The organism is Streptomyces sp. NPDC045778 (genome assembly GCF_056431945.1).
The window spans coordinates 1-57,233 of sequence record NZ_JBWKJZ010000033.1 but is presented as its reverse complement, the minus strand read 5'-3'; the positions used below and the strand labels follow the sequence as shown (position 1 = coordinate 57,233).

Genomic DNA, 57,233 nt, shown 5'->3' with positions numbered 1-57,233 from the left:
GCATCCAGCTGTTGTTGGAGCGCAGATGGCGGCGGCCGACGAGGACGAGGGCGGCGGGCGTCTCACGCAGCGCGCGGGCCAGGCGCGGCAGGTCGGCGGCGATCGGGCCGGGCAGCAGCTCGATCCGCCCGCTGCGGGTCCTGAGGACCTCCGGGACGCGCGGGGCGAGCGGGCCCAGGTCGATGCCGTGCGGGTGGTCCAGGAGCCGGGCCAGGCTCAGCCCGGCCGGATCCGCGCCGAAGCCGTCGCCGTACGGGCCGAGGCGCAGCATCATGTCCAGGCGCCGCTCGGGGCCGCTCTCGCCCGTGAGGCGGGCCGCGAGGTCGGCGGGGTCGCGGCCGTGCACGCGCGTGTGCGGGGCGGCGACCGCCTCGGCGAGGGTGCGCTCGACGACCATGGCGTCGACGGCCGCCGGGTCGGTGCCGTGTCCGCCGGTCGCGGCGAGGACGAGCCGCGCGAGGATCTCGGTCTCGGGCATCCGGCCCTCCTCCAGGGGCACGGCGGCGCGGGTGTAGCGGACCTGGTTGCGTACGGACAGACCGTTGAAGGCGAAGGGGAAGTGGGCGCTCTGGGCGGGCGGGGGCGGCGGGAGCACGACGTGGGCGTGGCGCGTGGTCTCGTTCAGGTACGGGTCGACGCTCACCATGAAGTCGAGGGACTCCAGGGCCTTGTCGAGGCGGTCGCCGTCGGGCGCGGACAGGACGGGGTTGGCGGCGATGGTGATGACGGCGCGGACGGGGCTCTCGCCCAGGCCGCTGTCCGGGACGCGGGGCGGGGTGTCGATCTCCTCGGCGAGCGCGGCGACGGGCAGTTCGCCCTTGGTCTCGGGGTGCCCGCTGACGCGGCTGCGCCAGCGGCCGAGCGCGAAGCCCCGGCCCGGCCCCGCGGGGCGCGGCGCCCTGCCGGTGGCGGAGAGCGGGAAGAGCACGCCGCCGGGCCGGTCGACGTTGCCGGTCAGGACGTTGAGTACGTCGACGAGCCAGCAGGTGAGGGTGCCGTGGGCGACGGTGCTCGCGCCGACCCTGCCGTACACGGCGGCGGTGGGCGCCGATGCCAGCTCGTGGGCCAGCGTACGGATGGTGTCGGCGGGCACGTCACAGGCGGGGGCGACGGCCTGCGGGGTGAAGTCCCGGACCGCTGCGGCGAGTTCGTCCAGGCCCGTGACGTGGTCCGCGAGCGCGCCGAGGTCGGTGAGGCCGTCGGCGAACAGGACCCGCGCCATCGCCGCGAGCAGCAGCGCGTCCGTGCCGGGCCTGATCGCCAGGTGCCGGTCGGCGAGCCGGGCGGTGCGGGTGCGCCGCGGGTCGACGACGGTGAGCCGGCCGCCCCGGGCGCGCAGCGCCTTGAGCCTGCCGGGGAAGTCGGGGGCGGTGCACAGGCTGCCGTTGGACTCCAGCGGGTTGGCGCCGAGGACCAGCAGGTGGTCGGTGCGGTCCAGGTCGGGCACGGGGATCGCGAACGGGTCACCGAAGAGCAGGCCGCAGGAGACGTGCTTGGGCATCTGGTCGACGGTGCTCGCGGTGAACAGACTGCGGGTGCCGAGGGCGCCGAGCAGCACGGGCGGGTACAGGGCGCCCGCCATGGTGTGCACGTTCGGGTTGCCGAGTACGACGCCCACCGCGTGCGGCCCGTACCGCTCGGCGACGGGGCGCAGGCCTGCGGCGACGGCGTCGAAGGCCTCGTCCCAGTCCACCTCCGCGAGGCGTCCGCCGGTGCGGACGAGGGGACGCCGCAGCCGGTCGGGGTCGGCGTCGGACGCGCCGAAGGAGGCGCCCTTGGGGCAGATGAAGCCGCGGCTGAAGACGTCGTCCCGGTCGCCCCGCGCGCCGGTGACGCGTGTGCCCTCGACGGTGAGCGTGAGTCCGCAGGTGGCTTCGCAGAGCGGGCAGATGCGCGGGGCGGTGCGGGTCATGGGCCCTCCCGGGGCGTGGCGCGGCGGCGCGGTCCACCCTCAGCATACCGACCGGTATGTACGGCGCCAGTGGTCAGCCGAGGGCCCGCTCGACGTAGGCGTACAACAGGGTCCGCGTCTCGGCCACGATCTGCGGGTCCCCCAAGGGGTCGGCGCGGAAGGCGAGTTGGAGCAGCGCGTCCACGGCTTCGACGCTGACGAGCATGGTGCGGCGGAGGCGGGCGTCCAGCGGGCGGCCCAGGTGTCCGGCGAGGAGCCCGGCGACGCGCTCCGCGACCGTCTCGTTGGCGTCGGGCATCGCGTCGGGCGCCGACGGAATGCCGAAGTCGACCCGCCCGAAGCCGGGGACGGTCCGCTTCATCAGCAGATACTCGTCGAAGGCGGCCTGGACGGCGCCGCGCAGGTCACCCCGGGGCACGACCGTCATGCGGGCCGTGACCCTGCGGGCGTAGGCGTCGAGGTTGCGGTGGGCGAGGGCGTCGGCCAGGGCGCGCTTGTTGTCGAAGAAGCGGTAGACCGAGCCGATGGGCACGCCCGCGCGCTCCGCGACCGCCCGGGTGGTCAGGTCCTCGTAGCCGACCTCGTCGAGGAGGGCGGCGCAGGCGTCCAGGATCCGGGTCAGCCGCTCCGCGCTGCGGCGCTGCACGGGGGTGCGGCGCAGGGCCGCCCGGTGGTTCGGGTCCCGTGTACCGGAAGAGTCACGCACCCCGGGAGGGTAGAACACCGTTCACATTTCACGGATCCCTCTTGCGCGGGGTAATGACGAATCCTACGGTGTCCCATAGGAATCGTTGGCGAGGACGCCGGCGGCGGTCCGTCGTGGGCCGGGGAGCCGAGGGAGCTGTCATGAGCGGGGATCAGCCGAAGGACGACAGGGACGACGCGCGCAAGCTCGCCGAGGGGCTCACCTACCTCTCCGGATTCGGCAACGAGCACAGCTCGGAGGCCGTCCCCGGCGCCCTGCCGCACGGCCGCAACTCGCCGCAGCGCGCCCCCCTCGGCCTGTACGCGGAGCAGCTGAGCGGCACCGCGTTCACCGAGCCGCGCGCCCACAACCGCCGCTCGTGGCTGTATCGCATCCGCCCCTCGGCCGCGCACCCGTCGTTCACCCGGATCGACAACGGCGCGATCCGCACGGCCCCGTTCACCGAGTCCGTGCCCGACCCCAACCGCCTGCGCTGGAACCCGCTGCCGGAGCCCGCCCCCGGCACCGACTGGCTCGCGGGCCTCTGGACCCTCGGGGGCAACGGCGACGCGACCCAGCGCACGGGCATGGCCGTCCACCTCTACCACGCCAACGCCTCCATGGACCGGGTGTTCAGCGACGCCGACGGCGAGCTGCTCGTCGTGCCCGAGCACGGCGGCCTGCTGCTGCGCACCGAGCTGGGCCTGCTGCACGCCGAGCCCGGCCACATCGCCCTGATCCCGCGCGGCGTCCGCTTCCGCGTCGAGCTGCTCGACGCCAGCGCCCGCGGGTACGTCTGCGAGAACTACGGCGCGGCCTTCCAGCTCCCCGACCTCGGCCCGATCGGCGCCAACGGCCTGGCGAACGCGCGGGACTTCCTGGCCCCCGTCGCCGCGTACGAGGACGACGCGGACACGGCGGGCCCGGTCCAGGTCGTCAACAAGTTCTGCGGCAACCTCTGGGCGGCCACCTACGACCACTCCCCGCTAGACGTGGTCGCCTGGCACGGCAACCACGTGCCGTACGTCTACGACCTGCGCCGCTTCAACGTCATCGGCACCATCTCGTACGACCACCCCGACCCGTCAATCTTCACGGTGCTCACCTCGCCCTCGGACACCCCCGGCCTCGCGGGCGTCGACTTCGTGGTGTTCGCCCCGCGCTGGCTGGTCGGCGAGGACACGTTCCGCCCGCCGTACTTCCACCGGAACGTGATGAGCGAGTACATGGGCCTGATCGAAGGCGCCTACGACGCCAAGGCGGACGGTTTCGTGCCGGGCGGCGGCTCGCTGCACAACATGATGTCGGCGCACGGCCCCGACCGGGAGACCTTCGAGAAGGCCAGCGCCGCGGAGCTGAGGCCGCAGAAGATCGACGACGGCCTCGCGTTCATGTTCGAGACCCGCTGGCCGGTGACCGCCACCGAGCAGGCGGCTTCGGCCGGCCATCTCCAGCGGGGGTACGACGACGTGTGGCAGGGTCTGGAGCGTCATTTCCGGCCGTAGTACCACCACTTCCGGCCGCTGTCCGCGTCGTTTCGGAAGTACGGAGTTCCCTGTGACCGCTTTCGCCCCGGACTCGATCGTCCTGAACCGAAAGCTTCCGCTGTGGTATCAGGTGTCGCAGTCGCTGCGCGCCTCGATACTCGGCCGCACGCCGGACGCCCCGCTGCGCCTGCCCACCGAGGAGCAGCTGGCGGGGCACTACGGCGTCAGCGTGCTCACCATGCGCCAAGCCCTCAAGGAGCTGGAGGACGAGGGCCTGATCAGCAGGCACCGGCGGCGCGGCACGTTCATCGAGCCGGACGTGCGGCGCGGTTCGCCGGTGCGGCTGCTCGGCTCGGTCGACGCGATCGTGGCGCAGCAGTCCGGCATGGACACCAAGCTCCTGTCCCAGGGCCGGGAGCGGGTGCCCACCGACGTCGCCGAGCACTTCCCCGGGCTCACCGAGGTCGCCACGTACCACCGGCTGCGCAGCGACGCCAGGACCGGCGAGCCGACCAACCACGCGCGCAACCACGTGCGCCCCGACCTCGCCGAGCGCATCGACCCGGCCGACCTGGAGCGCTGGCCGATGACCAAGGTCCTGCGGGACGTGGTGGGCGTGGCGATCTCACGCATCACCGACACCGTGGAGGCCCGGCTCGCCGACCCGGAGACGGCCCGGCTGCTCCAAGTGCCGCTGCTCAGCCCGATCCTGCACTACACGGGCATCACCTACGACACCGAGGGCCGGGCGCTCGACGTGGCCCGGATCCAGTACCGGGGCGACCGCTTCTCGTTCACCGTCACGCTCGACGCGACCTGATGGGTGCCTCCCGGCACGTCGTACGATGCCGGGCGTGACGTACGACGACGCGCCGCCGCTCGCCGATCTCATGCCGTGGTCCGTCGCGCCGCTCCGGCCGGGGCGCGGGTGGCCGATGGCACCCGACGCCGCGTCCCTCAGGGCCCGTTGGGACGCCTTCGTCCGCGCCGACGCGGCCGGGCGCGAGGCGCTCTTCGGCCCCACCCGGGCGCGCACCCTGCACACCTCGGTCGCGCAGCTGCCCGGCTGCGGCGGCGGCACGGGACGCCTCGCCCGCGAGGACGGGCCCTGCGCCGACCCCGTCCGGGTGATGCACGGGCCCTTCGACGAGCAGTGGCTGATACCCGACCACCGCCTCCTCGACGCGGCCCGCCCCGAGCTGTGGCGGGTGGCCGGTGCCGGACAGCTCTTCCTCACCGAGCAGGGGTACGTCCCCGACGCGGACGCCGGGCCCGCGGTGCTCGCCTCCGCGGTGCTGCCGGACGGGCGCTCCCCCGCCGGGCGGCCCGGCCGCATCCGCCCGCTCTACCGACGTCCTGACAGCACTGAAACGAACGTTCTATCCGGCCTGTTGGAACATCTCTCCCAGCGGTACGGGTCGGGCGTCACCCCGGAGGACTTCCTGGCCTGGACCCTGGTCGCCGCGCGGGCCACGCCCGCGGGCCCCGTCGTGCCGCTCACCTCCGCGGCCGACGCGTGGGCCCGGGGTGTGGAGCTGGGGCGGCGGGCGCTCTGGCTCCAGCTGCGCGGGGCCGCGGGAGAGCGCCCGAAGCTGCCGGGCGGGCGGCGGCCGTACGTGCGGGCGCCGCTGCCCGCACGGCCTTCCGGGCTCGTCTACGACGCCGAGGACGAGGTCCTGCGGGTCGGTGAGGGCGGGCTCATCTCGCCCGTGCCCGCGGGGGCGTGGGACTTCAAGGTCAGCGGGGTGCGGGTCATCGAGCTGTGGTTCGAGCGGCGGGCGGCCCCGGCGGAGCCCGGCACCCTGGAGGCCGTCCGGCCCTCGGCGTGGCCCCAGGCCTGGACCTCGCAGCTCCTGGAGCTGATCACGGTCCTCGCCCTCCTCGCGGAGCTTCCGGCGCTCCCTGAACTCTCCCCTGACGAGGTGCTCACGGCCGCCGAGCTGCACACGGCGGGCCTTCTGCCCGTCCCGGCGGCGGCCCGGCGGCCGGCCTCGGTGCTCGACCACCACGAGGAGGGGCCGGAGGGCCAGTACGCCCTGCTGTGAGGGCTGGACCCGGGCCGGGCGCGTGCGGAGCCGCGGGCCACGGGGGGGGGGAGTCACCGGTGTCCGCCGCGTGCCGGGAGTGACGGCGGGGAGAACGGGTCGGGCGGGAAGCGCGGGCGCCCCAGGGCGAGGCCGGAGGCGCCCGCGCCAGAGGTCAGTGGCCGCCGAACAGCGAGCGGCGCAGTCTGCGCAGCGGTGCGAACAGCGAGACACGGCGCACCTGCGCGCGCTTGCCGCCCCGCTCGTGCGCGGCGTCACGCGAGGTCAGCTCGCGCATCAGCAGGGTGGCCTCGGCCGACTCGCGCTGCGGGACGGCGGGGCCGCCCAGCACCGAGAGATGACGGTCGAGGCGCCTACTGCTCGCGCCGCTCCCACAAGTGATCGCAGGGACCCTCGCCCTGCTGCGCACTGTTATCTGTTCCATGTCACTCCCCACCCGTACGAGGGCACCCGGCCCAGGGCAGGTTAACCCTATCGCCCCACCATGACACTCGTGTATCCCGGTGGCGGGATTCACCTTCTCCACAAGGAGGTTGACGGTTACTCTCCGAATCCAACTGATTCCAGGGCGAGTTGGACCAGAGGCCTGCTGGTGGGCTGCGTGGAGCCACCATCGGGTTCCACGGTGACAGCGAGTGATGTCGCTCGGGTGCTGAGATCCTTCGCGACCACCGGCGTTTCGCCATCGAGCAGCCCGAGCGAGCGGGGCGCGGCCCCGGCGCGCATCACCCAGAGTTGATGCGCGCGCCCCTGCGGGGGTCGGCCCAGGCCCGTGACGCTGACCACGGCCCGCCGCTCCGCGCGGGACACGACCACGCCGATGCCCCGCCCCCGCGCGTCCCGGTCGGCGTCCGCGCGGGCGTCGGGGGCGGCCAGGACGTGGGCGATCTCACGTGCGGCGGCCCGCTCGGCGGTCAGCTCGTCGTCGGTGCGGACCAGGGCGAGGGCGAGGAAGCCGGCGGCGACGAGGGCGAGGACGGCGGCGGACGCGGCGAGCGCGAGCGGCGCCCGGCCGGGGGCGCGGCGCGGCGCCACGGGCAGGGGCGGGGGCGGAGCCGGCCGCACGGCGGGCTCCTGTGCCGTGGTGCGCACGGCGGCGAGTATGCGCTCCCGCAGGTCGTCGGGGGCGGGGACGGAGGCCGCGCGCGCCAGGCGCACGGTGTCGGCGGCGAGCGCGCGCACCTCGTCGGTGCACCGGTCGCAGGTGGCCAGGTGCTTCTCGAAGCGGCGCGTCTCGTCCGGGTCGAGGGCGTCGAGCGCGTACGGCACGGCGAGGGAGTGCATGGAGTGGAGGGGCGGGCCGAGCCGGAGGCCGCTCGCGTACCGGCGCAGGCGGCGCAGCGGTCCGGGTTCCCCAGGGCTCATGCGGCGGCGCCCAGGCAGTCGCGCAGGCGCAGCAGGCCGTCCCGCATACGGGTCTTGACGGTGCCGAGCGGCACGGACAGGCGCCGGGCCACCTCGCGGTAGGTGTAGCCGTCGTAGTAGGCGAGCGTGAGCGCCTGGTGCTGGAGGTCGGTCAGGCGCTCCAGGCAGCGGCGCACCCACTCGCGCTCCAGGCTGCCCTCCACCTCCTCGGCGACCTGGTCGAAGGCCGGTCCTTCGCCGCGGTGGGCCGCGCGCCGCTCGCGGTCACCGGCGGCGCGGACGCTGCGCACCCGGTCGACGGCCCTGCGGTGGGCGAGGGTGAGGATCCAGGACAGGGCCGTGCCCCGGGCCGGGTCGAAGCGGGCCGCGGTGCGCCACAGTTCGAGCAGCACCTCCTGAGCCACCTCCTCGGACTGCGCGGGGTCGCGGAGCACGCGCCGCACCAGGCCGTAGACCGGCCCGGACACGAGGGCGTACAGGTCCTCGAAGGCCTTGTGGTCGCCGTCGGCCACCCGTGGCAGCAGTTCGTCCGCTTCCACCGCCGTCCCCCCGCTCTCCCGGCTTCCCGGGCGCTCAATTCTGGCCTCGGCGGGGATTCGGGGCGAGCCCCTGGACCGGATTGGCGCGCCGCCGCGGAAATCAGCGGGCGCGGGCCAATCCGCCGCCGCCCCCGTGCCGAATGGCATGCGTCAGGCGGGCCGCGCGGTCAGCGCGCGGCCCCGGCCACCGAGGTGAGGACGGACACGATGACAGCAGTCGGCACGAACCGGGCGAGGCGAGGGGGAATCCGTGGCCTCGCCGCCCTCGTCGGCGGCGCGCTGGCCGCCGGGGGGCTCGCGGCCACCGGGGTCGGCACGCTCCGGCCGGAGACGGCGAGCGCCTCCAGCCACCGGGAGGCCCCGCTGATCTCGGGGCAGCCGCAGTACGACAACACCGACGTGTACGCCTTTGTGAGCCCCGACCGGCCCGACACGACGACCATCGTCGCGAACTGGACGCCGTTCGAGGAGCCGGCGGGCGGCCCGAACTTCTACCCGTTCCCCGAGGACGCCCAGTACGACGTGCACATCGACAGCGACGGCGACGCGCAGGGCGACCTGCTCTACCGCTGGACGTTCGACACGCGCACCAGGGACGGGGACACCTTCCTCTACAACACCGGTGAGGTCACGAGCCTGGACGACCCGGACCTGAACGTGACGCAGACGTACGACATCGACCTGCTGCGGCTGAAGGACCAGAAGGTCGTCTCCACCAAGAAGGTCGCCGACGACCTGCCGATCGCGCCCTCGCACGTGGGCAAGGCGTCCATGCCCGACTACGGCAAGCTGCGCGACCAGGCCGTGCGCAAGCTCCCCGGCGGCGGCACCTCGTTCGTCGGGCAGGCGGACGACCCCTTCTTCCTCGACCTCAGGGTCTTCGACCTGGTGTACGGCAAGGACCTGTCGGAGGTCGGGCGGGACACGGTCGCCGGGTACAACGTGAACTCGGTGGCGCTCCAGGTGCCGAGCGCGGAGATCCGGCAGTCCAAGGACCAGCCGACCGTCGGCATCTGGTCGACGACGCAGCGCAGGAACGCGGCGGGCAAGTGGACCCAGGTGTCCCGGCTCGGCTCGCCCCTGGTGAACGAGGTCGTCGTCCCGATGAAGGACAAGGACAGGTTCAACGCGTCCGCGCCGTGGAACGACGCACGGTTCCTGCCGTACGTCCAGAAGCCGGAGCTGCCGCGGATCATCGAGAAGCTCTACAAGATCAAGGCGCCGAAGGAGCCCCGCAAGGACCTGGTCTCGGTGTTCCTCACCGGTGTGAAGGACCTCAACCAGCCGCCGGGCGTGCGGCCCGCCGAGGCGCTGCGCCTGAACACGTCCGTCAGGCCCGCCGCTTCGCCGAAGCGGCTCGGTGTCCTCGACGGCGACAACGCGGGCTACCCCAACGGGCGGCGCCTGAGCGACGACGTCCTGGACATCTCGCTCCAGGTCGTCGAGGGCGAACTGGTGGGCCAGAAGAACGACTTGGGCGACGCGGTCGACGCCAACGACAAGCCCTTCGGGAACTCCTTCCCGTACCTGGCCCTGCCCACGGCCGGATCGCGGGGGCAGGTGGCCGACAAGGACGCCACCGGCGCGCGGGACGCCCTCGGCGGCGGGGCGCCGCCCGTGGAGGCCGCCCGCTCCACCGACACCGTGCTGATCGCGTCCGCGGCGGCGGGCGGCGCCGGGGTGCTGCTCGTGGCCTGCGGGCTCGTGTGGTGGCGGCGCGCCAGGGCGACGGCCGGGGGTGCCTGAGGTGAGCCGGGTCTCCGGGCGCGGCCTCCTGGCCGCCGCCGTCCTCGCGCTCGCGCTGACCGGCGGGGCGCTGACGCTCGGCGGGGTGCCGTCGGGCTCGCACGAGGGGCGGCCGTCCGCGGCGGCCGCCCCGCCCGGCGCCCGGGGCATCGCGCCGGACGCCACCTGGGGCCGGTTGTCCGCCTCCGACCTGGACCGCGGGGTGGCCGCGCTGCGGGCACGGCTGCGCTCCCGGCCCCAGGACGCCAGGTCCTGGGCGGCCCTCGGCACCGCGTACGTCGAGCAGGCCCGGCTCCGCGGCGACCCGTCCCGCTACGCGGAGGCCGAGCGGGCCCTGGACCGCGCGCTCGCGCTGCGGCCCGCCGACGACTCCGCGCTCGCCGGACGGGCCGCGCTCGCCGCCGCCCGGCACGACTTCGGCGGCGCCCTGCGGTACGCGGAGCGGGCGCTCGCCGTGAACCCCTACAGCGAGGGCGCGCTGGCGTCCCGCGTCGACGCGCTCGTCGAACTCGGCCGCTACGACCGGGCGGAGCGGGCCGTACGGGAGGCCGACGCGCGCCGCCCCGGCGTCCCCGTCTTCACGCGGTACGCGTACGTACGGGAGCTGCACGGCGACGTGTCCGGCGCCCGCAGCGTGCTGCGCCGGGCCGCGACGGCGGCGCGGTCCCCCGGTGACGTCGCGTACGTCGCCACGGCGCTCGCCCAACTGGCGTGGCGGCAGGGCGACCACACCGCGTCCCTGCGCCACTGCGCGGCCGCGCTCCGGGCCGACCCGGGGAACCTGCCCGCCCTGGAGGCGCGGGGGCGGGCCAGGGCCGCGCGGGGCGACACGGACGGCGCCGTCGCCGACCTGCGGGCCGTCGTCACCCGCAGACCGCTGCCCGGGGCGCTCGTGGCCCTCGGGGAGCTGTACGACGCCCGGGGCGACGGGGCGCGGGCCCGCGAGCAGTACCGGCTCATCGGCTCCTGGGTGCGGCTCGCCCGCGCGCACGGGGTCAACCCGGACCTCGACACCGCGCTCGCCGCGGCCGACCACGGCGACCGTGCCGAGGCGCTGCGCGCGGCGCGGGACGAGTGGCAGCGGCGGCACACCGTACACACGGCGGACGCGCTGGCCTGGGCGCTGCACGTCAACGGGCGTGACCGGGAGGCCCTGCGGTACGCGCGGCGCGCCACGGGCACGGGGATGCGGGAGGCCGCCTTCCTGTACCACCGGGGCGTCATCGAGACCGCCCTGTCCCCCACGGCGGGCCACACCTGGCTGCGCGCCGCGCTGAATCTGAACCCGGGCTTCTCCCCCCGGGGCGCCGCGGAGGCGCGACGCCTTCTGGGGGTGCCACGGTGACCGCACCATGGCGGCCCCTCGCCGGGGCGCGGCGCTGGGCCCTGCCAGGGCTCCTGGCCCTCGCTTTCGCCCTAGGGGTGAGCGCCCCCGCCCACGCCCACCCCCTCGGCAACTTCACCGTCAACCAGTACGACGGCCTCCTCCTGTCCCCGGGCCGCCTCCGCGTGGAGCACGTGGAGGACCTCGCGGAGATCCCCGCCGCGCAGGCGGAGCCCGCCATCGACCGCGAGGGAAGGGACCGCTGGGCGCAGGAGCGGTGCCGCGCGGCGGCCGCGCGCGCCCGGGTGGAGGTGGGCGGGCGGAGCGCCGCCCTGCGCACGGCGAGCGCCACGGCCCGCGTGCGCCCGGGCCAGGCGGGCCTGCCCACCGTCCGGGTCGAGTGCCGGCTGGCCGCCCCGCTGCCGCCCGGCGCCCTGACGGTCCGCTTCCGCGCCGCGCCCCAGGCAGCGCCGGGCTGGCGGGAGATCACCGCGCGCGGGGACCGCATGACCCTCAGCGGGGCGAGCGTGCCGCGGGAGTCCCGCTCCGCGCGCCTCACCCGCTACCCGCCCGGCGCCTCATCGCCCGACGCGACAGGCGCCTCGCTGCGGGCGCGCCCCGGCGGCCCCGCCCGCACCGAAGAGCCGGCGCCCGCGGCCCCAGGCTCCGCCCTGCCGAGCGCCGCGACCGACGCGCTGACCGGCCTGGTGGCCCGGCACGACCTCACCCCGGCCTTCGCGGGGCTCGCGCTCGGCACCGCCCTGCTGCTCGGCGCCCTGCACGCGCTCGCGCCCGGCCACGGCAAGACCCTGATGGCCGCGGCCGCCGCCGCGCGCGGCCGTGCGTCACCGCGGGACGTGCTGCCGCTGGCCGCGTCCGTGACGGTCACGCACACCCTCGGCGTGGTGGCGCTCGGGCTGCTCGTGGCGGGCGGCTCGGCGGCGGCGCCCTCGGTCGTCGCCTGGCTCGGCGTGGCCAGCGGAGTCCTGGTGACCGGCGCGGGCGCGCTCCTCGTACGGCGCGCATGGCGCCGCGCACGCGGGGCCGCACAGCACCACGCGCACCACCACGCTCACCACCACGCGCACCACCACGCGCCGCCCACCGTGCGCGGCACCCTCCTGCTCGGCTTCGCCGGAGGCCTCGTGCCCAGCCCCTCCGCCGTCGTCGTGCTGGTGGGCGCCGCCGCCCTCGGCGAGGCGTGGTTCGGCCTTCTGCTCGTGCTCGCCTACGGGGCCGGGCTCGCCGTCACGCTGACGGCCGCGGGGTTCCTCGTGGTGCGGCTCGGCGCGGTGGCGGGGCGGCGCCTGGCCCGGGGCCGCGCGTCCGGCCTCGCGCGCCGCGCCGCGCCGCTCGGCTCCGCCTGCGTGGTGCTCGCGCTCGGGTGCGGATTGGTGCTCAAGGGGGCTGCAACCGCGCTCGGTTGAGCTACTTTTGTGGAGAATCGCACGGCTGCGAATGGGGGGACCGTGACCGGTCAGGCGCGCGTGATCGCGGGGCGGTACCGCCTCCTCTCCCCGCTCGGCGAGGGCGGCATGGGCACGGTGTGGCGGGCCCGGGACGACGTGCTCGGCCGCGAGGTCGCGGTCAAGGAGGTCCGCGCGCCCGCGGGCCTGCCCGCGAGCGACGTGGAGCGGCTGTACGCACGCCTGGAGCGGGAGGCGTGGGCGGCCGCCCGCATCCCCCACCGGAACGTGGTCACGGTGTACGACGTGGCACGCGAGGAGGGCCGCCCCTGGATCGTCATGGAGCTGGTGCGCGGCCTGGCCCTCTCGGACGTCCTGGAGGCCGAGGGCGCGATGACGCCGCAGCGGGCCGCGCACGTCGGCGCGGAGGTCCTCGGCGCGCTCCGGGCCGCCCACGGCGCGGGCGTCCTGCACCGCGACGTGAAGCCCGGCAACGTACTGCTGGCCAACGACGGCCGCGTCGTCCTGACGGACTTCGGGATCGCGACGGTGGAGGGCAGCTCCGCCCTCACGATGACGGGCGAGGTCGTGGGGTCGCCCGAGTTCCTCGCCCCGGAGCGGGCGCTGGGGGAGCACCCCGGCCCCGAGTCCGACCTGTGGTCGCTGGGCGTCCTGCTGTACGCGGCGGTGGAGGGCGTCTCGCCGTTCCGCCAGCACACCCCGCTGAGCACGCTGCGCGCGGTCGTCGACGAGGAACTGCCGCCGCCGCGCGGCGCGGGGCCGCTGACGCCGGTCATCGAGGGCCTGCTCCGCAAGGACCCCGCCGAGCGCGCCACGGCCGCCGACGTCGAGCGCGACCTGCGGCTCATCGCCGAGGGGCACCCGCCGAGCGGGCAGCCGGACGTTCCGTACGCGCCCACGGTGGTCGCCCACCACCAGCCCGGCCCCACCCCGCCCCCTCCTCCGGCGCCCGGCGGTCACGCGGCCGCGGGCGCCGCGGGCGCGCCGTCGGGTGGTACGACCCTCACGACCACGCCCGACAGACCCCGCTCGCGCCGCGCGGCCGTGGTCCTCGTCGCGGGCGCCGCCGCGCTGGTGCTCGGCATCGGCGGCCTCACGTACGCCCTCGTCGGCAACAGCGACGGGGACGGCGGGAACGGCGGGACCAGCGGGAACAGCGCCGGCGGCAGCACGTCCGGCGCCGACGCGGGCGGCACCGGAGGCGGCGGCACCGGAGGCAAGGGCGACGGCGGCGGGAGCGGGAGCGGAGGCGGCAGCGGCGGAGGCACCGACGGCGGCGGGTCGAGCGGCGGTGGATCGGGCAGCGGCGGTTCGGGCAGCGGCGGGGGCACCAACGGCGGTGGCGGCAAGGGCGGTTCGACCGACGGCGGCGGCAGCGGCGGCACCACCAAGCCCCCGCCCCAGTCCGTGCGCGTCTCCCTCACCGGCCACGGCACGGAATACGCAGGGGCCTGCCCGCCGACGCGGCCGGCGTCGTTCACGGCGACGTTCACGGTCGGACGCGTCCCGGTGACCGTCGAGTACCGGTGGGTCACCGCCGAGGGCGAGTCCGGCGACCCGGGCTGGAAGTCACTCTCGTTCCCGGCCGCGAGCGGCAGGACCAAGCAGGTCAACCACACGGAGCTGCCGACCACGACGAGCGGGACGTACCACAACGAACTGCGCGTGGAGGTCCGCTCCCCCGTGCCGGCCACGTCCAACTCGGTGGCGTACTCGGTGACGTGCGAGGAGGAGCCCACGACCGGCGGGGGCTCCCCCTCTTCCTATTCGGCCTCTTGAGCCGGCGGCCTTGGCCTCAGGACGCGTTCCTGCTGAACACGGGCAGGTAGCCGCCGGACTGGCCCGCGGCGGTCGGGTGGTACGACTCGCCGATGTTGGTCCAGACGACGCTGTGCAGCCACGGGGAGCTAGAGCAGATCTCGTGCCCGGAGAACGTGGTGGTGACGTCACCGAAGGCGAAGCCGTGGTCGGCGGCGCGCTTGGCGAGGGCCGCGTTGAGGTGGTCGGCGCCGCCGTTGATGGCGGTGCGCTCGCGCTCGGAGAGACCGGCGAGGCAGCCGCCGCCGAGCTTGTAGAAGCGGGGGTAGCCGAGGACGACGACCCGGGCGGACGGCGCCTTGCTCTTGATCGTCGTGTACACGCGGTCGAGCTTGGCCGGCAGCGTGGAGTCGACGTACGCCTTGGCCTGGTTGACGCGCGCCACGCAGTTGTCCTCGGACTGCAGGACGCAGGTCGTCATGACGTCGCTGAAGCCCGCGTCGTTGCCGCCGACGGTGATCGAGACGAGTCCGGTGCCGGAGTTGAGCGGCCCCGTCTGGCCCGCGAGCACGTCGTCGGTGCGCGCGCCGGAGCAGGCCGTGAAGCTGAAGCTGGAGGGGGCGTTGGCCGCGGCCCACAGCGCCGGGAAGGCCCGGGTGCTGCGTTTACAACTTCCGCTGCCGCTGTCGTAGTTGCCGGCGCCGACGCCCGACGAATAGGAGTCCCCGAGCGCCACATAGGCGGGGGCCGCGCTCTGGCGCTCGCTGTCGGCGTACGCGGCGCCCACCCCGGTGAGGGTGGCGGCCGCGGCGAGGACGAACGCGGAAGCATAGGACGCGAAACGGGACAATCTCATGGAACCTCCCGAGCAGGATTTCCGGCTCGACAGTGGTAGCACCGCACCACCCACCGTCGATAGTGTCCATGACAATCAATTCTTCAGTAATTCCCTTACCCACCCCGGGAGTTCACCGACCCTCCAAGGGGTGACGGCGAACAACTGCCCACCGCATCGGCGTCTTGACGAGCCGCCGCCCGCTGCGCCACATTGAAGCCCGGCATCCGGCGCTTCGGGGGGCAAAGTCGCCCATGCAGACCATCAGGCTCAAGTCGTCACGCGGGGATCTGAGCCCGCTGCTCGCGGGCGTGGCCGTCACGGCCGGGTGCGTCGGGGCGCTGTTCGCGCTGCTCGACCTCTCCTCTCCGGTGCGCGGCCCCCTGACCCTCTTCTTCCTCGTCGCCGCCCCCGCCGCCGCGCTCGCGCACTGGCTGCGGGGGCTCGACCCCTGGGGCCGTGCCCTCGCCTGCGTCTCGGCGGCGGTCGTGGTCGACCTGCTGGTCGCCCAGGCCATGCTGGCCCTGCACGTGTGGTCGGTACGCGGCGGCGTCGCGGCGGTGGCGGGGATCAGCGCGGTCATCTTCCTGTCGGCACTGGCGCGGCGCTAGCGCCACCGCGCCCCGAGGAGACGGACTCGATGACGTGGAGATCACCGTCCACCGCCCCGGCGAACTCACCGCGGCGGACCGGGTGGCATGGACCGCCCTGCAGTCCAAGGCACATCTGAACGGCTCGCCCGGCCTCGCGAACCCCTTCCTCTCCCCCGAGTTCACGCTCGCCGTGGCCCGGGTGCGGCGCGACGTGCGGATCGCGATCGCCCGGGAGGAGGGCGGGCCCGCCGCGTTCTTCCCGTACCAGCGGTCGAGAACAGGAGTGGGCCGCGCCGTCGGCCTCGGCGTCTCGGACAGCCAGGGCGTCGTGCACCGGCCCGGCTTCACCTGGGACGCCCGCCGCCTGCTGCGCGCCTGCGGCCTGGTGATGTACGAGTACGACCACCTCGTGGAGGGCCAGCCCGCCTTCCAGGCGGGGGCCACCGGCCGTTACGCCTCACCCATCATGGAACTCGACCAGGGGTACGAGGCCTACCTCGCCCATCTGCGCGAGCAGTCGCCGAAGTTCCTCCGCAGCACCCGCGCCAAGGGCCGCAAGCTCGCCCGCGACCACGGCGAGGTGCGGTACGTGCACGACGAGCGCGACCCGAAGGCCCTGCACACGCTGATGGCCTGGAAGTCCGCGCAGTACCGCAGGACCGGCCGCAGCGACCGCTTCGCGCACGCCTGGATCACCCAGCTCGTGCACCAGCTCTTCCACACCCGCTCGGAGACCTTCCAGGGGCTGCTCTCCGTGCTCTACGCGGGCGGCGCGCCCGTCGCCGCGCACTTCGGGCCGCGCACCGAGCGCGTGCTCTCCTGCTGGTTCCCGGCCTACGACCCGGAGTTCGCGAAGTACTCGCCCGGCCTGCTGCTCCATCTGCACATGGCCGAGGCGGCCGCCGCCGACGGCATCGCCCACCTCGATCTCGGACGTGGCCAGAAGCAGTACAAGGACTCCCTCAGGACGCGGGAACTGACCGTGTCCGAGGGGTGGGTGGCGCTGCGCCACCCCATGGCTCTCGGCCATCGTGCGCATCGCGCACCGGTCCGGGCGCTGCGCAACACCGTCGTATCCCGACCGGAATTGTTCGAACCGGCGGATCGCCTGCTCAAGGGCCTGGGAAAGATCCGTTCCCGGCGCCGGAAAGAGTGAGAAGTGCGCAGGAACCGCCAAGGAAGGTCAAGAAAGAACCGGTGAACAGGACGCAGCCAAAGTGTCCTAAGACAACGGTCAATTTATAGAAAACGTGAGACCTCGTTCCAGGTCTTGCCATACGGTCGCAAGCATCAATAACGTCGTACATCCACCCGCAACGATTCATCGGCAGTCGGTCTAGGGGAGGGCTCAAGACCGCGATGGATCCGCTGCGGGGCGCGGTAGGGGGGTGCCCGTGCCCGGTGACCACAAGTCGTCCGGGTCACGTGCCGCGCAGTCATGCCAGCTCACCCGGGCCTGTCCCGGAGCTCACCGCACGGTGTGGGCTCCGGCGTGGCCGGACGTGAGAACCCCCCCTTTCGAACCGGACCCACAACCGGACCGCCCGGGGGCGGGCGGTCCACCGGACGAGAGGGACAAGAGACTCATGAGTTCCGCTGTGCGCCCGTTCAATTCGGGCCAAGATCCTTTAATCGACCCGTCCGAGAACGGCACCGCCGCGAAGTCGGCACGGCCGTCGATGACCAAAGGCGGATTGCCCGCCATTCCCAGTCAGCACCAATACCGGCCGGTATCGTCGCACCTGGCGATTGCGCCCCCGGTGAGCGTCGTGATTCCCGCGATGAACGAAGCGGAGAATCTTCCCTATGTGTTCAAGACCCTGCCCGAGTGGGTCCATGAAGTCGTCCTCGTGGACGGCAATTCCACCGACGACACGGTGCAGGTCGCACGCGAGCTGTGGCCGGACGTGAAGGTCGTCAGGCAGCTCGGCAAGGGCAAGGGCGACGCGCTCATCACCGGATTCGAGGCGTGCACGGGCGACATCATCGTGATGGTCGACGCGGACGGCTCCGCCGACGGGCACGAGATCGTCTCCTACGTCTCCGCGCTGGTCTCCGGCGCGGACTTCGCCAAGGGCTCCCGGTTCGCCAACGGCGGCGGCACGGACGACATGACGCTCATCCGCAAACTCGGCAACTTCGCCCTGTGCGCGGTCGTGAACGCCAAGTTCGGCGCCCGGTACACGGACCTGTGCTACGGGTACAACGCCTTCTGGCGGCACTGCCTCGACAAGATCGAGCTGGACTGCACCGGCTTCGAGGTCGAGACGCTGATGAACATCCGCGTCGTCAAGGCAGGGCTCAAGGTCCAGGAGATCCCGAGCCACGAGTATCTGCGCATCCACGGCGTGAGCAATCTCAGCGCGGTGCGCGACGGCCTGCGGGTGCTCAAGGTGATCCTCACCGAGCGCTCCAACCGGCGGACCCAACGGCGGGAGACACGCACCGCCGCCCTCTCGGCGCGCCAGGGAGAGGCTTCTTGATCACTATCTCGGTGGTCATCTGCGTGTACACCGAGGACCGCTGGGAGGACATCCTCTCGGCGGTCGCCTCGGTGCGGGGCCAGTCCCTCGCGGCCCACGAGACCCTGCTCGTGGTCGACCACAACCCAACGCTGGAAGAACGCCTCTCCAAGGAGTACAAGGAGGCTCCCGACGTGCGGGTGCTCGCCAACGCGGGCCCCCGCGGCCTGTCCGCGGGCCGCAACACCGGCATCGCCGCGTCCGGCGGCGAGGTCATCGCCTTCCTCGACGACGACGCGGTCGCCGAGCGCGACTGGCTGCGGCGCTTCGCCGAGGCCTACGACGATCCGCAGGTGTACGCCGTCGGCGGCGCCACGCGGCCGGTGTGGGCCTCGCGGCGCCGCCCCGCCTGGTTCCCCGAGGAGTTCGACTGGGTGGTCGGCTGCATGTACCGGGGCCACCCGCCCGGCCGGGTGCGGGTGCGCAACGTGCTCGGCGGCAACGCCTCGTTCCGGCGCACCGCCTTCGAGCTGGCCGGCGGGTTCGCCACCGGCATCGGGCGCGACGGCGACAAGCGCCCGCTCGGGGGCGAGGAGACCGAGCTGTGCATCCGGCTCAACCGGGCCAGGCCCGACGCCGTGCTGCTCATCGACGACCGCGCGGTCATCCACCACCGGGTGCCCGCGGCCCGCGAGCGGTTCCGCTACTTCCGCTCCCGGGCCTACGCCGAGGGACTCTCCAAAGCCCTGGTGGCCCGCAGTGTGGGCGCGGACAAGGGCCTGGAGTCCGAGCGGCGCTACACCACGCGGGTGCTGCCCGCCGGGGTCGGGCGCGGACTGCGGGACGCGCTGCTCGGCCGCCCCGGCGGGGCGGGCCGCGCGGGCGCCATCGTCACGGGCGTGGTGGCGGCGGCCGGTGGGTACGTCATCGGGAGCGTCCGCGCCCGCAGGGCGGGGACGCGCTTCGCGGTCGTGGACGTGGCGGAGGGCCCCGAGGAGAGACGTGGTGAGGGGGTGGCTGGATGAACCGAAGAGGTATCCCCATATTCATGTACCACTCGGTCGCCCGGCTGCCGAACGACGCGACGCACGAGCTGTCCGTGTCGCCGGAGGCGTTCACGGAGCAGATGGAAGTGCTCCGCGCGCTCGGCTGCACCCCGCTCACCACCGCGCAGCTGGCCTGGCACTGGCGCAACCCGGGCCGGCCACTGCCCACGCGCCCCGTCCTGATCACCTTCGACGACGGTTACGAGGGCGTGCACCAGCACGCCCTGCCGATCCTGACCAAGCACGACTTCGCCTCGACGCTGTTCATCGCGACGGGCTGGCTGCACGGCACGTACGCCACCGGCGGCGGACTCGACACCATGCTCACCTGGGACCAGGTGCGCGACCTCGCCGAGTCCGGCGTCGAGATCGGCGGCCACAGCCACACCCACCCGCAGCTCGACCAGCTCTCGGACGACGCCCTGTGGTTCGAGGTGGTCCGCTGCAAGGAGATCCTGGCCGCTGAACTCGGCGCCACGCCCGTGTCGTTCGCCTACCCGTACGGCTACTCCAGCCGCCGGGTGCGGCGCGCGGTGCGCGGCGCCGGGTTCTGCCAGTCGCTCGCCGTGGGGAACACCCTCGCCCGCAGATGTCAGGGCCCGTACGCACTGCGCCGGGTGACGGTGCGGCGCAGTACGGGCCTCGATGAGTTCGAGCGGCTCACCGAGGGCCGTTCGGTCACCCGGACCTTCGCCAGGGACCGGGTCCTGACCAAGGGTTACGCCATAGTCCGCCGTTGCCAACAAGCCCGCCGGAAGGCAGCTCGCTCCCGTGTCTGACACGACCACCGCACAGGCAGAGGTCACTGGGACCACCAGCAGTACCGGCGGCGCACCGCCGTCCGGCGGAAAGGAGAGAAGGTCCCGGAGGCTGCGTCTGCCTGGGGCGGGCGGGGGCAGCCCCCTGTTCCGCAACGCGTACGCGCTGATGCTGAACACCGGCATTTCCGGCCTGCTCGGCCTGGGCTTCTGGCTGGCCGCCGCCCGGTACTACTCGGAGTCGGCGGTCGGCCAGGGCTCGGCGGCCATCGCGGCGATGAAGCTCCTCGCGGGCGTCACCGCCGTGACGCTCACGGGCGCTCTCGCCCGCTTCATCCCGGTGGCGGGCCGCGCCACCGGCAAGCTCATCTTCCGTACGTACGCGGGAAGTTCGATCGTCGTCGGCTTCGCGGCGCTGGTCTTCCTGGGCACGCTCGACCTGTGGGGGCCCTCCTACCGCTTCCTGCACGGCCCGCTCGCCGGGATCGGCTTCGTCGCGGCGGTCGTGGCCTGGTGTCTGCTCACCCTCCAGGACGGCGTGCTCACGGGCCTGCGCAGCGCGCTGTGGGTACCGGTGGGCAACACCGTGTTCTCCGTGGTCAAGCTCGCCCTGCTGATCGTCCTGGCCGCGGCCATCCCCACGGCCGGGGTGTTCGTGTCGTGGGTGGCCGCCATCGCCCTGTCCGTGGTGCCGCTCGGCTGGCTGGTGTTCCGGCGCCTCGTGCCGCGCCACGTGCGGGCCACCGAGGGCAAGGCGAAGCCGCCCTCGATGCGCGAGATCGGCCGCTTCCTGGCCGGTGACTACACGGGCTCGCTGTTCTCCCTCGCCGTGGTGTACCTGGTCCCGGTGATCGTCGCCGCGCAGGTCAGCTCCGAGGACAACGCGTACTTCTACATCACCACGACGATCGCGGGCACCATGAACCTGCTGGCGATCAACATGGGTGCCTCGCTGACCGTCGAGGGGGCGCACGACCCGGCGCGGCTCGCCGCGAACACCCGGGCGGCGCTCCGCCGCATGCTGCGGATCATGCTCCCGGTGTGCGTGGTCATCTTCCTGGGCGCGCCCTACATCCTGCACGTGTTCGGGCAGGGCTACTCGGAGGCCGCGACGCCGCTGCTGCGCTGGTTCGCGGTGGGGACGGCGCTGCGGGTCGTCATGGAGACGTACTTCGCCGTCCTCAGGGCGCAGAGCCGCACGTCGGGCCTCGCCTGGCTCCAGGGCCTGCTGTGCGCCCTTGTACTCGGCCTGACGCTGATCCTGCTGCCGAGGATGGGCCTGACGGGCGCGGGCGTCGCGGAGATCTCCAGCCTCGCGGTGATCGTGGCGATCGCCGCGCCGAGGCTGTACGCGATCACGCACCGCGCGGCACCGGAGGCGGCGCCGGACGGCGACCTCGCGGACCTCGGCACCTCGGACGTCCCGCCGTCGCCGCAGGCCCGCACGGAGGCGGTCGCCCTCGCCACGGCCTCAGGGCACCGCCACGGCCCGGCGTGGGCCCTGCGCGACTCCCTCGACGCGGACACCCTGCAACTGGCGATCCACCGGGCCGACCTGGACCACCAGGAGCGCAGGCCGGACGTGCGCCCCGGCCCGGCGACACCGCCGTTCGGGACGCGGCTGCACACGGGCGCGGGCGGCGGCGTGGACGGGCACCAACCCGCGTGGGCCGTGGGACGGCCCTTCGGCGGCACGCCGTCGCGCGGAACGCCGTGGCACGGGACGCCGTCGCGCGGGACGCCAGTGGGGCGCCCGGACGCGGCGCACGCCCCTGGATCCGCCACGGGACCCGCGGCCGTGCCGTCACCGGGGCCGGTCGCGCCCGGTTCACCGGGCATGAAGACACCGACACCCGTCACGGGCGCCCCGGCCGCCCGGGGAGCGGCCGGGAGCACCGCGGCGAAACCGCCCGTGCCGCCCGCCGGTTCACCGGCGTCCGCCGCCCCCGCTCCCCCGGCGCCGCCGCGCCGCGCCCCGGCCCCGGACCGCACCCCGCTGGTCCTCGCGCTGCTCCTGGTCCTCGCCCTCGGCCTGTACTGGGTGCCCGCGCTCGGGCTCGGCGAGAGCGACCTCGACGCGATGGGCGGGCTCGGCCTCGTCTCCGTGCTTCCCGCGCCCACGCTGGTCGGCGCGGTGCTCCTCGTGGTGGTGTTCGCCTCGCTGCTCCGCCTTGACCGGCCCCGCACCCGGCTGCTCGCGGTGACCCTCGTCGTCACCGTGGTGTCGCTGCACGCGCTGCCCGCCGTCATCGAGACCGAGCCGCGGTTCGCGACGGCCTGGCAGCACCTGGGCTTCATGGAGTTCATCGACCGGACCGGCACGGCGGCGCCCGACCTGGACGCGCGCTGGAGCTGGCCCGGGTTCTTCGCGGGCGCCACGTTCCTCGCCGAGGCGTGCGGCGTCTCGGACCTGACCGTGCTCATCCGCTGGTGGCCGCTTGCGGTCCAGCTCCTGTACCTGCCGCCGATGTACCTGCTCACCCGGCACATGCGGGCGAGCTGGCGGGCCAAGTGGACGGGCCTGTGGCTGTTCGTCCTGAGCGGCTGGGTGGGCCAGGACTACTTCTCCCCGCAGGGCTTCACATATCTGCTGTACATCGTCTTCGTGGCGATCCTCCTCGTGTGGTTCCGGGCGCCCCGCGTGCTCTGGTCGAAGCGGCGGCCCGGCGAGGCCGAGGTCGAGCCGGCGAACCGGCGCCAGCAGGCGGTGCTGCTCCTGGTCCTCATGGGCCTGTTCGCGGCGACGGTGCCCGCGCACCAGCTGACGCCGTTCGTGATGCTCGGCGTCGTCACGGTCCTCGTGCTCGTGGGCCGCTGCGAACTGCGGGGCCTGCCGCTGCTCTTCGGCGTCCTCGTGGTGCTCTGGCTCGGCTTCCTCGCGGAGCCGTACTGGTCGGGGCACTTCGACGAGCTGTTCGGCGGCGTCGGCGGCGTCGGCGGCAATGTGTCGTCGTCCGTGTCCGGCCGGATCGAGGGCGGCGACCCCACGCACAAGCTGGTCCTGTACACGCGCGTGGCGCTCGCCGGGAGCGTGCTCGCGCTCGCCTGCTGGGGCTGGCTGCGCAGGCGCCGGCTCAAGTACCGCGAGGTGTCGCTCGTCGTCCTGGCCTTCGTGCCGTTCCTCGGCTTCGGCATGCAGAGCTACGGCGGCGAGATGGCGCTGCGCGTCTTCATGTTCGCGCTGCCGGGCGCGGCCCTGCTCGGCGGGCTCGCGCTGTTCCCGCGCACCGGGGCCACCGCCAAGGAGCGGGACCGCGACCGGGTGAGCCTCGCGCCGTACGCCGCGCTGCTCGCGGGGCTCGTCCTGGTGGGCGGCTTCCTGGTGGCCCGCTGGGGCAACGAGCCCTTCGAGCGCGTCAGGCCGGGCGAGGTCGCCGCCATGGAGTACGTGTACGCGCACGACGACCCGACGGTACGGCTGCTGTGGATGAGCAACGACACCGTCACCAACGTGACGCCGTCGATCCCCTGGGGCAAGCAGGACGCGGAGAAGGTCGAGTACCTGCCCACGCTCGCGCCGCCCGACCCGCGCCTGGTGTCGGGCCTGGTGAAGGCGCTCAAGGACGCGGGGCCCAACTCGTATCTGATGGTCAACCGCGGCCAGACGGTGTACCTCCAGATGGACTCGGGCTATCCGGAGAACTGGGACACCCGGCTCATGCGGAACCTGGACGAGCGCGCGGACCTGAAGAAGGTCCTCAGCAACGCCGACGCGACGCTGTACACGCTGCGCGAGCGGCCGGAGGGCGCGGCCGCGAAGGCGGATCCGGGGGCGGTCGGCCCCAAGGTGACGTGGACGCCGTGGTCAGTGGTCGGCGGCCTCGCGGTGGTGGCGCTCGTGCTGCTGCTCGCGGCGCGCGAGGTGGTGCGGGTCGCGGCTCCGCCGAGCGTGGCGCAGCAGCGCTGGCTCCAGAGCAGCTTCTGGTTCTCGCTGCCGCTGCTCGCGGTGTTCCTGGCGTCGCTGGTCCAGCGGTTCCTGACGATGGCTTAGGCCGGCGGGCGGGGTGGGGGCCGGCTCAGCGCTCGAGCCACTTCACCCCGTATCCGGCGAGGTCGAAGCGCTTGCCGTCCACCTCCGCGCTGATGCGCCGGTCGAGCGTGTTCACCACGAGGACGGCGTCGTCGTCGGCGAGGACGCGGACGTTCGGCACGTCGTCGTCGGCGACGGTGACCTTCTCGTACGTGGTGCCGGGCGGGAAGGCCTCGGAGAACTTCGCGAGCAGGTCCAGTATCGGCTTCTCGCGGCCGCCGTCGGGGAGGTCCGTCGAGGACCACAGGCAGCCCGCGCAGTCGCCGCCGCGCTTCTGCGGGTTCCAGTAGAAGCCGCTCGTGGCGCCGCCGCGGGCCAGGGCGATCAGTCCCGAGGCGTGCACGGCCACGCGGTGCGCCTCGGACCAGTCGTCGCGGTTGTCCTTGCTGTCGCCGGGTTCCACGTAGTACTCGGCCCACCACAGGGGCAGGCCGCCGGTGCGCTCGCGCACCCAGCGGCTGGCGTCGGTGAACTTGTCGGTGGCCTGGAACTCGTCGGGCAGCAGTTCGTCGTCGACCGTGTAGCTGGCGCCGTCGACGACCACGAAGTCGGCGCCCGCCTTGTGCTTGTTCCAGTAGTCGAGCACGTCGAGCGAGCGCTGGTCCATGCTGCCCCAGGGGCCCTTCAGGTCCTTGGAGACGCCGTCGGTCTGGCGCGGGTCGACGCTGTTCATCACCACGTACGGGCCGCCGACCAGGATCTTCTTGTTGACGGCCTTCAGCGCCTTGTAGACCCGGTTGTACAGGTCGGTGTAGCCCTCGTAGTCCCAGCGGTGCTCGGTGCTGTTCCAGAAGCCCTTGAGTTCGTTCCAGACGACGAAGTGCCGTACGTCCGGATAGCGCTTGGCGACGGTCGCGGCGAGCCGGGCGAAGTCGTCGAAGTGCTCGGGCTTCGGGGCGGTCTCCAGGGAGGCCTTGCTCCAGTTCGTGTTGTCGGAGCCGGGCTTGCCGCCCTTCATCCAGTCGGGGGCGCAGCACAGGGTGACGACGGGCGTGCCGCCCGTGGCGCGGATGAAGTCGACGCGGCGGTCCATGGCGTCGAAGTCGTAACGCCCCTTGACCGGTTCGGGGTTGCCCGAGCCCCAGCCCATGAGGTGCTGGACCTGCGGCAGGGGGCGTGGCTTGCCCTTGATCAGCTTCTCGGCGCGCGCGACGGCGGCGTCCTCGCCCTGGTCCGCGCTGTGCTGGGTGTGCGTGAAGCCCCAGCCGACCTGCGCCTGCCGCGGGGGCGGCGGGTTCACGGGCGTGCCGTGCACCTTGTCGCCGTCCCTGGTGGTGCCCGCGGTGCTGCCGCCGCGCTCCTCGGGCAGGGTGAGCACGGTCAGGACCAGGGCCAGAACGGCCGCACCAACGCCGAGCAGAGCGGCGAGACGCCACTTCCGCGCATCCGAGTTCCACCCATGCCGTCGCATCGAGGGCCAGCGTATAGGCGGCGATTCCCGGTGGGGCGTGTTCCGTACGAGTGTCCTGGACTCACACGTGGCGTTCGGGCGGAGTACCGAAACCAGGGTGCACACGGGCGCGTCCGTGGCGGATCATGGCGGCATGTCTGCGAACCCTCAGGACGCCCTGCCGATCCGGCTCAACGTCGACGACAGCGACTCGCCGTCGGACGTCGTCGACGCGCTGTTCCTCGGCCGCTTCGCGACGGGCGAGCAGCCGTACTCGCACAGTGCCAACATCGACCGCGTCAAGGCCGCGTCGACGCTGCTGCCGCCGGGCGCCCGCGTGCTGCGGGCCGCCCGTGACGACGACCGCAGCGCGACCCTCGCCGAGGGCGAGGGCTGGACGCTGCTCGTCTCGCGCTGGAACCGGGGCGCGGACGTCACGGTCACGGCGACCTCGGCGGAGCTGGCCGAGCGCGTCCTGAAGCAGGCGACGGACGGCGCGCAGGACGACCCGGAGCCCCAGCCGGAGAACGTGACCATGGGGTTCTGGTACGTCTCGCCGCGGCGCGGCCCGTACCGCACGACGCGGCAGATCTCCGCCGGGACCTGGTCGGAGGTGCGGCAGAACTACACCGCGCCGGTGGCCGACGCCATGGACAAGCTGATGAAGACCACGCCGGAGGACATCTCCGGGCGGCTTCTCCTGCTGCACGGGCCGCCCGGCACCGGCAAGACGTCCGCGCTGCGCACGCTCGCGCGCTCCTGGCGCGACTGGTGCCAGGTGGACTGCGTCCTGGATCCGGAGCGCCTGTTCACGGACGTCGGCTATCTGATGGACATCGCCATCGGCGAGGACGAGGGCACGGCGAAGGGCCGCTGGCGGCTGCTGCTCCTGGAGGACTGCGACGAACTGATCCGCGGCGAGGCCAAGCACACGGCCGGGCAGGCGCTCTCGCGGCTGCTCAACCTCACGGACGGCCTGCTCGGCCAGGGCCGCAACGTGCTCGTCGGGGTCACCACCAACGAGGACCTGGAGCGGCTGCACCCCGCGGTGGTGCGGCCCGGGCGCTGTCTGGCCCGGATCGAGGTGGGGGCGCTGACCCGCGCCGAGTCGGTGAGCTGGCTCGGCACGGCCGAGGGCGTCTCCCGCGAGGGCGCGACCCTGGCGGAGCTGTACGCCTTGCGCAGGGGCACGACACCGCCGTCCGTCCCGGCCACCCGGGACGGCGCGGACGCGGGGCTGTATCTGTAGCGTCTGCCCCTGCCACGCCGGGCCCCCGGGCGCCGAGGAACTGTTGACCTGGGCTCAGGCCGAGGGGTCGTAGGCCGCGCGCAGCGCATCGCGCACCGCCGCCGACGCCTCTTCCTGCGTGAGGCCGAGGCGGCGCACCTGTTCGGCATAGGCCTGGGCGGCCCCCGCCGCGGCCCGGGCCCCCGCCTCCCGCGCCGCCGCGACGAACGTCCCGTTCCGTCCCCGCGTCTCGATCACCCCGTCCGTCTCGAGCGTCCGGTACGCCTTGGCCACGGTGTTCGCCGCGAGCCCGAGCCGCTCGGCGAGCGCGCGTACCGTCGGGAGCTTGTAGCCGACGGGCAGCGCCCCGTCCCGCGCCTGCTCGGCGATCTGCGTGCGTACTTGCTCGAACGGCGGCGCGGCACCCGCGCCTTCCTTGATGACGATCTTCAGAGCCACGCGCCGATTGTCCCGCACGCGCGGAAATTCGGAGGCACCCGGGCCCGCCCCGCGCGTACCGTCCGGGCCATGACCGAGATCCGGGTGCGTGAGCTGCGCACGTCAGACCCCGAGGACACCGCCGCCTACGCGGGGGTGCGGCGGGCCGCGGTGCCCGCCCTGCTCGCCACCGCCGCGTCCGTGGCGTACTCCTGCGAGCACGCCCACCCCGACGCCCGCTACCGCGCGCTGGTCGCGGAGGCGGACGGCGAGGTGATCGGCACCGCCCAGGTGGGGATCGCGCACGACAGCCCGGAGCCGGGGCAGGGCTTTTTGAACATCTACGTGCATCCGCAGCGGTGCGGCCTTGGCGCGGGTTCGCTCCTGACGCGCACGGCGGAGGAGCACCTCGCGGACGCGGGCGCGACGGCCCTGTTCTCGTGGGTCCTGGACAGCCCGCGCAACCGCGCGTTCGCGGCGCGGCGCGGCTACCGCGCGAGCCGTACGGCGCACTTCCTGCGCCTGGACCTGGCGCGGGGCGGACTGCCGCCGCTCCCGGACCCGCCCCCTGGTGTCGAACTGCGCCCGGCGTCCGACTTCCGGGACGACCCGCGCCCCCTGTTCGCCCTGGACGCCGAGACGGCGGCGGACGAGCCGAGCGACGTGCGCGCGGAGTTCTCGGACTACGCGTACTGGCTCAGGGAGACCTGGCACCACCCGCTCCTGGACCACGAGTTGACCATGGTGGCCGTGGTCGAAGGGGAGCCCGCCGCGTTCACCCTGGCGCACACCGACGGCTTGTCCCGGTACGCGTCGGGCATGACCGGCACGGCCCGCGCCCACCGGGGCCGGGGCCTGGCCAAGCTCGCGAAGAACGCCTCGCTGCACCGGGCGCGTGCGGCCGGCTTCGCGGAGGCCTTCACGGGCAACGACAGCGAGAACGGCCCGATGGTCGCGATCAACCAATGGTTCGGTTACCAGCTGTACGACACGGAGGTCCGTCATGTCCGTACCGTCGACTGACGTCGAGGTGGAGCTGCGCAAGGCGGGGCGCACGAAGATCCGCTATCCGGCCCGGCTGCTCTCGGACGACGGCACCCTCGTCACGGTCATCGCGCCCTGGGCGGGCGCGGGCGTCAGGGACTTCGGCTTCGTCCGTTTCGAGCCGGGCGACACCTTCGTGGAGCACTACTGGCGCGACCGCTGGTACGCCGTCAAGGAGGTGTACGCGGCGGACGGCACGCTGAAGGGCTGGTACTGCGACGTGACCCGGCCCGCCGTCCGCGGTGGCGGCGTCCTCACCGTCGTGGACCTGGACCTCGACCTGTGGTGTGCGGCGGACGGCAGTGCCGTGCTGCGCCTGGACGAGGACGAGTTCGCGGCGAGCGGCATCACCGAGGCCGACCCTGCCGCGGCCGAAGCGGCCGTGCGGGCCCTTTCGGACCTGGAGCGCCTGGCCGTGGAGGGGCTTCTGCCGCGCTCGCCCGCGGCCCTCTCGGCATAACTAAGGGGTAATCCAGTTTGCCTAAAGGCTTTAGGTAACTGCATAATCGGTTCTGTCGAAGGAGAGGACCGATATGGCACGCGCGGGACTGACCCCGGAGCGCCTCGCCCGGGCGGGGGCGGAGCTGGCCGACGAGGTCGGCTTCGACCAGGTGACCGTCTCGGCCCTCGCCCGGCGTTTCGACGTCAAGGTCGCGAGCCTGTACTCGCACGTGAGGAATTCCCAGGACCTCAGGACGAGGATCGCCCTGCTGGCCCTGGGGGAACTCGCCGACCGGGCCGCCGACGCCCTGGCCGGGCGCTCCGGCAAGGACGCGCTCACCGCCTTCGCGCACGTCTACCGCGACTACGCCAAGGAGCACCCCGGCCGCTACGCCGCGGCCCGGCTGCGGCTCGACCCCGAGACGGCCGCGGCGAGCGCGGGCGTCCGGCACGCGGCGATGATGCGCGCCATCCTGCGCGGCTACGACCTGGCGGAGCCGGACCAGACCCACGCGGTCCGGTTGCTCGGCAGCGTCTTCCACGGCTACGTCAGCCTGGAGACGGCGGGCGGATTCGACCACAGCCCGCCGGACCCGCGGGAGAGCTGGGTCCGGATCCTGGACTCCCTCGACGCCCTGCTGCGGAACTGGCCCGCTCCCTGAGGCACTCGCCCCGGCCGCGCCCTGCTGGAAGCGCCGCGGCCCGCCCTGGAGCACCGCGGCCGCGCCGTGTCCGCACGCGCCACGGCCGCGCCCCGCCCTGCCCGGAAAGACCCCCCGCCCCACCCCGACAGGCTGAGACATGCGCACCGAGCACCCCTTGACCACCGTCCCCCTCACCGCGGAGCTGCTGCGCGGCGCCCTCGACCTGGAGCGCACCGCGCGCGGGCTGCTGCCGCACCGGCTGCCCGCGCGGGCCCGCGCCCAGTGCGCCGACGGCCAGCTGGCCATGGCGGAGTCCCAGCCCTCCGGCGTCCGCATCGCCTTCCGCAGCCGGGCCACGGCCGTCGAGCTGGACGCGCTGCCCACCAAGCGGGTCTACGTGGGCGCGCCGCCCCGGCCCGACGGCGTGTACGACCTGCTCGTCGACGGCCGACTCGTCGGCCAGGGGAGCCTGGCCCGCGGCAACACCGTGACAATCGACATGGCCGCCGGATCCGCCGAGACCCGGCCGGGGCCCACCGGCACCGTGCGCTTCACCGGACTGCCGGACCGCGCCAAGGACATCGAGATCTGGCTGCCCCACAACGAGACCACCGAGCTTGTCGCGCTGCGCGCCGACGCCCCGGTCGCGCCGCTGCCCGACCGGGGCCGCAAGGTGTGGCTGCACCACGGCAGTTCGATCAGCCACGGCTCCGACGCGGCGAGCCCCACGACCACCTGGCCCGCGCTCGCCGCGGCGCTCGGCGGCGTGGAGCTGATCAACCTGGGCCTGGGCGGCAGCGCGCTGCTCGACCCGTTCACCGCCCGCGCCCTGCGGGACACGCCCGCCGACCTGATCAGCGTCAAGCTGGGCATCAACGTGGTGAACGCCGACCTGATGCGGCTTCGCGCCTTCGGGCCGGCCGTGCACGGGTTCCTCGACACGATCCGCGAGGGCCACCCCGACGTCCCGCTCCTCGTCGTCTCGCCCATCCTCTGCCCCGTCCACGAGGACACGCCCGGCCCCAGCGCCCCGGACTTCGCAGGCCTTGGCGAGGGGAAGCTCCGGTTCCTGGCCGCGGGCGACCCCGCGGAGCGCGCCGCAGGGAAGCTGACGCTCGCCGTCATCCGCGACGAGCTGTCCCGGATCGTGCGGCAGCGCTCCGCGGAGGACCCGCACCTGTCCTACCTGGACGGCCGCGCCCTGTACGGCGAGACCGACGCGGCCCGCCTCCCCCTCCCGGACAACCTCCACCCGGACGCCGCGACCCACCGCCACATAGGCGAACGCTTCGCCGCGCTCGCCTTCGCCTCCGGCGGCCCCTTCGCGGGGGGCGGGGCCTGAGGACACCGCCCTCCAAGGGGCGCGGGGAACTGCGCGCTCAGCGCGCGAAGAGCCGCAGTCGCGTCTGCTGAGTACCGAGCAGATGCGACTGCGGCTTTGTTGTGGCTGGTCGCGCAGTTCCCCGCGCCCCTTAAAGGGCGCCGTCCGCAAGGGCCTTGCGGTAATGGAAACGGTCGTAGACCCCCTCGACGCGCCGCTCCACGAACTCGTAGCCGAAGCGCGGGTAGATCTTCTGGTTCTCCCACATCATCGCGTTGGTGTAGAGCCGTATCTCGGGCAGGCCCAGGCCGCGCGCGTGCTCCTCGACGAACTCCAGGAGGCGGCGGCCGAGGCCCGTGCCCTTGGCGTCGGGGTGGACGGCGATGTTGTCGAGGTACAGGTGGTCGTCGTACGCGTGGACGACCACGAGGCCGACGACGGCGCCCGCCGTCTCGGCGACGTGCACGCGCCCCGCCGCCACGTCCTGGGCGTGGTCCGCCTCCATGGGCGCGGGCACGCGGCCGATGCGCTCGATGTAGTGGTGATACGCCGCGTGCGTGATGTCCCGCACGGCGGGCACGTCGGCGGCGGTGGCGGGACGGATCGCGCCCTGCACGCCGCCCGAGGTGATCTTGTCGGTCATTCCCTCACCGTACGGCGGGAGTTCAGCAGGCGGCGCGCCGGTTTCCGCAGCAGGGGCCGGAGCAGGACCAGTGCGATCACCGCGTAGACGGTGACCGAGAAGGGCGTGTCGACCAGGCCCCGTACGCCGCCGTCGCTGATCTGGAGGGCCCGGCGCAGCTGTAGCTCGGCGTTGGGGCCGAGGATGACGCCGATGACGGCCGGCAGGACCGGAAGGCCGTAGCGGCGCATGCCGAAGCCGATCAGGCCGATGCCGAGCAGGATGACCAGGTCGAGCGCCTCACCGCCGACGGCGTACGCGCCGACCGCGGCGAAGAACAGGATCCCGGCGTACAGGTACGGGCGCGGGACGCGCAGCAGCTTCGCCCACACGGGGGCCAGCGGTAGGTTCATGGCGAGCAGCAGCACCATACCGACGAACAGGGACGCGATCAGGCCCCACACCAGCTCCGACTCGCGTTCGAACAGCAGGGGGCCGGGCTGGATCCCGTAACTCTGGAAGGCGGCGAGCAGCACCGCGGCGACGGCGGTCGTGGGCAGGCCGAGGGTCAGCATGGACACGAGGGTGCCCGCGGCCGACGCCGACGCGGCCGACTCCGGGCCCGCGACGCCTTCGATGGCGCCCTTGCCCCACTCGTCCTTGTGCCGGGAGAGGCGCTTCTCGGTGACGTACGACAGGAAGGTGGGGATCTCGGCGCCGCCCGCGGGGATCGCGCCGAGAGGGAAGCCGATGAGGGGGCCGCGCAGCCAGGACTTCCAGGTGCGCTTGACGTCCTGCTTGCCGAGCCAGGGGCGGCCGACGGGGATGGCCCGGACGCTGGTGCGGCGAAATGGGGCCTCCCCTGTTCGGACGAAGCCGAGAACTTGGGGACGCGCGGCCACCCACAGGGCCTCGCCGATCGCGAAGAGGCCCACGGCGACGATCACCACGTCGATGCCGTCGGCGAGTTGGAGGGAGCCGAAGGTCAGGCGCTGCTGCCCGGTCATCTGGTCGAGGCCGACGAGGCCGAGGGTGAGGCCGACGAGGAGGGAGGCCAGGCCGCGGATCCTCGATGAGCCGAGGACCGACGTCACGGCGATGAAGGCGAGGACCATGAGGGCGAAGTAGTCGGGCGCGCCGATGTCGACGGCGAGGTCGGCGACCTTCGGCGCGAGGGCGACGAGCAGGACCGTACCGATCACGCCGCCCGCGAAGTGGCCGATGGCGGCGGCCGCGAGCGCCTGCGCGCCCCGGCCGGACCTGGCCATCGGGTTGCCCTCCATGGCGGTGACGACGGCGGCGCTCTCCCCCGGTGTGTTGAGGAGGATCGACGTGGTGGAGCCGCCGAACATCGCGCCGTAGTAGATGCCCGCGAACATGATGAACGCGCCCGTGGGTTCGAGCCCGTACGTCACCGGGAGCAGCAGGGCCACGGCCATCGCGGGGCCGATGCCGGGGAGCACGCCGATCGCCGTGCCGAGGAGCACGCCGACCGCGGCCCAGAGCAGGTTGACCGGCGTGAGGGCGGTGCCGAAGCCGTCCATGAGGGAGGTGAAGGAGTTCACGTCACAGCACTCCCATCAGGGGGCCGCCGGGCAGCGGCACGCCGAGCAGGTTGTTGAAGACGACGTAGGTGACCAGGGAGAGCCCGGCCGCGATGAGCGGGTCGCGGTGGACCGCGCGGCTGCCGAGGGCGTAGGCGGCGCCCCAGAAGAGCAGGGCCCCGGCGACGGGGAAGCCCACCGGCTCGATGAGGACGGCGGTGGCGAGGAAGACCCCGGCGAGCAGCAGCACGGTGCGCCAGTCGGCGGGTTCGGACAGGTCGGCATCCTCGCCGCCCCCGGTCTCGCCGCGGCCGCCGCGCAGGACGTCGACGGCGAGCAGGACGGAGATGAGGAGCAGCCCGGCGCCGACGGCGATCGGCACGGTGCGCGGGCCGACGGGCCCGCGCTGGGCGATGGCCACGTCCATGGTGAGGGCGTCGGCGAGGACGACGACCCCGAGGGCGAACAGCAGGAAGCAGACGCCGAGTTCGGAGTGTTCGCGCAGCCAGGCGCGGCGGCCTCGGGCTGCGGGCGCGGGTTCGGCGGCGGTCAAAGCCCCAGCTCCTTCAGGACTGATGCGACGCGCCGGTCCTGGGCGTCGAGGAAGTCGCCGAACGCGTCGCCGGCGAGGAAGGCGTCGTCCCAGCCGTTCTTCTCGAGGGAAGCGCGCCACTCGTCGGAGCCGTGGAGTTCGCGGACGAGCCCGATGAGCTTGTCGCGCTCGGTGCCGGAGAGGCCGGGGGGCGCCACGATGCCGCGCCAGTTGGTGAAGTCCACGTCGTAGCCGGACTCCTTGAGCGTGGGCCCGTCGAGGCCCTTGACCCGCTTCGGGCCGGTGACGGCGAGCAGGCGCAGCTCGCCTGACCTGATCTGGTCCAGATACTCCCCGACGCCGGAGACGCCGAAGGCGACCTTGTCACCGAGGAGGGACGCGAGCAGTTCGCCGCCGCCGTCGAAGGGCACGTAGTTGACGTCCTTCGGCGGGATCCCGGCGGCGCGGGCCATCAGCATGGGCGCGATGTGGTCGGGCCCGCCGGGGGCCGAGCCACCGCCGACGGGCAGCTTCCCCGGCCGCTCCTTCCACGCCGTGACGAGGTCGTCGATGGTCTTGTACGGGGAGTCCTTCGACACCACGACGACGTCCTGCTCCTCGGTGAGCCGGGCGACGGGGGTGGTGTCGGCGAGGGACTTGGGCGCGTCGTTGGAGCGGACGGCGCCGACGACGCCGAGGCCCATGGACATGGCGAGCCTGCCGTTGCCGTGCTCGCCGACGAGGCGGCTCAGGCCCACGGTGCCGCCGGCGCCGGGCAGGTTGAACACCTCGACGCGGTGGGTGAGCCCGGCGTCCTCGGCGTTCCTCGCCGCGGTGCGGGCGGTGATGTCGTAGCCGCCACCGGGGGTGTTGGGGACCATGAAGCGCAGGCCGGGGATCCGGGTGCCGGTGCCGTCGCCGTCGCCCGGGGTGAGCAGCGGGGGTCCCACGAGCACGAGGAGCGCGGCCCCGCACAGGGCGAGGGGGGCGCGCAGCCGCCTGGGGACGCGCAGTCGCGCGGGGGTGGGTGGTCGCGCGGGGATGTGTGATCGCACGGGTGTCACCGCCTGCCTGAGCGGGAGTGTGAGGTGGCCCACATGGTGCCCACGCGTCGGGAACCTGTCTCCCTTCCGGAATCAACGGACGTTGTGGTCCTTGTGGTCGCGCTCGTAGCCTGCGGCGACGACGAGGTCCGAGGGGGGCCGGGCGATGACGAGGGTGCTGGTTGTCGACGACGACTTCATGGTCGCCAAGCTGCACTGCCGGTACGTCGCCGCGGTGGACGGGTTCGCGGTGGCGGGCGTGGCGCACAGCGGCGCCGACGCGCTGCGGGCGGCGGACCGGCTCCGCCCCGACCTGCTGCTCCTGGACGTGTACCTGCCCGACATGGACGGGCTCGCGGTGCTGCGGGAGCTGCGGTCGGCCGAGGGGCTCGACCCCGGCAGGGAGCCGGCGGACGTCCTCTTCATCACCGCCGCCCGCGAGGCCGGGGTGATCCGCGCGGCCCTGCGCGCCGGGGCCCTGCACTATCTGATCAAGCCGTTCAGCCAGGCCGCGCTGCGGGAGCAGCTGCGGCACGTGGCGGCCCTGCGCGCCCGCCTCGACGGCCTGGGCGAGGCCCGCCAGGAGGACGTCGACCAGCTCTTCGGCAGCCGCCCGCCCGGCTCCCGCGCGCTCCCCAAGGGCCTGGCCCCGCACACCGCGGACCTGGTGGCCCATATCCTGCGCGCCCACCCCGGGGGCCTGTCCGCCGCCGAGTGCGCGGAGGCGGGCCGCCTCTCGCGCGTCAGCGCCCGCCGCTACCTGGAGTTCTTCGCGGGGACGGGCCGCGCGGAGGTGACCCTGAGGTACGGCGGCGCGGGGCGGCCGGAGCGCAGGTACCGGTGGGTGGGGTGACCGGAGAGGGCACGCGGGGGGTGCCGCCGCGGCGGTGCGCCCGGGCGAGGGGCGGGCGGCCGGGCCCGGTGGGGCAGCCGCTACTGTGAGCCGCATGAACGGGGGATCACGACGAACGGCGCCGTGCGAGTGGTGCGGCACACCGGTGCCTCAGCCACGCCGGTGGCGCACGCGCCGGTACTGCTCCAAGGCGCACCGCCGCAAGAACCGCGTGGTGGAGGCCATCGGGAACTTCCTCGACAGCGTGTAGCGCTGCTCCGGGCAGGGGCGGGCGGGCCTGTCCCTGAGGCCTTCATTAGGGGGTCCTTAACGCGACCATAAGGATCGTCATCGGCCGCTCCCAGCAGGGGTTTTCGGGGTTCCGGCGGGCTAGCTTGCTCAGCGTCGCGGGATGCCGCAGGCCCCGTGTCCCCCCACCCCCTGAGGAGAGTTCCCCCATGCATGCTCGCCGTAAGGCCGCCGCTCTCGCCGCCTCGGGCGCCGCGTCACTCGTGCTGTGCCTGGCGCAGGCGCAGCCCGCCGCCGCGCACGGGTCGATGACGGATCCGGTGAGCCGGGTGGCCGCCTGCTTCCAGGAGGGTCCCGAGGCGCCGAAGTCGGCGGCCTGCAAGGCGCTCGTCCGGGCGGGCGGCACCCAGCCCCTGTACGACTGGAACGAGGTCAACATCGCCAACGCCGCGGGCAAGTCGAAGGAGATCATCCCGAACGGCAAGCTGTGCAGCGCGGGCAACGCCAAGTACAAGGGGCTCGACCTGCCCCGGGCCGACTGGCCCGCCTCGAAGCTCAAGGCGGGGAAGCACACCTTCCGCTACCGGGCCACCGCTCCGCACCGCGGCTCCTTCGAGCTGTACCTCACCAAGGCCTCCTATGACCCGGCCAAGCCCCTGAAGTGGTCGGACCTGGAGGCCCGGCCCTTCGTGAAGATCACCGACCCCAAGCTGGTGGACGGCTCCTACGTGTTCAGCGGGACCGTCCCGGCCAGGGCGGGGCGGCACCTCGTCTACTCGATCTGGCAGCGGTCCGATTCCCCCGAGGCGTTCTACACCTGCTCGGACGTGGTCTTCGGCGGGAGCAAGCGCGAGGGCGTCGCCCCGGCCGCCGCGCCGGCCGCCCCCGCCGCCGCGCCGGTCGCCGCCGCGCCGTCGGAGAAGGACATCGCCGCCGGTGCGGAGAAGTCCACCGTGGAGCACAACGGCCACGGCGACCTCGGCGGGAAGAAGGCACCCGGGGGCGAAGGCAACGCCCCCGAGGCCAAGGGCGGCGCCGCGAGGCCGATGGCGGCCACCGGCGAGAACCTCGCCGAGACCGGCAGCGACGGCTCCACGACGTACTACGCCGTCGGCGGGGCCGCGGCGCTCGCGCTCGGCGCGGGCACGCTGTTCGTGGCGGCACGGCGCCGTGCCGCCACGCACCGCTAGGGCCTAGGACAGGCAGGTCGTCGGGGTCGCGTGGGCCGGGTCGAGCGCGTTGGCCACCTCGTGGTGGGCGACCCGGTCCAGGACCCCGACGGCCACGTGCTCGGCGAGGTCCACGGGGCACAGGTCCTGGACCAGGACGTTGCGTACGTTCGGCCCGTCGAGGAACTGCGAGCGGTAGGGGGTGACCACCTCGTCGTACCGGGTGGCGATGACGGTGTAGCGCACGCCGGGCACGGTGTCGCCGCCCGCGTTCAGCTTGGCCAGGAAGGGCGAGCCCGCGATCTGGTCGGCCAGGCTCGGGGTCGCCGCGGTGAGCAGGTCCTTGACGCCCGGGAAGTACGGCAGGAGCTTGGTCAGGCCGAGCAGGGTCGTGCCGTGGTTGTCGGGCGCGATGCCGACGAGCGCGTTCACCTTCGGGGCGCCGCCGAGGAACTTCAGGTAGTAGCGGGGCATCATGCCGCCCTGCGAGTGCCCGACGAGGTCGACCTCCTCGGCTCCGGTCGCCGCGAGCACCTTGTCGACGTAGACGTCGAGTTGCTCCGCGGACTTCTCGACGGGGCCGAGTCCGTGGACGAGGGGCACGAGCGGCAGTTGGCCGTAGTCGAGCGAGAAGACGCAGTACCCCCGGCTCACCAGGTAGGGCGCGAGGACGAGCCAGTTGTCCACGGAGTTCGCGAAGGTGCCGTGCACGAGGACGACCGGGCGGGGGTGGGCGGCGGACGGCTCGCAGTCGTAGTCGTTCCAGCCGCGCGTCGAAGAGGGCGTGGCGGAGGCGGTGGTCTCGACGGCCGTGGTGGTGTCGGCGGCCGTGGCGGTGAGGGTGACCGTGGCGGCGCCCGCGATCAGCAGGGCGGTGGTGAGCGCGCGCAGCGCTCGTCTCCAGGACAGCATCAGGCGATCTCCTCGCGGCTCAAGGCAGGTGCGACGACCGGCTAACGACCGACTGTGACCCGGATCACGGCATTGACGCGTTCACGCTAAACTACGTGTGAGTAGTAGAAGTGTGAAGTTGCGCGGGAGCAGAACTTCCCAGCGACCGCCGGCACGGTCCCGCGTCCTCGCGGGCCTGCCGGACGCGCACCGGCTCGCCCTAGGCCGCCAGCGCCCCCGGCACGATCGCGGTCGCCCCGAACTTCCGCCGGGCCCGGTCGGCCACCTCTTCGATGCGGCGGGCCTTCTCGTCCGCCGGGTCGAAGGTGAGCTGGTGGGCGGCCTGGTCTGCGGGGCCGAGGCCCTCGGCGCGCAGGGCGATCGCGCGGACCCTGGCCCGTTGCAGGCCGAGCGCCTCGTACAGGCCGTACGCCGTCCGCGTCAGCTCCGCCGAGTGCGCGGTCGGCTCCTTCAGGGTGCGGCTGCGCATGGTCGCGGAGCGGTCGGCGTAGCGGACGGTGAGGGTCAGGGTGCGGCAGACCTTGTCCAGGGCGCGCAGCCGGGTGCCCAGCTCCTCGGCGGCCGAGAGCAGGGCGCGGCGGTGCCGGCCGGGGTCGATCTCGTCGTGGGAGAAGGCACGTTCGGCGGCAAGGGAGCGGGAGACCGCGTTCGGTACCACCCGGCCGCGGTCCACGCCGCCCGCCCGCTCGCGCAGCTCGCGGCCCGCCTTGGCGCCGATCAGGCGCTGGAGCGTGGACAGGGGCGCGGCGGCGACCCGGCCGAGGGTGTCGAGGCCGTACTCGCACAGGATGCGGGCGGTCGCCGTGCCGACGCCGGGCAGCGCGGCGACGGGCCTGTCCGCGAGGAACTCTGCGGCGCCCCCCGCGGGCACCGCGCACGGCGCGCCGGGCCGGGCGTCGCGCAGCGCGACGCGGGCGAGCCCCGGGCCGGGCCCCGCGCCGATCACGCAGTCGACGCCGTGCAGCGCGAGGGCCCGCACGCGGATCACCGACGCGAGGCCGAGGGCGTCCCGCCCGAAGTACCGCTCGGCGCCCCGCAGATCGGCGAGGGCCCCGTCCGGCGGCAGCGCCTCCACGACCGGCGTGAACTCCTCCAGGAGCCCGAGCAGGCCCGGCAGGGCCGCCTCGTACATCGGCGGCAGCTGGAAACGTACGCAGAGGATGGTCATCCCGCACTCCCCGGGCTCTGGTGCCACAACTTCCGTCCCGTGGGGGCCCGTTCGCCGGGCGGTCGGAGGTCGGCCCACGGGTGCATCTCGTATCCGGTCTCCATCCGGATGCGGCGGCCGCTGGTGGGGTCGCCGTCCTGTCCGGGCGCCGCGCCGCCTTCGGCCAGGCGTGGCGCCACCGCGTCCAGGCCGCCCTCGCGGCGCAGCTCGACCAGGTCCGCGAGGTTCCACGCCGCCGAGCCGACGACGCTGAGGCTGCGCGGGCCGCGCCGCTGCACCACGCCGCGGACCAGGAGCAGCCAGGAGTGGAAGACGGTGTGCGCGCAGGCGGCGTGGGCGTCGTCGAAGAAGGCCAGGTCGACCAGGCCGGTGCCGTCGTCGAGGGTGGTGAAGATGACGCGCTTGCCGGAGCGGATCGGCGGGGTCTGCGTCGCGGCCTTGGCGCCCGCGACCAGGACGGTGTCGCCGTGCCGCGCGGTGCGCAGGCGGCGCGCGGAGGTGACGCCCAGCTCGCCGAGGAAGACGCGGTGGTCGTCCATCAGGTTCCGCGAGGCGTCCATGGAGAGCACGCCCAGCTCGGCGCTCAGCCGCTCCGCGTCGTCGAGGTCGGGCAGGCCCGCGGGCGCGGTGTCCCGGCCGCCGGCAAGGGGCAGCTGGGGGCCGCGCGCGCCCCGGGCGCCGCGGTGCAGCTCCGTCAGGTGCAGTTGCAGGTCACGGCGGTTGGCGCCGAAGGAGTCGAGCGCGCCCACCTGGGCGAGCCGGCCGGCGAGCGGGCGGCTCGGCCGGGCCCGCTCCCAGAAGTCGAGCAGCGAGGAGTACGGCTGCCCGGCCGCGATCCGGTCCGCCTCCGCCTCGCTGATGCCGTGCACGTCGAGGAGTGCGAGCCGCACGCCCCACACCCCGGATTCGGACTCCAGTTCGATGCGATGGGCGGCCGCGGACCGGTTCACGTCGAGGGGCAGGATCGGCACCCCGCGCCGCCGCGCGTCCGCGAGCAGCAGCCGCTTGGGGTACATCCCCGGGTCGTGCGTGAGCAGGCCCGCGTAGAAGGCGGCGGGGTGGTGGGCCTTCAGCCACGCCGACTGGTACGTCGGCACGGCGAAGGCCACGGCGTGCGCCTTGCAGAAGCCGTAGCTGCCGAAGGCCTCGACGATCTCCCAGGTCCGCCGGACGGTCTCGGCGTCGTAGCCCTTCGCGGCCGCCGCCCGGGCGAACCAGAGGCGGATGCGGTCCTGCGAATCGGGGTCGGACAGGCCGCGCCGCACCTGGTCCGCCTCGTCGCGGCCGCAGCCGGTCATGATGGCGACGATGTGGATGATCTGCTCGTGGAAGACGACGACCCCGTACGTCTCCTTGAGTGGTTCCTCCAGGTCGGGGTGGGGGTAGCGGACGGGCGCGCGGCCGTGCCTGGCCTCGATGAACGGCCGCACCATGTCGGCGGCGACCGGCCCTGGCCGGAACAGCGAGATGTCCACCACCAGGTCGTGGAAGGTCGCGGGCTGGAGGCGGCCCACCAGGTCGCGCTGGCCGGGGGACTCGATCTGGAAGCAGCCGAGCGTCTCGGCGGAGCGGATGAGCCGGTACGTCGCCGCGTCGCCCTCCGGCACCTGGCGCGGGTCGTCCAGGTCGACCCGCTCGCCCGTGGCCCGCTCGACCTCGGCGACCGCGTGCGCCATCGCCGACTGCATCCGCACGCCGAGCACGTCGAGCTTGAGCAGGCCGAGGTCCTCGACGTCCTCCTTGTCGAACTGGGACATGGGGAAGCCCTCGCCGCTGGTGGGCATGACGGGGGTGCGCTTCAGGAGGGAGGCGTCGGAGAGCAGCACGCCGCACGGGTGCATGGCGACGCCGCGCGGCAGCTTGTCGAGGCCCTCGACAAGCTCCCACAGGCGGCCGTGCCGGTCCGCTTCGGCCGCGATGCCCTTCAGCTCGGGCAGCTCCGCCATCGCGGCGCGGGCGTCGCGGGCGCGGATGTGCGGGAAGGCCTTGGCGATCCGGTCGGTCTCGGCGGGGTCCATGGACAGGGCGGCGCCCACGTCGCGGATCGCGTGCCGGACCCGGTAGGTCTCCGGCATCGCGACCGTCGCCACCCGCTCCTGGCCGAACCGGCCGAGGATCGCCCGGTAGACCTCCAGGCGGCGCGCGGACTCCACGTCGATGTCGATGTCCGGCAGGACCCGCCGCCGCGTGGACAGGAACCGCTCCATGAGCAGCCCGTGGGCGACCGGGTCGGCGTGCGCGATGCCGAGGAGGTGGTTGACCAGGGACCCGGCGCCGGAGCCGCGCGCGGCCACGCGGACGCCCATGGTCCGTACGTCGTCGACGACTTGGGCGACGGTCAGGAAGTACGAGGCGTAGCCGTGGTGGGCGATGATGTCCAGCTCGTGGTGCATCCGCTCCCAGTACGCCCGCCGGTCGGCACGCCGGTCGTAGCCGCGCAGCACCATGCCCGCCGCGGCCCGGGACGCGAGGACGCGCTGCGCGGTGCGGCGCCCCGCGCCGACGAGGGCGGGCTCGGGGAAGCGCACGGAGCCGATGCCGAGGTCGTCCTGGGGGTCGACCAGGCACGCGGCGGCGGTCGCCCGCGTCTGTTCGAGCAGCCGGTACGCGGCGTCGCGGCGGAACCCGGCGGCCTCGACGACCCGCTCGGCGACGTCCAGCATGGCGGCCTCGTCCTTCAGCCAGCGCTCGCCGCCGTCGTGTTCGCCGCGCGGGTCGATGGGCACCAGGCGGCGCGCGGCGTCCAGGACGTCGGCGACGGGGCCCTGGCCCGGGTCGGCGTAGCGGACGGCGTTGGTCAGGACCGGGCGCAGGCGCTGCTCGGCGGCGAAGCCGACGGTGCGGGCGGCGAGACGCAGCGAGCCGGCCCCGGTGCCCGAGCGGCCGTGCCACACCGCTTCGAGGCGCAGCGCGTCGCCGTACCGCTCGCGCCAGGGGACGAGAAGCCGGGCCGCGCGGTCGGGGCGCCCGGCGGCGAGTGCGCGGCCGACGTCGGACGCGGGGCCGAGCAGCACGGTCAGCCCTTCGCCGTGGTTGTCGTCCCAGGGCAGCACGGGCTGTCCCCCGCGAAGGGCCGCGCGGGCGGCGTCGGCCGCCGGGGCGGACCAGGGGCCGGGGGCGGGCCGGTCGGCGCCCGGGGCGGCGGGCGGTCCCGCGGGGGCGGGGGCGCCGCCGTCCGCGTCCCGGTGGGCCGCGCTGACCAGGCCGCACAGCGCGGCCCAGCCCGTGGCCCCGTCCCGGGCGAGGAAGGTCGCCCTCGGGGTCGACTCGTCGATGAAGGCACCGCCGCGCACCGGGGCGCGGCGGCGCGCGCCGCGCTCGCCGCCCTCCCGGGGCGCGGCCGGTTCCACCGCGAGATCCGTCCCGAACAGCGGTCGTACGCCCGCCTTCTCGCACGCCTTGGCGAAGCGGATCGCGCCCGCGAGGGTGTCCCGGTCGGTGAGCGCGAGCGCGTCCATGTCCCGCTCGGCGGCGCGCTCGGCGAGCCGCTCCGGGTGCGAGGCCCCGTACCGCAGGGAGAACCCGGAGGCGGTGTGCAGATGCGTGAACCCTGGCACACGCACCTCCTGAACCTTCCGCTTCCTGTCCCCCACCTCCACCATAGACCAAGTTCGAATATTCGTTCGACCACGCGTGGGGGGCGCCTCCGTGGACCCCGTAGGTGCCGGGGAGGTCGCCGGGGAGCGCTCCTGTCCTCCATTCGGCCCCGCCCCGCCTGCGTGCCCCGCGAGCGCCTCGGAGCGTGGGGGCATGACCTTCGCCGACGAGTTGAAGAGCGCCGTCACCCCGCGAGCAGCCCTGCTCGTCCTCGGTGTCCTGGCCTTGCAGCTGCTGTTCATCACCTCCTACGTGGGGGCGCTGCACCACCCGAAGCCGACGGACGTGCCCTTCGGAGTCGTCGCCCCCGGCCCCGCGGCCGACAAGACCAAGGACCAGCTGGCGCGGCTGCCCGGCGAGCCGCTCGACCCGCGCGTGCTCAAGGACGCGGCCGAGGCCCGGAAGCAGATCATGGACCGGAAGATCGACGGGGCCCTGGTCGTCGATCCCCAGGGCACGAACGACACCCTCCTGGTCGCCTCCGGCGGCGGCAAGGCGCTCGCCAACGCCCTGGAGACGATCAGTACCGAGGTCGCGGGCGCGCAGAAGCGCACCGTGAAGACCGTGGACGTGGCGCCGGCCTCGGCCCAGGACTTCAACGGCCTGTCGTCCTTCTACCTGGTCGTCGGCTGGTGCGTCGGCGGCTATCTGTGCGCGTCGATCATGTCGATCAGCACGGGCACCCGGCCCGCGACCCCGCAGCGCTCGGCGATCAGGCTCGGGGCCATGGCCCTGCTCTCGATCGCGGGCGGCATCGGCGGCGCGGTCATCGTCGGCCCGATCCTGGGCGCCCTGCCCGGCTCGGTCCTCGGCCTGTGGGGGCTCGGCTCGCTGCTCACCTTCGCGGTCGGCGCGATCACCCTCGCCCTGGCGGAGCTGACCGGCATCGTCGGCATCGGCCTCGCGGTCCTGCTCATCGTGATCGCGGGCAACCCGAGCGCGGGCGGCGCCTTCCCGCTGCCGATGCTGCCCCCGTTCTGGGAGGCGATCGGCCCCGCGCTGCCCCCGGGCGCGGGCACCTGGGTCGCCCGCTCGATCGCGTACTTCAAGGGCAACGCGACCACGGGCCCGCTGCTCGTCCTCTCGGCATGGGCGGTGGCGGGGACGGTGATCACCCTCGTCACGGCCAGGCTGCGGCGCCCGGCCGCGGGCCCGCCCGGCACCTGGGAGCGAGGCCTGAAGCTCCCGTAAAGGGCAGGAAACTCCCGCAAAGGGCGGGAAAGGGGCCTCCCGTAAAGGGCGCGAAAGAGGCGAAGCCTCCAGCTGTCAGACCCTCCTGCGACCCTGAAGAGCATGATCCGCACACTCGCCGTAGAGAACTACCGCTCGCTCCACCAGCTGGTCGTCCCCCTCGACAGGCTGAACGTCATCACGGGAGCGAACGGCACGGGAAAGTCCAGCCTCTACCGGGCCCTGCGGCTCCTCGCGGACTCCGCCCAGGGCGGCGCGGTGGCCGCGCTCGCCCGCGAGGGCGGCCTCCCCTCCGCCCTGTGGGCGGGCGAGCGGAAGGAAGTGACCGCCGCCCTGCGGCTGGGATTCGCGGGCGACGAGTTCGGTTACGCGATGGACTTCGGCGTCCCCCAGTCCAACGGGGCGCAGCCGGGCGGCGCCCCGTCCCTGTTCGCCCTCGACCCGGAGATCAAGCGGGAGTGCACCTGGGCGGGCCCGGTGCTGCGCCCCGCCGCGCTGCTCTGCGACCGCGCGGGCCCGGCCGTGCGCACCCGCACGGCCGACGGCGGCTGGCACCGCTCCCAGGGCATCCGTCCGTACGACAGCATGCTGAGCGAGTTCGCGGACCCCCAGCTCGCGCCGGACCTGCTCAGGCTGCGCGAGCTGATCCGCTCCTGGCGGTTCTACGACCACGTCCGCACGGACGCCGAGGCGCCCGCCCGCGCGGCCCGCGTCGGCACCCGCACCCCGGTGCTCGCCCACGACGGCGCCGATCTCGCGGCCGCGCTCCAGACCATCCGCGAGACCGGTGACGACGAGGCCCTGGACGCCGCCGTGGACGCCGCGTTCCCGGGCAGCCGGGTGCGGATCGCCGACAACGGCGGGCGGTTCGAGATCCAGCTGCACCAGCGCGGCCTCCGGCGCCCGCTGGGCCCGGCCGAGCTGTCCGACGGCACGCTGCGCTATCTGCTGTGGACCGCCGCGCTCCTGACCCCGCGCCCGCCCGCGCTCCTCGTGCTCAACGAGCCGGAGACCAGCCTCCACCCCGACCTCCTGCGCCCCCTCGCGGACCTGATCCTGACGGCCGCCGAGGACACCCAGGTCGTCCTGGTCACCCATGCGCAGGACCTCGCCGACGCCATCGCCGACGGAGCCCGTCTGCACCGCAGGGACGTCAACTCCCTGGAGCTGGTGAAGGAGTCGGGCCGGACCCAGGTGGCGGGCCGGGACAGCCTCCTGGACGAGCCGCTCTGGTACTGGCCCAAGCGCTGACCCCGAAACTCCCCGACAGCAGAGGCGTTCGAGGAGCACCCTCCGGCCAATCCCGCCCCCTCCGCGGGGCGCGCGGCGCGGCGCAGACCCCCCATTCGCAGCCATGCGCCCCGCTTTCCGGCGATCGGGAGATTCCACCCCAATGCCTGCTCCCCGCCGGTCACAGGGGGTGCCCGGCGCCCCGGCGCGTCCGTCGGGGCACACCACTTCACGCCACTACCCTCAGTCCTCAACTAACGACTGAAAGTACGTGCCCGATGTGCTTTCAGGGGCGCCCTGAGCAAGACTCGCTTCCGGTTCCGTTCGTTATCCGAGAAATCAAGCAAGGGAGTGTTCGAAATGCGGTACATCACTGGAGGGATCGCGCTGGGCGCCGCCCTCGCGCTCGGCGGCCTGACCACGTCGGCCATGGCCGGTCCCGCGCCCGAGCCCCCCGCCGCCCGGGGTTACGCGCCCTCCGAGCTGGTGCTCACCATCGGGTACGGCGAGAAGGCCGAGACCGCGAGCATCCAGCGCGCCGTGACGCTCGGCTGTTCCTCCGGCGGCGTCGGAAGCCACCCCGACGCGGCCGCCGCGTGCGACCAACTGCGCTCGGTGGGCGGCAAGTTCGACGCCATCACCAAGAGGTCGTCGACGCGCCCCTGCACCAAGGAGTGGAACCCGATCGTCGTCACCGCCCAGGGCGTGTGGGAGGGCCGCCGGGTCTCGTACGAACACACCTTCGCCAACCCCTGCGCGCTGAACATCGGCCAGGGGCGCGTCTTCGCCTTCTGAGGCCCGCGGGGCCCCGCCGCCCGCGGCCCGTGCGCCTTCCCGAGCCCCGTCACGCCGGGACGAGTTCCCCGCGCGGCGGGGCTCACACGCGTCACGGGCCCGCGAGCCAGCCCCGCAGCGCCGCCTGGGCGCCCGCCTGGAACCGGGTGTCGGCGTCCAGGTCGTCGAGGAGGCGGCTGATGCGGCGGCGCGCGGTGTGCACATGGACGCCGAGGCGGCGGGCGATCGCCTCGTCCTTGAGCCCTCCCGCGAGCAGCCGCAGCAGGTCGCGGTGCTCCTCGGGCGAGCGCCGCGCACCGCCGCCGAGCGGCATCGCCCGCTCCCAGTGCGCCTCGAAGAACGGCCCGAAGACCTGCCGCGCCAGCGTGCCGCGCACCAGCACGGCCGTGCCGTCCCCCTCGGGATCCCCGGCGCCCCCGGCGTCCCCGGCGGGCAGGAGCAGCGCGGCGCGGCCGTCCACGGCGATGAGCCCGGTGGGCAGGTGCGCCGCCGTCCGCACCTGGAGGCCCCGCTCCAGGAGCGGGGGCAGCGGTCCGAGCAGGCCGGGCGGCGCGACACCCTCGCGGGCCAGCACGGCGCGCACCGCGACCCCGCGCTCCAGGAGCGCCGCGACGCCCGCGCCGGGGGGCACGCCGTCCGCCGCCCGGGAGCCGGCGGCCCCCGCCGCCCAGGAGTCGAGGCCCGGCGGCCGGTCCAGGATCAGCACCTGCCGCTCGGCGCGGGCGAGCAGGTGGTCGGCGCGGCGCCGGACCGCGGCCGCTCCCCTGAGCGTCTCGACCGCCGCGCCGGGGCCTGGCGCGCCCGGCGGGTCCGGCTCCAGGCGCTCGGCGATCTCGTCGGCCTCCCGCCGCAGGCGTTCCAACTCCGCCGCCCGGTAGTGCAGTTCCGCCTGTCTTCGGCGGATCAGGGCGCGCACGGCGGGTGCGGGAGGCACCGGCCGCGGCAGCGCGGCCCGCGGGTGCCCCGCGCCGGGCGCGGCCTCCGGCTCCGGCAGGGTGAAGCCGTGCTCCCGCAGCCGCGCGAGTGACCGCTCCAACTCGCCGCGGGTGATCCCCAGTTCGCGCCGCAGCTGCTCCGGGTCCAGGGCCGCCGCGGCCCGGCGCCGCAGCAGCGCCCCGTACACCCGCTCGTCCGACTCCCCCAGGCCCAGGTCGCGCAGCGCGCTCCCCTTGCCGCTCCCCACCATGGTCATGACCGGAAGTCTCACGCCGCCCCCGGGTGCACACAAGTGTGCGGACCCAGTTGTGACCCGTAGTTATTCCTTGATCAACACTCGGGCAACGACTTGCATGGCTAGCGCACGTACATGACGTGCGCTCGGCTGACGTGCGCCTTTCGGCGTGTGGAGGGGAACATGAGCAAGTCACGCAGACGGGCCCGGATATCCGGGGGCGCCGCGCTCCTGGGCGCGGCGGCGCTGCTCGCGTCCGGCGTCCCGGCGGCGCAGGCCGCCGACGAGGTGCCCGGGGGACCGGCCACCGAGGTCGTCCCGGGCACCGGCACCAGGACCCCGGCCCTGGTGGACGGGATCGAGGAGGCCGCCGAGGACTCGGGCAGCCCGGCCGCCGCGGCCCGCGGCCACCTCGCGGCCAAGAAGGACCGGTACGAGATCGCCGACCCCGCACGGGACCTGACGGCCGAGCAGACGCTGAAGCAGGGCGCCGGGGAAACGGTCCGCTTCCAGCAGAAGCACCGGGGCCTGCCGGTCCTGGGCGGCCAGTACCTGGTCCGGATGGAGAAGAAGGACGGCGACCGGGTCGTCACCGGCACCTCCGGCAAGTACTTCACGGGGCTGACCGTGGGGACGAAGGCCCACGTCGCCGAGAAGACGGCCGTCGAGCGGGCCGTGGCGGCGACCGCCGCCGGTGACGGCCGCACGGGCAGCCTGACCAAGCTGACCCCCGAGCCGGCCGCCGCCACGGCGGACGCCAAGGCCGAGAAGCGCACCGCCGAGACCGGCACCCCGCTCTCCGGCTCCTCGCACGGCCTCGTCGTGCTCCCCCGGGGCAAGGGCGTCCTGACGTACCACGTCACGGTCACCGGCACCGACCCCGTGAGCGGTGTGCCGGTCAAGCAGGAGGTGTACGTCGACGCCGCCTCCGGCTTCCCGGTGCTCCAGTACTCGGGCATCCAGTCCATAGCCGACGACGCCGACTTCCCCGGCACCACGGGCAGCGGCGTCAAGCTGGACGGCGAGAAGGTCGACCTCGACCTCACCCACGACGCGGCGTCCGACTCGTACCAGCTGCGTGACCACCGCCGCCAGTGGGACGGCAGCAAGAACGCGCTGACCACCTGGGACGCGCGCGGCGTCGACGCCAACGACGCCTCCGGCAGATGGCCGAGCGGCATCTCCGAAGTGGCCTCCAAGACCAAGGAGTTCGGCAAGGACGCCACCGAGTCGGGGGCCGTGGACGCGCACTGGGCGGCCGGGCAGGTCTACGACTACTACAAGAAGAAGCACGGCCGCGACAGCCTCGACGGCAAGGGCATGGCCATCAACTCCCTGGTGGGCGTGACCGACGGCGGGTTCCCGTTCGTCAACGCCTTCTGGGACGACCAGAAGATGGTGTACGGCGGCGGCGACGAGGAGACCAAGACCCTCTCCGCCGACCTGGACGTCGTGGGCCACGAGATGACCCACGGCGTCGTCGAGCACACCGCGGGCCTCGTCTACGTCGGCCAGTCCGGCGCCCTGAACGAGGCGGTCGCCGACTACTTCGGCAACGCCATCGACGTCAACGCCTCCAAGACCCCGATGAGCGACCCGAAGGCCGCCCTCATCGGTGAGGACCTGTGCCGCACCAAGGCGCCCCAGGACTGCGCGTTCCGCAACCTGAACGACGGGCGGACCACCGCCAAGGACTTCCTCGGCGTCACCATCGGCACCGACAGCGGCGGGGTGCACCTCAACTCGACGATCTTCTCGGGCGCCCTGTGGGACATCCGCGAGGACCTCGGCGGCACCCTGGCCGACCGGATCGTCTACAAGGCGCTCGCCGAGTACCTGACGCCGCTCGACGGCTACACCGACGCCCGCAACGCGGTGGTCGCCGCGGCCAAGGCGCTCGGCGTCAAGGGCGCGAAGCTGCGGTCCGTGAACCGGTCCTTCGACGCGCACGGCATCACCAAGGGCTGGGAGAAGGCCATCGGCGCCGACTCCGACAAGCTCCTCGGGGACGTGAACGCCACCCGCGTCGGCGGCAGGCTGCCGAACACCGGGGCGGGCGCGGGCGGCGGCTGGTGGGCCGCGTCGAAGTCCGACGACGAGGGCCAGGAGGCCTTCTCCGTCTGGGCGGGCCGCACCGACGGCAAGGGCACGAAGAAGCTGATCAGCCCCAACGACGGCCGCTACCACGTCTACCCCGACACCGACGGGAAGACCGTGGCGTGGGTGGCGTACGGCCCCACCAGCGTCGAGGTCCTGTCCCGGCCGCTGACCGGCGGCCCGGTGAAGAAGCTGTGGTCGGCGGGCACCACCGTCGCCAACGTGCACGTCTCGGGCCAGGTCGTGACCTGGCAGGAGTCCAGCCCGCACGGCCAGCAGCGGGTCGCGTACCTGCGCAAGGGCGAGCGCGAGCCGGTGTTCGTGGACGGCGGCCACTACGACGTGGCCACCGCGCTGCCCACCCTCAGCGGTGACAAGCTCGGCTACGCAAAGGTGTACGTCGACAAGGACGGCCACCAGCAGGTCTCCACGGAGATCACGGACGTGCGGACCGGCAAGCAGACCCTGGTCCCGGCCAAGGGCGCCCAGCTCGGCGTCGCGACCCCCGCGATCAACGGCACGTACCTGTACTGGCTGGTCGACGACATCGCCGACGACAACCGCATGGGCCTGCGCCGCGCCAACCTGGACGGCACCGGCCTGACCGACGTCATCCCGGAGAACTCGGCCACCGCGTACTTCTGGAACGTGGACGCCTCGGACACGGCGGTGACGCTGACCCAGTGGCGGCCGCAGCGCGGCTGGAGCAACGGCAACCTCACCAAGCTCGTCCAGACCGACCTGGACGGCAAGGGCCTGAAGCGGGTCTCCTGCAACCGCGGTGAGCAGACCGGCCACGCGGCCGACACCGGCAAGCGCGTGGTGTGGATCGACGGCACCACGGGCCACACGGACCTGGTGACCCGGGCCCGCCCCGCGGGCACCTGCTGACCCCGGTACGCCCCAAGGCGGTGCCCCGCTCCCCTCACCAGGGGGGCGGGGCACCGCCTTGGGGCAGGCGGGTCAGACCACGGCGGCGAGCAGCTCGCGGGTGTACGCGGCGCCCGGCGTGTCGAAGACCTCGTCGCGGGTGCCGGTCTCGACGATCTCGCCGTGCCGCATGACCGCGACCCGGTCGCAGAAGTGCCGCACGACGGCCAGGTCGTGCGAGACGAACAGGAGCGAGAGGCCGAGGTCGTCGCGCAGGTCCATCAGCAGGTTCAGGACCTGCGCCTGCACGGACACGTCGAGCGCGGAGACCGGCTCGTCCGCGATGATCAGCCGGGGGCGCAGGGCGAGCGCGCGGGCGATGCCGATGCGCTGGCGCTGGCCGCCGGAGAATTCGTGCGGGTAGCGGTCCAGGTGCTCGGCGGACAGGCCGACCTGCTCCAGGAGTTCCGCGGCGCGCTCGCGGCGCTCGGCCGCGTCCGCCCGGGTGTGCACCCGCAGCGGCGTGGTGACGATCTCCTGCACGGTGCGCCGCGGGTTCAGCGAGGCGTACGGGTCCTGGAAGACGAGCTGCACCTCGCGGCTCAGCTCACGGCGCAGCGCGGCGGACCCGGCGGCGCCGGAGATGTCACGGCCGTCGAAGCGGGCCGCGCCGGAGGTGGGCCGCTGGAGCCCGGCGAGCACCCGGGCCGTGGTGGACTTGCCGGAGCCGGACTCGCCGACCAGGCCGAGGGTCTCGCCCTCGCGCACCTGGAGGCTGACGCCGCGCACCGCGCGGGCGGGCTCGCGGCGCCGCCCGAGCAGGGTGCGGCCGCCGCCGAACTCCACGCGCAGGTCCACGACTTCCGCGAGCGGGCGCTCGGGCGGCGCCACCAGCGCCCGTGCCGCCGTGCGCGGCCCCGGCTCCGGCTCGTCGACCGTGGGCAGCCGGGTGCCGGGGACGGTGGTGAGCGTGGGGGCCGCGCCGATCAGGGCGCGGGTGTAGGGGTGTTCGGGGTCGGTGAGCACCCGCTCGGTCGGCCCCAGTTCCAGCTGCCGGCTGTGGCGCATGACCAGGACGCGGTCGGTGGCGTGCGCGACGACGCTCACGTCGTGGGTGACCAGGACGACGGCGGTGCCGTGCTCGTGCCGCAGCTCGTCGAGCAGGTCGAGGACCTGGCCCTGGACGCGGGCGTCGAGCGCGGTGGTGGGCTCGTCCGCGATCAGTACGTCGGGGCTGTTGATCAGCGCCATCGCGATCATCACGCGCTGGCGCATGCCGCCGGAGAACTGGTGCGGGTAGTCCCGGGAGCGGGCGGCGGCGATGCCCACCCGCTCCAGCATGTCGACGGCCCGGTCCCTGGCCTCCGCGCGCGCCGCGCCCCGGTGGTGGATCCGGTAGGCCTCGGCGAGCTGGGCGCCCACCGGGTGGAAGGGCGACAGGGCGGCGAGGGCGTCCTGGAACACCATCGCCACCTTCGAGCCGCGCAGCGCGCGCAGCTCGGCGTCGGACGCGCCGACGACCTCCGTGCCGCCGGCCTCGACGCTGCCGGTCACCCGGGTCCGCGCCGGGTCGTGCAGGCCCATCGCGGCCAGGCCCACGGTGGACTTGCCGGAGCCCGACTCCCCCACCAGGCCGAGGACCTCGCCGCGCGCCAGATCGAAAGTGACGCCCTCGGCGGCGGTGACGGCGCCGCGCGGGCCGGTGAACGTCACGCTCAGGTCCCGCACGCGCAGCGCGGGAGCGGTCGTCGCGACAGGAGCGGTCATGCGAGTCTCACCCTCGGATCGAGCCACGCGACCACGAGGTCGGCGACGGCGACGAACACCACGACGAAGAACGCGGCGAGCAGCACGGTGCCGACGACGGTCGGCAGGTCGTTCTGGACGACCGCGTCCACGGCGAGCTTGCCGACGCCGCTGAGCCCGAAGACCGTCTCGGTGATGAACGCGCCGCCGAGCAGCGCGCCCACCTCGAGGCCGAGGAGCTGCACGAGCGGCGCGGCGGCCCCGCGCGCGGTGTACTTGAGATGGGCGCGCAGCGGGCTGAGGCCCTTGCCGCGCGCGGTGCGGACGTAGCCCTCGTGCATGACCTCCAGCATCTGGGCGCGGGAGAGCCGGGCGAAGACGGCCGCGTTGACGAAGCCGAGCACGAGCCAGGGCAGCAGCAGGCCCGCGAGCCAGGCGCCGGGGCCCTGTCCTGGCGAGGTGTAGCCGGGCAGCGCGAACCAGCCGGTCCGGTAGACGAGGAGGTACTGGAGCGCGTAGCCGAGGATAAAGATCTGCACGCTGGCGCCGACCAGGGTGAAGGCGGACAGGAGCCGGTCGGAGAGCTTGCCGCGGCGCAGCGCGGACACGAAGCCCGCGCCGACGCCGACGACGAGGATGACGGCGAGCGCGCCCGCCGCGAGCGAGAGCGTGACCGGGAAGCGGCTGGTGATGGCCGCCCGGACGGGCTCGTGCAGGGCGTACGAGTAGCCGAGGCAGGGCGCGTCGCAGGCGATCGGGGTGCCGTCGACGTCCGCGATGGTGCGGCCCGCGAACAGGCCGCGCACGTAGTCGGCGTACTGCGTGAGGACCGGCTGGTCCAGGCCCATGGACTCACGCACCGCCGCGATCTGGGAGGCGTCGCACTTGGGGCCGCAGGCGATGACGGCGGGGTCGGACGGCGCGGCGTAGAACAGCGCGAAGGCGGTCGCGGAGATCGCGAGGAGCACCACGACCGCGGTCAGCGCCCGTCGGATGACGTAGGCGAGCATGGGTCAGGACTTCTTCAGGTACAGCCACGCGGGGCTGATGGTGCCGTAGATCGGGTGGATGAAGGCGCCGCCGACGTCGGCGCCGCGCACCTGCTGGACGCGCTGGTGCAGGAACGGCACGACCGGCATGTCCTTCATGATCGTGTTCTTCTCCAGGGCGATGAGCGCCTTGGCCTTCCGCGTCGCGTCGGTGATCTTCGCGATGCGGTCGAGTTCCTTGTCGACGACCGGGTTCTTGTACCGCGGGTCGTTGTCGAGGGAGTCACGGCGGCTGTCGAAGCGGTAGGGCACGCCGGTGGCCGGCGTCGGCCAGTCCACGGAGGAGCCGGACATCCACAGGTCGTACTTCGGGTCGGTGCCGCGCAGTACTTCGTTGGTGTAAGCGGGCAGCGGCAGCGGCTTGGTGACCAGTTCGATGCCCGCCTTGGCGAAGGCGTCGACGAGGACCTGCGCCATGCGGTCGTTGACGGCGTTGGACTCGTAGGCGTACGCCAGGCGCTCGACCTTCTTCTTGGCCTTGGCGAGGTGCTGCTCGGCCTTGGCGATGTCGCCCGTGGGCTTGACCGGGTAGGTGTCGTAGCTCTCCCAGCCGACGATGGCGGGCGAGGAGTAGGTGGTGGCGATGTCGCCGACGCGCGGGCCGCCGAGCGCCTGGCGGGCCTGCTGGCGCGGGAAGAGGTAGTGGATGGCCTTGCGGACCTCGGGGTCGGGGACGCGGTCGTTGCGGATGGCCAGGTGGTAGGTGAACGCGCCGCGCCGGCCGTCGACGATCAGGTCCTTCTTCTTCGGGTCGCGCTCGGCCTCGCCGATCAGCTCGGGCGGGAACTCGTTCTTGGTGGTGAGGGTGGCGGCGCCGTCGCCGCGCCCGTTGAGGATCTCCTGAGCGGTGTTGAGTTCCTTCTTCTCGAAGGTGAACTCGAACTTGTCGGCGTACTGGTGGCGGATCGGGTCGTTCTCCGCCTTCCAGTGCGGGTTCTTCTCCAGGGTCAGCGACTGGTTCTGCCGGTGGGAGACGATCCGGTAGGGGCCGGTCGCGAACGGCTTGAGGTCGTAGCGGGTGCCGGTGTCCTTGTCGGGGCGCACCGGCGACGAGGAGGACTGGGCGGCCATGAAGGGCACGTCGGACTGCGGCTCGTGGAAGCGGAAGACGATCGTCTTGGCGTCGGGCGTCTCGATGCGGTCGAAGTCGCCGTCCTTCTTGGGGCCGCCGTAGACCTTGCGCGCCTGGGCGAGGTCGGACTTGCCGGTGAGCCACTGCGGCCAGTAGGGCGGACCGACCTCGAAGCCGGGCGCGAAGGTGCGCTCGATGCCGTACTTGACGTGCTGCGAGGTGATCGGTTTGCCGTCCTCCCAGGCGATGCCGTCCTTGAGCTTGTACGTCCAGGTGCGGCCGCCGTCGGAGGCCTTGCCGATGTCGGTGGCGAGGTCGCCGACGAGCTTGGGCTTGCCGTCGACGACCTGGTACTGGGTGAGCTGGCGGCCCCACAGCAGGGAGGTGTTGTACGCCTCGCCGGCGTAGATCTTCTGCGGGTCGAGGTGGGCGTAGTCGCGCAGGTTGGCGACGTGGATGGTGCCGCCGTTGCGGGCGCCCTCGACGGCGGGCGCGGGGCCGGCGCTGTCCTTGGCGCTGCCCACCCCCGCGACCAGGTCGGCCTCCTGGCGAGGGGCGGCCGTGTCGCTCTTGGACCCCGCCCCGGCCGAGCAGGAGCACAGCACGAGCATGGCGGAAGCGGCGGCGACGGGGACGGCCACGGTGCGCGAACTGATCCTGGGCATGGTGAACTCCATTGCGGATGGTGCGGGTCGGGGGTGGCGCGCGGGCGCGCCGGGGGTCAGCGGCCGGTACGGGGGTCGAGCGCGTCCCGTACGGAGTCGCCGAGCAGGTTGAAGGCGAGGACGAAGAGCAGGATCGTCACGCCGGGGAAGACCATGTAGGTCGGGTCGTCGTAGAAGACCTCGGAGCCGCGGGCGATCATGCGGCCCCAGTCGGGGATGGGCTCGCTGATGCCCACGCCGAGGAAGGACAGGGCGGCCTCGGCGGTGACGATGCCGGGCAGGGCGACCGTGATGTGCACGAGGACGGGGGCCCACACGTTCGGCAGCAGCTCGCGCAGCACGATGTGGCGGCGCGAGGCGCCCACGGCCCGTGCGGCCTCGACGAACTCGCGTTCGCGCAGGGAGCGCACGGTCGTCCTGAGGACCATCGCGAGGGGTACCCAGCCGAAGGCGGAGAAGATCAGCACCAGGACGGTGACCTGCATCCAGGCGGGCTCGTTCTCGCCGGGGTCGACGAAGCGGGTCTGCACGACGGGGCTCAGCGCGAGGAAGAGCAGCAGCGTGGGGAACGCGAGCAGTACGTTGCAGACGAAGGTGAAGACCCGGTCGGCGAGGCCGCTCAGATAGCCGACGGTCACGCCGAGGACGACCCCGAGGACCGCGATGACGGCGATGGCGGCGCCCGCGACGAGCAGCGAGGTGCGGATGCCGTACAGGAGCTGGGTGAACACGTCCCGGCCGAGGCCCGGTTCGATGCCGAACCAGAAGTCGCCGGACATGCCGCCGTTGGGCAGTACCGGAAGGCCCTCGGGGCTGAGCAGGCCCGCCTCGTTCTGACCGTAGTGCTCGGTGGGGTTCTTGCCGTAGAGCGCGGCGACGAGCGGCGCGGCGAGCGCGAGCAGCACGAAGAAGACCACCACGCCGAGCGCGGCGAGGCCGACGCGGTCCCTGCGGAAGGCGCCGACGGCCGCCGCGAGCGGGCCGCGGGGCTCGGTTCGTGGCGCGTCGGCCATGCTGCCCAACTCCTGATGACGTGCGGACGCGGAGGTTTCCCGCGTCGGGGTGCGCATCATTAGAGCCAGCAATACGGCGCCCTTGCAAATCCTCCACGGAAGACATTTCCGGAATGCTGCGGGGATTTACAGGGGCGCAACATTACAGGCACCCGAACAGGGGCCAAACGGGCATCTTGCCCTTACTGAGATACGCGTCACACGCTCGCACTCTGCAAGGCAGAAGCACCTCATGACCTTGCTTCACAAGGCGCACCATCCATACAGCCTTCGCTTTGACCAGTAGTCTACGCGCGTCACCCCTTGTGAATTCAGGGAAGGGGAATTATTCAACCCCCTTGCTCAAACCTGCCCGGCGCACCACCGAAAATGCGGAAGGGCCCCGGAAACCGAAAGGTTTCCGGGGCCTTACGGCCGCCGAACCAGACGTCAGCCGATTTCCGCGCCAAAGGCCTCGAGGGCCTCCGGCACCGGCTGGAAGAACGTCTCGCCGCCCGCGGAGCAGTCACCGCTGCCGCCGGAGGTCAGGCCGAGCGCGGTGTCGCCCGCGAAGAGGGCGCCGCCGCTGTCGCCGGGCTCGGCACAGACGTCGGTCTGGATGAGGCCGTTGACGACGTCGCCGTTGCCGTAGTTCACGGTGGCGTCCAGGCCCGTGACCTTGCCGTCGTGCAGCTGTGTGGTGGAGCCGCTGCGCTGCACCTGCTGGCCGACGGTGGCCGCGCCCGCCTTCGTGATCTTCTGCGTGCTGCCGTTGTAGAGGTTGACCTCGCTCGGGTGGGCGGTGTCGCCGCTGTACTTGACGATGCCGTAGTCGTTGTCGGGGAAGCTGGAGCCCGCGTTCGCACCGATGGCCGGGCCGCCCTGCTTGTCGGACCAGCTGGTGACGGCCTCCGTGCAGTGGCCCGCCGTCAGGAAGTGCGGGGCGCCGTCCTTGACCACGTTGAAGCCGAGGGAGCAGCGGCTGCTGTCGCCGAAGATGGCGTCGCCGCCCGCGATGAGGGGCTTGAACTCCCCCTTGGAGCGCTGGAGTTCAGCCTTGCCGCCGAGCTGCTTCACGACCGCGTCCAACTTCTGGAGCGCGGCGCCCTTCACCGTGCGGTCCGCGGTCACGACGACCTTGTTGGTGGCCGGGTCGGTGGCCCAGGACGTGCCGGGGATCGACGCCTTGTCGCTGAGCGTGGAACGGGCGCTCTTCAGCTCGGCCAGGGAGTTCTCCACGACTCTGGCCTTGGCGCCCGCCGACTCGGCGGTGTCCACCGCGTCCTCGTCCAGGACGTTCACGACGAGCTGCTTGGCCCGGGCGTCGTAGTACGTGCCCGCGGCGTCGGCGCCCAGCTCCTTGTCGAGCGACGAGGCGAGCTTTCCGGCCTGTGCCACCGACAGCGTGTCCGGTGTGGGGGTGGGCTTGTCGTCGCTCGCGTTCGCAGTCTGGAAGGTGACTGCCGCGCCGATGAGGGCGACGGCGCCCGCGCCTGCCACGGCGGCACGCCGCTTGGGTATGCGTCGGTGCTTCAACTCATGTCCTCCTGTGGGGGGTCGGCCCGCTCCGGTGTGGGGACCTCGGCGGCCGGAAAGCGTGAGCGCATGGCGGCGCGGCCCTGGTGAAGCCGCGTCCATGCCAATAGGACGCGGCCCACTATTCCCAGCCTCACAGGCCGCACACAAGGTCGACTTCAGGACGCCCGCGCGGCAACGCGCCCGCGCCCCGGGCCAGTTGACCCAGCGTGGTCACGCCTAGTCGTCCCGTCGCCGGTCCCCGTTGCAAACACCGGGTGCGAGCAGGCGGTGGGCAGCGGGTGAGGACTAGTCCTGTCCGGATTCCGGCGCCTCGGTGGCGCCGGAGGGCCCGGCGGGACCGATGGTTGAAGATTCCACTCCGCTTCCCGGCGGGACGGCGGAGGGCGCGGGCCCCGCCTGCGCGCGCTCCAGGAACCGGAGCAGCTCGACGGGGAAGGGCAGGACGAGGGTGGAGTTCTTCTCGGCTGCGACGGCCACGACGGTCTGGAGCAGGCGTAGTTGGAGGGCGGCGGGCTGTTCGGACATCTCCTTGGCGGCTTCGGAGAGTTTCTTGGAGGCCTGGAGTTCGGCGTCGGCGTTGATGACGCGGGCGCGGCGTTCGCGGTCGGCCTCGGCCTGGCGGGCCATGGA

General features: G+C 73.5%; 45 protein-coding genes and 1 pseudogene (1 of these 46 running past the window's edge). 24 read left to right on the top strand and 22 right to left on the bottom strand.

The annotated features are described in order from the left end of the window. On the bottom strand, positions 1–1,912 hold the 5' portion of the coding sequence (locus AC07GB_RS32180; protein WP_478851650.1) for a molybdopterin-dependent oxidoreductase. Its footprint begins 377 nt before the window's first position; 1,912 of the gene's 2,289 nt are visible here — the first part of the coding sequence; its start codon is at positions 1,910–1,912; its stop codon lies beyond the left edge, outside the window. 73 nt (positions 1,913–1,985) lie between these two features. Further along, a complete protein-coding gene (locus tag AC07GB_RS32175; RefSeq protein WP_478851648.1) occupies positions 1,986–2,618 on the bottom strand; it encodes a TetR/AcrR family transcriptional regulator in 633 nt (210 codons plus the stop codon). Positions 2,619–2,758: 140 nt separating this feature from the next. Between AC07GB_RS32175 and hmgA the strand changes: the two genes are divergently transcribed. Genes hmgA through AC07GB_RS32160 form a run of 3 tightly spaced genes read left to right on the top strand, consistent with a single transcriptional unit; the run spans position 2,759 to position 6,129 of the window. Then, positions 2,759–4,102: a homogentisate 1,2-dioxygenase gene (gene hmgA / locus AC07GB_RS32170; protein WP_478851646.1), complete on the top strand. Its 1,344-nt coding sequence runs from the start codon at positions 2,759–2,761 to the stop codon at positions 4,100–4,102. Positions 4,103–4,154: 52 nt separating this feature from the next. Then, entirely contained in the window at positions 4,155–4,904 is a 750-nt protein-coding gene (locus tag AC07GB_RS32165; RefSeq protein WP_478851644.1) for a GntR family transcriptional regulator, read from the top strand. Between the two features lie 25 nt (positions 4,905–4,929). Then, positions 4,930–6,129, top strand: a complete 1,200-nt coding sequence (locus AC07GB_RS32160) for a type ISP restriction/modification enzyme (RefSeq protein ID WP_478851642.1) — start codon at positions 4,930–4,932, stop codon at positions 6,127–6,129. A 154-nt stretch (positions 6,130–6,283) separates the two neighbouring features. Here the strand turns inward: AC07GB_RS32160 and AC07GB_RS32155 are convergent, their stop codons facing one another. The 3 genes from AC07GB_RS32155 to AC07GB_RS32145 form a co-directional block, all read right to left on the bottom strand. Continuing rightward, positions 6,284–6,553: a hypothetical protein gene (locus AC07GB_RS32155; protein ID WP_144002587.1), complete on the bottom strand. Its 270-nt coding sequence runs from the start codon at positions 6,551–6,553 to the stop codon at positions 6,284–6,286. A 116-nt stretch (positions 6,554–6,669) separates the two neighbouring features. Then, positions 6,670–7,413, bottom strand: a complete 744-nt coding sequence (locus AC07GB_RS32150; protein WP_478851723.1) for an anti-sigma factor — start codon at positions 7,411–7,413, stop codon at positions 6,670–6,672. Between the two features lie 77 nt (positions 7,414–7,490). Then, positions 7,491–8,033, bottom strand: coding sequence for a sigma-70 family RNA polymerase sigma factor (locus AC07GB_RS32145; protein ID WP_478851640.1), 543 nt, complete (start codon positions 8,031–8,033; stop codon positions 7,491–7,493). Positions 8,034–8,240: 207 nt separating this feature from the next. On the opposite strand from AC07GB_RS32145, the gene AC07GB_RS32140 reads away from it, so the two are divergent. Genes AC07GB_RS32140 through AC07GB_RS32125 form a run of 4 tightly spaced genes read left to right on the top strand, consistent with a single transcriptional unit; the run spans position 8,241 to position 14,309 of the window. Next, the gene (locus AC07GB_RS32140) at positions 8,241–9,779 is read left to right on the top strand and encodes a DUF4331 domain-containing protein (RefSeq protein ID WP_478851638.1); all 1,539 of its coding nucleotides are present in this window, start codon (positions 8,241–8,243) and stop codon (positions 9,777–9,779) included. A gap of 1 nt (position 9,780) precedes the next feature. Further along, the gene (locus tag AC07GB_RS32135; protein WP_478851636.1) at positions 9,781–11,124 is read left to right on the top strand and encodes a tetratricopeptide repeat protein; all 1,344 of its coding nucleotides are present in this window, start codon (positions 9,781–9,783) and stop codon (positions 11,122–11,124) included. Then, positions 11,121–12,530, top strand: a complete 1,410-nt coding sequence (locus AC07GB_RS32130) for a nickel transporter (RefSeq protein ID WP_478851634.1) — start codon at positions 11,121–11,123, stop codon at positions 12,528–12,530. Before AC07GB_RS32135 ends, AC07GB_RS32130 begins: the two co-directional genes overlap by 4 nt. A 42-nt stretch (positions 12,531–12,572) precedes the next feature. After that, positions 12,573–14,309 (top strand): serine/threonine-protein kinase, encoded by a 1,737-nt coding sequence (locus AC07GB_RS32125; RefSeq protein ID WP_478851632.1) that lies wholly within the window; start codon positions 12,573–12,575, stop codon positions 14,307–14,309. A gap of 16 nt (positions 14,310–14,325) precedes the next feature. On the opposite strand, the gene AC07GB_RS32120 is transcribed toward AC07GB_RS32125, so the two are convergent. Further along, positions 14,326–15,144, bottom strand: coding sequence for an SGNH/GDSL hydrolase family protein (locus AC07GB_RS32120; protein ID WP_478851630.1), 819 nt, complete (start codon positions 15,142–15,144; stop codon positions 14,326–14,328). A 233-nt stretch (positions 15,145–15,377) separates the two neighbouring features. On the opposite strand from AC07GB_RS32120, the gene AC07GB_RS32115 reads away from it, so the two are divergent. From AC07GB_RS32115 to AC07GB_RS32090, 6 genes are all read left to right on the top strand, one after another. Beyond that, positions 15,378–15,734, top strand: coding sequence for a hypothetical protein (locus AC07GB_RS32115; RefSeq protein WP_478851628.1), 357 nt, complete (start codon positions 15,378–15,380; stop codon positions 15,732–15,734). Between the two features lie 34 nt (positions 15,735–15,768). Next, on the top strand, positions 15,769–16,872 hold the full coding sequence (locus AC07GB_RS32110; protein WP_478851626.1) for a GNAT family N-acetyltransferase: 1,104 nt from the start codon (positions 15,769–15,771) through the stop codon (positions 16,870–16,872). A 430-nt stretch (positions 16,873–17,302) separates the two neighbouring features. Next, positions 17,303–18,199: a glycosyltransferase family 2 protein gene (locus AC07GB_RS32105; RefSeq protein WP_478851624.1), complete on the top strand. Its 897-nt coding sequence runs from the start codon at positions 17,303–17,305 to the stop codon at positions 18,197–18,199. Beyond that, on the top strand, positions 18,196–19,203 hold the full coding sequence (locus AC07GB_RS32100) for a glycosyltransferase family 2 protein (RefSeq protein WP_478851622.1): 1,008 nt from the start codon (positions 18,196–18,198) through the stop codon (positions 19,201–19,203). The genes AC07GB_RS32105 and AC07GB_RS32100 overlap by 4 nt, the downstream gene beginning before the upstream one ends. Next, positions 19,200–20,003, top strand: a complete 804-nt coding sequence (locus AC07GB_RS32095; RefSeq protein ID WP_478851620.1) for a polysaccharide deacetylase family protein — start codon at positions 19,200–19,202, stop codon at positions 20,001–20,003. Before AC07GB_RS32100 ends, AC07GB_RS32095 begins: the two co-directional genes overlap by 4 nt. Next, on the top strand, positions 19,996–23,973 hold the full coding sequence (locus AC07GB_RS32090) for a lipopolysaccharide biosynthesis protein (protein ID WP_478851618.1): 3,978 nt from the start codon (positions 19,996–19,998) through the stop codon (positions 23,971–23,973). Before AC07GB_RS32095 ends, AC07GB_RS32090 begins: the two co-directional genes overlap by 8 nt. 25 nt (positions 23,974–23,998) lie before the next feature. Here the strand turns inward: AC07GB_RS32090 and AC07GB_RS32085 are convergent, their stop codons facing one another. Further along, the gene (locus AC07GB_RS32085; protein ID WP_478851616.1) at positions 23,999–25,423 is read right to left on the bottom strand and encodes a GH39 family glycosyl hydrolase; all 1,425 of its coding nucleotides are present in this window, start codon (positions 25,421–25,423) and stop codon (positions 23,999–24,001) included. 133 nt (positions 25,424–25,556) lie between these two features. Between AC07GB_RS32085 and AC07GB_RS32080 the strand changes: the two genes are divergently transcribed. Then, complete coding sequence (locus AC07GB_RS32080) at positions 25,557–26,651, top strand: DUF5925 domain-containing protein (RefSeq protein WP_478851614.1); 1,095 nt, start codon at positions 25,557–25,559, stop codon at positions 26,649–26,651. Between the two features lie 54 nt (positions 26,652–26,705). Here the strand turns inward: AC07GB_RS32080 and AC07GB_RS32075 are convergent, their stop codons facing one another. Further along, entirely contained in the window at positions 26,706–27,089 is a 384-nt protein-coding gene (locus AC07GB_RS32075) for a GntR family transcriptional regulator (RefSeq protein WP_478851612.1), read from the bottom strand. 69 nt (positions 27,090–27,158) lie between these two features. Between AC07GB_RS32075 and AC07GB_RS32070 the strand changes: the two genes are divergently transcribed. From AC07GB_RS32070 to AC07GB_RS32055, 4 genes are all read left to right on the top strand, one after another. Continuing rightward, positions 27,159–28,091 (top strand): GNAT family N-acetyltransferase, encoded by a 933-nt coding sequence (locus AC07GB_RS32070; protein WP_478851610.1) that lies wholly within the window; start codon positions 27,159–27,161, stop codon positions 28,089–28,091. After that, entirely contained in the window at positions 28,072–28,572 is a 501-nt protein-coding gene (locus AC07GB_RS32065; RefSeq protein ID WP_478851608.1) for a ribonuclease FAU-1 family protein, read from the top strand. Before AC07GB_RS32070 ends, AC07GB_RS32065 begins: the two co-directional genes overlap by 20 nt. 73 nt (positions 28,573–28,645) lie before the next feature. Further along, entirely contained in the window at positions 28,646–29,215 is a 570-nt protein-coding gene (locus AC07GB_RS32060; RefSeq protein ID WP_478851606.1) for a TetR/AcrR family transcriptional regulator, read from the top strand. A gap of 139 nt (positions 29,216–29,354) precedes the next feature. Further along, on the top strand, positions 29,355–30,539 hold the full coding sequence (locus AC07GB_RS32055; RefSeq protein WP_478851604.1) for a GDSL-type esterase/lipase family protein: 1,185 nt from the start codon (positions 29,355–29,357) through the stop codon (positions 30,537–30,539). A 130-nt stretch (positions 30,540–30,669) separates the two neighbouring features. On the opposite strand, the gene AC07GB_RS32050 is transcribed toward AC07GB_RS32055, so the two are convergent. The 4 genes from AC07GB_RS32050 to AC07GB_RS32035 are packed head-to-tail and all read right to left on the bottom strand — an operon-like array spanning position 30,670 to position 34,229. Then, positions 30,670–31,161: a GNAT family N-acetyltransferase gene (locus AC07GB_RS32050; RefSeq protein ID WP_478851602.1), complete on the bottom strand. Its 492-nt coding sequence runs from the start codon at positions 31,159–31,161 to the stop codon at positions 30,670–30,672. Then, positions 31,158–32,705 (bottom strand): tripartite tricarboxylate transporter permease, encoded by a 1,548-nt coding sequence (locus AC07GB_RS32045; RefSeq protein WP_478851600.1) that lies wholly within the window; start codon positions 32,703–32,705, stop codon positions 31,158–31,160. The genes AC07GB_RS32050 and AC07GB_RS32045 overlap by 4 nt, the downstream gene beginning before the upstream one ends. Before the next feature lies 1 nt (position 32,706). Further along, positions 32,707–33,237 carry a tripartite tricarboxylate transporter TctB family protein gene (locus tag AC07GB_RS32040; RefSeq protein ID WP_478851598.1) on the bottom strand — a complete coding sequence of 177 codons (531 nt, stop codon included), beginning with the start codon at positions 33,235–33,237 and terminating at the stop codon, positions 32,707–32,709. Then, complete coding sequence (locus tag AC07GB_RS32035; protein ID WP_478851721.1) at positions 33,234–34,229, bottom strand: Bug family tripartite tricarboxylate transporter substrate binding protein; 996 nt, start codon at positions 34,227–34,229, stop codon at positions 33,234–33,236. Before AC07GB_RS32035 ends, AC07GB_RS32040 begins: the two co-directional genes overlap by 4 nt. Positions 34,230–34,425: 196 nt before the next feature. On the opposite strand from AC07GB_RS32035, the gene AC07GB_RS32030 reads away from it, so the two are divergent. Both AC07GB_RS32030 and AC07GB_RS32025 read left to right on the top strand, forming a co-directional pair. Next, positions 34,426–35,112, top strand: coding sequence for a response regulator (locus tag AC07GB_RS32030; protein WP_478851596.1), 687 nt, complete (start codon positions 34,426–34,428; stop codon positions 35,110–35,112). A gap of 437 nt (positions 35,113–35,549) precedes the next feature. Next, positions 35,550–36,530, top strand: coding sequence for a lytic polysaccharide monooxygenase auxiliary activity family 9 protein (locus AC07GB_RS32025; RefSeq protein ID WP_478851594.1), 981 nt, complete (start codon positions 35,550–35,552; stop codon positions 36,528–36,530). Between the two features lie 3 nt (positions 36,531–36,533). Here the strand turns inward: AC07GB_RS32025 and AC07GB_RS32020 are convergent, their stop codons facing one another. The 3 genes from AC07GB_RS32020 to AC07GB_RS32010 all read right to left on the bottom strand — a co-directional run bounded on the left by AC07GB_RS32020 (position 36,534) and on the right by AC07GB_RS32010 (position 42,146). Beyond that, positions 36,534–37,421 (bottom strand): esterase/lipase family protein, encoded by an 888-nt coding sequence (locus AC07GB_RS32020; RefSeq protein ID WP_478851592.1) that lies wholly within the window; start codon positions 37,419–37,421, stop codon positions 36,534–36,536. A 199-nt stretch (positions 37,422–37,620) separates the two neighbouring features. Next, positions 37,621–38,589 carry a DNA polymerase Y family protein gene (locus AC07GB_RS32015; RefSeq protein WP_478851590.1) on the bottom strand — a complete coding sequence of 323 codons (969 nt, stop codon included), beginning with the start codon at positions 38,587–38,589 and terminating at the stop codon, positions 37,621–37,623. Continuing rightward, entirely contained in the window at positions 38,586–42,146 is a 3,561-nt protein-coding gene (locus AC07GB_RS32010; protein ID WP_478851588.1) for a DNA polymerase III subunit alpha, read from the bottom strand. Before AC07GB_RS32010 ends, AC07GB_RS32015 begins: the two co-directional genes overlap by 4 nt. Positions 42,147–42,339: 193 nt before the next feature. Between AC07GB_RS32010 and AC07GB_RS32005 the strand changes: the two genes are divergently transcribed. The 3 genes from AC07GB_RS32005 to AC07GB_RS31995 all read left to right on the top strand — a co-directional run bounded on the left by AC07GB_RS32005 (position 42,340) and on the right by AC07GB_RS31995 (position 45,402). Next, positions 42,340–43,377 (top strand): ABC-2 transporter permease, encoded by a 1,038-nt coding sequence (locus tag AC07GB_RS32005; protein ID WP_478851586.1) that lies wholly within the window; start codon positions 42,340–42,342, stop codon positions 43,375–43,377. A gap of 102 nt (positions 43,378–43,479) precedes the next feature. Then, a complete protein-coding gene (locus AC07GB_RS32000) occupies positions 43,480–44,628 on the top strand; it encodes an AAA family ATPase (RefSeq protein WP_478851584.1) in 1,149 nt (382 codons plus the stop codon). Positions 44,629–44,967: 339 nt separating this feature from the next. After that, on the top strand, positions 44,968–45,402 hold the full coding sequence (locus AC07GB_RS31995) for a subtilase-type protease inhibitor (protein WP_478851582.1): 435 nt from the start codon (positions 44,968–44,970) through the stop codon (positions 45,400–45,402). A 91-nt stretch (positions 45,403–45,493) separates the two neighbouring features. On the opposite strand, the gene AC07GB_RS31990 is transcribed toward AC07GB_RS31995, so the two are convergent. Beyond that, complete coding sequence (locus tag AC07GB_RS31990; protein ID WP_478851580.1) at positions 45,494–46,594, bottom strand: helix-turn-helix domain-containing protein; 1,101 nt, start codon at positions 46,592–46,594, stop codon at positions 45,494–45,496. Positions 46,595–46,756: 162 nt separating this feature from the next. Here AC07GB_RS31990 and AC07GB_RS31985 point away from each other — a divergent pair, with 162 nt between their 5' ends. Then, complete coding sequence (locus AC07GB_RS31985; protein WP_478851578.1) at positions 46,757–49,561, top strand: M4 family metallopeptidase; 2,805 nt, start codon at positions 46,757–46,759, stop codon at positions 49,559–49,561. A gap of 72 nt (positions 49,562–49,633) precedes the next feature. Here AC07GB_RS31985 and AC07GB_RS31980 read toward each other — a convergent pair whose 3' ends face one another. The 6 genes and pseudogenes from AC07GB_RS31980 to AC07GB_RS31955 all read right to left on the bottom strand — a co-directional run. After that, entirely contained in the window at positions 49,634–51,307 is a 1,674-nt protein-coding gene (locus AC07GB_RS31980; RefSeq protein WP_478851576.1) for a dipeptide ABC transporter ATP-binding protein, read from the bottom strand. Continuing rightward, complete coding sequence (locus AC07GB_RS31975) at positions 51,304–52,296, bottom strand: ABC transporter permease (RefSeq protein WP_478851574.1); 993 nt, start codon at positions 52,294–52,296, stop codon at positions 51,304–51,306. The genes AC07GB_RS31980 and AC07GB_RS31975 overlap by 4 nt, the downstream gene beginning before the upstream one ends. A 3-nt stretch (positions 52,297–52,299) precedes the next feature. After that, on the bottom strand, positions 52,300–54,072 hold the full coding sequence (locus AC07GB_RS31970) for an ABC transporter substrate-binding protein (RefSeq protein WP_478851572.1): 1,773 nt from the start codon (positions 54,070–54,072) through the stop codon (positions 52,300–52,302). 56 nt (positions 54,073–54,128) lie between these two features. Continuing rightward, positions 54,129–55,085 (bottom strand): ABC transporter permease, encoded by a 957-nt coding sequence (locus AC07GB_RS31965; protein ID WP_478851570.1) that lies wholly within the window; start codon positions 55,083–55,085, stop codon positions 54,129–54,131. A gap of 429 nt (positions 55,086–55,514) precedes the next feature. Beyond that, a complete protein-coding gene (locus tag AC07GB_RS31960; protein ID WP_478851568.1) occupies positions 55,515–56,600 on the bottom strand; it encodes a S1 family peptidase in 1,086 nt (361 codons plus the stop codon). A 288-nt stretch (positions 56,601–56,888) separates the two neighbouring features. Next, positions 56,889–57,233 (bottom strand): annotated as a pseudogene (locus AC07GB_RS31955) (slipin family protein); the annotation flags it as partial.

What these genes read in the sequence shown, in the direction of transcription:
- hmgA (WP_478851646.1), top strand. Translation starts at nt 2,759, where the DNA reads ATGAGCGGGGATCAGCCGAAGGACGACAGGGACGACGCGCGCAAGCTC.
- AC07GB_RS32160 (WP_478851642.1), top strand. Translation starts at nt 4,930, where the DNA reads ATGCCGGGCGTGACGTACGACGACGCGCCGCCGCTCGCCGATCTCATG.
- AC07GB_RS32155 (WP_144002587.1), bottom strand. Translation starts at nt 6,553, where the DNA reads ATGGAACAGATAACAGTGCGCAGCAGGGCGAGGGTCCCTGCGATCACT.
- AC07GB_RS32150 (WP_478851723.1), bottom strand. Translation starts at nt 7,413, where the DNA reads ATGCACTCCCTCGCCGTGCCGTACGCGCTCGACGCCCTCGACCCGGAC.
- AC07GB_RS32140 (WP_478851638.1), top strand. Translation starts at nt 8,241, where the DNA reads ATGACAGCAGTCGGCACGAACCGGGCGAGGCGAGGGGGAATCCGTGGC.
- AC07GB_RS32120 (WP_478851630.1), bottom strand. Translation starts at nt 15,144, where the DNA reads ATGAGATTGTCCCGTTTCGCGTCCTATGCTTCCGCGTTCGTCCTCGCC.
- AC07GB_RS32115 (WP_478851628.1), top strand. Translation starts at nt 15,378, where the DNA reads ATGCAGACCATCAGGCTCAAGTCGTCACGCGGGGATCTGAGCCCGCTG.
- AC07GB_RS32105 (WP_478851624.1), top strand. Translation starts at nt 17,303, where the DNA reads ATGAGTTCCGCTGTGCGCCCGTTCAATTCGGGCCAAGATCCTTTAATC.
- AC07GB_RS32095 (WP_478851620.1), top strand. Translation starts at nt 19,200, where the DNA reads ATGAACCGAAGAGGTATCCCCATATTCATGTACCACTCGGTCGCCCGG.
- AC07GB_RS32085 (WP_478851616.1), bottom strand. Translation starts at nt 25,423, where the DNA reads ATGCGACGGCATGGGTGGAACTCGGATGCGCGGAAGTGGCGTCTCGCC.
- AC07GB_RS32080 (WP_478851614.1), top strand. Translation starts at nt 25,557, where the DNA reads ATGTCTGCGAACCCTCAGGACGCCCTGCCGATCCGGCTCAACGTCGAC.
- AC07GB_RS32070 (WP_478851610.1), top strand. Translation starts at nt 27,159, where the DNA reads ATGACCGAGATCCGGGTGCGTGAGCTGCGCACGTCAGACCCCGAGGAC.
- AC07GB_RS32065 (WP_478851608.1), top strand. Translation starts at nt 28,072, where the DNA reads ATGTCCGTACCGTCGACTGACGTCGAGGTGGAGCTGCGCAAGGCGGGG.
- AC07GB_RS32060 (WP_478851606.1), top strand. Translation starts at nt 28,646, where the DNA reads ATGGCACGCGCGGGACTGACCCCGGAGCGCCTCGCCCGGGCGGGGGCG.
- AC07GB_RS32055 (WP_478851604.1), top strand. Translation starts at nt 29,355, where the DNA reads ATGCGCACCGAGCACCCCTTGACCACCGTCCCCCTCACCGCGGAGCTG.
- AC07GB_RS32050 (WP_478851602.1), bottom strand. Translation starts at nt 31,161, where the DNA reads ATGACCGACAAGATCACCTCGGGCGGCGTGCAGGGCGCGATCCGTCCC.
- AC07GB_RS32030 (WP_478851596.1), top strand. Translation starts at nt 34,426, where the DNA reads ATGACGAGGGTGCTGGTTGTCGACGACGACTTCATGGTCGCCAAGCTG.
- AC07GB_RS32025 (WP_478851594.1), top strand. Translation starts at nt 35,550, where the DNA reads ATGCATGCTCGCCGTAAGGCCGCCGCTCTCGCCGCCTCGGGCGCCGCG.
- AC07GB_RS32020 (WP_478851592.1), bottom strand. Translation starts at nt 37,421, where the DNA reads ATGCTGTCCTGGAGACGAGCGCTGCGCGCGCTCACCACCGCCCTGCTG.
- AC07GB_RS32015 (WP_478851590.1), bottom strand. Translation starts at nt 38,589, where the DNA reads ATGACCATCCTCTGCGTACGTTTCCAGCTGCCGCCGATGTACGAGGCG.
- AC07GB_RS32005 (WP_478851586.1), top strand. Translation starts at nt 42,340, where the DNA reads ATGACCTTCGCCGACGAGTTGAAGAGCGCCGTCACCCCGCGAGCAGCC.
- AC07GB_RS32000 (WP_478851584.1), top strand. Translation starts at nt 43,480, where the DNA reads ATGATCCGCACACTCGCCGTAGAGAACTACCGCTCGCTCCACCAGCTG.
- AC07GB_RS31995 (WP_478851582.1), top strand. Translation starts at nt 44,968, where the DNA reads ATGCGGTACATCACTGGAGGGATCGCGCTGGGCGCCGCCCTCGCGCTC.
- AC07GB_RS31990 (WP_478851580.1), bottom strand. Translation starts at nt 46,594, where the DNA reads ATGACCATGGTGGGGAGCGGCAAGGGGAGCGCGCTGCGCGACCTGGGC.
- AC07GB_RS31985 (WP_478851578.1), top strand. Translation starts at nt 46,757, where the DNA reads ATGAGCAAGTCACGCAGACGGGCCCGGATATCCGGGGGCGCCGCGCTC.
- AC07GB_RS31980 (WP_478851576.1), bottom strand. Translation starts at nt 51,307, where the DNA reads ATGACCGCTCCTGTCGCGACGACCGCTCCCGCGCTGCGCGTGCGGGAC.
- AC07GB_RS31975 (WP_478851574.1), bottom strand. Translation starts at nt 52,296, where the DNA reads ATGCTCGCCTACGTCATCCGACGGGCGCTGACCGCGGTCGTGGTGCTC.
- AC07GB_RS31970 (WP_478851572.1), bottom strand. Translation starts at nt 54,072, where the DNA reads ATGCCCAGGATCAGTTCGCGCACCGTGGCCGTCCCCGTCGCCGCCGCT.
- AC07GB_RS31965 (WP_478851570.1), bottom strand. Translation starts at nt 55,085, where the DNA reads ATGGCCGACGCGCCACGAACCGAGCCCCGCGGCCCGCTCGCGGCGGCC.